The organism is Pseudomonas viridiflava, assembly GCF_001642795.1.
GTDB lineage: Bacteria > Pseudomonadota > Gammaproteobacteria > Pseudomonadales > Pseudomonadaceae > Aquipseudomonas > Aquipseudomonas viridiflava.
Map to the genome: position 1 here is coordinate 287,651 of NZ_LKEH01000047.1, position 47,808 is coordinate 335,458.

Consider the following 47,808-nt stretch of genomic DNA (forward strand, 5'->3'; position numbering starts at 1 on the left):
TTTCACCCACGTCGCGATCTGCGGTGTTCATGACATCGCGGTACAAAAGCGCATCAGTGCCGCTGTCTCTCCGGATAGCCAGATGACTTGTGTATAACGATGAGCGCTCCAGCGTGGGCATGCCTCCCATGACGCTCCGCGTCACAAATGGCACAGACTGCGGATTCGCGATTGGCGGTGTTCACCATCGCGTTGGAAAAGCATGTCAGTGCTTGCTGCCCTGGATCGACATCGCCAGCAACTGCTTCTCCTGATTCCAGTCGAACGGCTCGTCGTTCTGCTCGGCTTCGTACCGGCGCTCTTCAAGGGCCTGATACAGATCGATTTCATCGTCGGGCATGAAATGCAGGCAGTCACCGGCAAAGAACCACAGCAGGTCGCGCGGCACCAGATGGGCGATCTGCGGGTAGCGCTGGATGACCTGACACAGAATGTCCTGGCCCAGGTACTGGCTTTCGATAGGGTCTTGCGGCAATTGCTCGACCAGCTCGTCGAAGCGCTCCATGAACAGTGCATGGCTTTCTTCTGGAACCTGCTCGGCCTCGCCCAGCGCGACCAGAATACTGCGCAGGTGCGCAAGCAGACCGAGATGGTGGTCGAGAGTGGCGTCGGCCATGATGTAATCCTCAAATGCAAAAACAGGCGCGAGAGTATAAAGCTCTGCGCGCCTGTTTTGTGGATCAACTGACCTGCGAGGGTCAGGTTGGGTCAATCAGCGAATCTTGCCCGGTGTGTGCGTCAGCTCTTCTTTGTCGAAATCATCCACGTCTATCACCTTGCGACGAGCCGCTTCAGCGGTTTTCAACGTCTGCGCCTCGTCAGCCTGCAGCACCCCGAGACGCAGCGCGGCGTCGATGAGTGGTTCGCCGGCTTCTGGCAGAACCTGCCCGCCCTTGAACGCAACCTGCAGTTTTTTGTGCAGCGGATAGGCGGCACTCAGCAGGTCGCTGGCATGTTGCAGCGCGCCGACCGGATCTTCGGCCGATTGCGGGCGGTAGCAGCCTGCAAGCAGCTCTTCGAGCGTAGGATCGCCCTTGGCACGGCCCAATACCTGAGCCACTTCGGCGTCGAGCCTGTCCGACGGACCTTTGTGGCGACGGCCGAACGGGAAGACGATGACCCGCAGCAGACCACCCAGGATACGGTTCGGGAAGTTGCTGAGGATCTCGTCCATCGCCCGCTCCGAATGCCCCAGGCTTTCTTCCATGGCCCAGCGGAACAACGGGCTCATATGGTCCGGCGAACCCAGGTCGTGGTAACGCTTGAGGGATGCGGAAGCCAAGTACAGATGGCTGAGCACATCGCCCAAACGAGCCGACAGGCGCTCGCGGCGTTTCAGCTCGCCACCCAGCAGCATCATGCTCAGGTCTGCCAACATGGCGAAGGCCGCAGCCTGACGGTTCAGCGCTCTGAAATAGCCCTGGCTCAGGCTGTCGCCCGGCGCGCGTTCGAAATGCCCGAAACCCAGATTGAGAATCAACGTACTGGCCGCATTGCTGACCGCAAAGCCGATGTGCTTGAGCAGCAGAGTGTCGAACTCGGCCAGTGCATTATCGTGGTCGGTGCGCCCGGCCAATGCCATTTCCTTGAGCACGAACGGATGGCAGCGAATCGCGCCCTGACCGAAGATCATCAGGTTGCGCGAGAGAATGTTGGCTCCCTCGACGGTGATGAAGATCGGCGCACCTTGCCAGTTGCGACCCAGATAGTTGTTCGGGCCCATGATGATGCCCTTGCCGCCATGCACGTCCATGGCGTGGCCGATGCACTCGCGGCCGCGCTCGGTCAGGTGGTATTTGAGGATCGCCGACAGGACCGACGGTTTTTCGCCCAGATCCACGGCATTCGCAGTGAGCATCCGCGCACTGTCCATCAGCCAGGCGTTGCCACCGATGCGCGCCAGTGCTTCTTGGATACCTTCGAATGCCGACAGCGGCACGTTGAACTGCTCGCGCACCTTGGCGTACTGACCGGTCACCAGACTCGTGTATTTGGCCGCACCCGTACCCACAGCGGGCAGCGAGATCGAGCGGCCCACCGACAGGCAGTTCATCAGCATCATCCAACCCTTGCCCAGCATTGGCTGACCGCCGATCAGGTAGCTCAACGGGATGAACACGTCCTTGCCGGAGTTGGGGCCGTTCATAAACGCTGCGCCCAGTGGCACGTGACGACGGCCGATCTCGACGCCCGGCGTGTCAGTCGGAATCAGCGCCAGACTGATGCCCAGGTCTTCTTCCTCGCCCAGCAGGTGCTCGGGGTCGTAGGCCTTGAACGCCAGGCCGAGCAGGGTCGCGACCGGACCCAGTGTGATATAGCGCTTTTCCCAGGTCAGGCGCAGGCCAATGACTTCTTCGCCTTGCCAGTCACCCTTGCAGATAATGCCGGTGTCCGGCATCGCGCCCGCATCGGAACCCGCCAGCGGGCCGGTCAGGGCGAAGCAGGGGATGTCATCGCCGCGCGCCAGGCGGGGCAGGTAGTGATTGCGCTGTTCGTCGGTGCCGTAATGAAGCAACAGTTCGGCAGGCCCGAGGGAGTTGGGGACCATCACGGTTGAAGCCAGGTCGCCGCTGCGGGTCGCCAGTTTCATGGCGATCTGCGAGTGGGCATAGGCCGAGAAGCCTTTGCCGCCGAATTCTTTCGGGATGATCAGCGCGAAGAAGCCGTGCTGCTTGATGTGCTCCCAGGCTTGCGGCGGCAGGTCCATGGCCTGACCGATTTCCCAGTCGCTGACCATCGCGCACAATTCTTCGGTCGGGCCGTCGATGAACGCCTGCTCTTCTTCAGTCAGCTGGACTTTCGGATAGGCCAGCAGTTTGTCCCAGTCGGGACGGCCGCTGAACAGTTCGCCATCCCACCAGACCGTACCGGCGTCGATGGCGTCACGCTCGGTTTCGGACATCGGTGGCAGGACTTTCCTGAACCAGCTGAACATTGGTGCCGTGAAGTGTTTGCGGCGCAGGTCGGGCAGGATCATCGGTATGAAGATCGCCAGCCACAGTATCCAGAAAATCGTCAACAGCCAGCCTGGAGCGTGGCTGAAAATGCCCATCGCCAGCAGGTAGACCGCCACTACGCCCAGCGCGGGCAGCGGGTCGGTACGTCGGTGCGCCAGCCAGGCAATGCCCACGACCAGCACAACAATCCACAACAGCAGCATACGTATTCCTCCGTGATGAACGCTGCGTTCGCAACGCTCAAGAACTGGTCGCCAGGCAGTGGTGGGGCGACATCGATAGTGACCCTGTCCTGACAAGGAAGTTGCCAGCGGATCGGGTAGACTGAGCAGTCAGTTTTTCACAGCCACTGCGAGGGGAACGCAATGCTCAAGATATGGGGTCGGAAGAATTCAAGCAACGTGCGCAAGGCACTCTGGATTGCCGAAGAAGTCGGCGTGCCGTACGAGACCCAGGACGCCGGTGGCGCGTTCGGACTGGTCAATGAAGCGGCGTACCGCAGCAAGAACCCCAACGGCCGTATACCCATGATCGAAGACGGCGATTTCGTGCTCTGGGAATCCAACGCTATCGTGCGTTACCTGGCGGCCCGTCATGCTCCGGATTCCGACCTGTATCCCGCCGATCTCCAAGCCAGGGCCCTGGCAGACAAATGGATGGACTGGACCACTTCGACCATCGCTGCGCCATTTAGCCCGGTATTCTGGGGCGTAGTGCGCACGCCGGCTGACAAGCAGGACTGGAACGCCATCAACGAGGGCATCATCCATCTTCACAGCCTGCTGCTGGTCGCAGACGAAACCTTGTCCCGCCAGCCCTACCTGTCGGGTGAGGCATTCGGCATGGGCGACATCCCGCTGGGCTGCTTCGCCTACGCCTGGTTTGAAATGCCGATTGAACGTCCGCCGCTGCCTCACCTCCAAGCCTGGTATGAACGCCTCAAGACGCGTCCGGCGTACCGCAAGGCGGTCATGAGTCCTTTGACGTAACGCCAGAGCCGCGCAGAGCCGCGCAGAGGTCCGCGCGGGCAAGGCGTGCCGGCTCATCACGGCGCTTCGATATTTACTATTAACAAATGTGTCTGTACTTGAACGACCCGGCCAAGCACCATTGCATGATCGGGTGTCAGTGACGCGCACAGCGGCTTTCAGCCCACCCCTTTCTTTCTATTCTGATTTGGTACCTTTTCCGATATGTCTTCTGCTCTGTCCATCCGGCAGCTAACCAAAACCTACGGCAACGGTTTCCAGGCCCTGAGTGGTATCGACCTGGACGTCGCCGAAGGTGATTTCTTCGCCTTGCTCGGCCCCAACGGCGCTGGCAAATCCACCACCATCGGCATCATCTCGACGCTGGTCAACAAGACCAGCGGCACGGTGAACATCTTCGGTCATGACCTGGACCGCGAGCCTGCTGCGCTCAAGCGCTGCATCGGTGTCGTGCCGCAGGAGTTCAATTTCAACCAGTTCGAGAAAACCTTCGACATCGTCGTGACCCAGGCTGGCTACTACGGCATTCCGGCGAAGATCGCCAAGGAACGCGCCGAGCAGTACCTGACCCAGCTGGGGCTGTGGGACAAGCGCGACGTGCCTTCGCGTTCGCTGTCCGGCGGCATGAAGCGTCGTCTGATGATCGCCCGTGCGCTGATTCACGAGCCGCGCCTGCTGATTCTCGACGAGCCGACTGCCGGTGTGGACATCGAATTGCGCCGCTCCATGTGGACGTTCCTGACCGAACTGAACCGCAAGGGCATCACCATCATCCTGACCACGCACTATCTGGAAGAGGCCGAACAACTGTGCCGCAACATCGGCATCATCGACCACGGCACGATTGTCCAGAACACCAGCATGAAGCAACTGCTCAGCACTCTGACCGTCGAGACGTTCCTGCTCGACCTCAAGGCGACCTGGCAGACCGCGCCACAGTTGCCGGGCTTCCCCAGCCGTCTGCTCGACAGCCATACGCTGGAAGTGCAGGTCGACAAGAACGTGGGCATCACCGCGCTGTTCAGTCAACTGGCTGCGCAGAACATTGAAGTGCTGAGCCTGCGCAATAAATCCAATCGCCTTGAGGAGTTGTTCGTGTCTCTGGTGGAAAAAAACCTGGCGAAGGTGGCGCTATGACTGCTCAGACCGGCGAACTGCGCCCCAATCTGGTTGCCCTGAAAACCATCGTGTTCCGTGAAGTGCACCGTTTCATGCGCATCTGGCCGCAGACCCTGCTGCCGCCTGCGATCACCATGGTCCTTTACTTCGTCATCTTCGGTAACCTGATCGGTCGCCAAATCGGTGACATGGGCGGCTTCACCTACATGCAGTACATCGTGCCGGGGCTGATCATGATGTCGGTGATCACCAACTCCTACGGCAACGTGGTATCGAGCTTCTTCGGTGCCAAGTTCCAGCACTCGATCGAAGAACTGATGGTGTCGCCGGTATCACCGCACACCATCCTGGTCGGTTACACACTGGGCGGCGTGCTGCGCGGTCTGATGGTGGGTTTCATCGTGACCATGCTGTCGATGTTCTTCACCGACCTGCAGGTTCACCACCTCGGCGTGACCATCGTGGTGGTCGTGCTGACCGCAACCATCTTCTCGCTGCTGGGCTTCATCAACGCTGTCTTCGCACGCAACTTCGACGACATCTCGATCATCCCGACCTTCGTGCTTACCCCGTTGACCTACCTCGGTGGTGTGTTCTACTCGATCAACCTGCTGCCGCCGTTCTGGCAGACCGTGTCGCTGGCCAACCCGGTCCTGCACATGGTCAACGCCTTCCGTTACGGCATTCTGGGTGTTTCCGACATCAAGATCAGCATCGCCCTGGCGTTCATGATCGTCGCCACCTTCGTGCTGTACTTCGGCTGTGCACGGTTGCTGGTGAGTGGGCGTGGTATGCGTCAGTAACACTTTCACCATCGGCCCGCCTTACGGCGGGTCGATGGCTCTGCAAGCCTGCCCTTTCAGATTCTGAAACACACCTCCTGCCCATACTTCTTTGCCTGCGCTCATCCTTGAGGCTTTCCGCTTCGAGTACTCCTCATGCGCACAGGGATGATCGCGCTCGCGCTCGGCCTGTTGGCCCTGCGCTTCCTGCCTGCCTTGCCTGATACCTGGCTGTTGCTGCTGATGCCCGCTGTGGCCTTGATGCTGTTGCCATTTCGCACCTACCCGCTGGCCTTCTTCCTGTTCGGCTTGACGTGGGCTTGCGTCTCGGCGCAATCGGCACTGGATGATCGATTGCTGTCCCGGCTCGACGGCCAGACGCTATGGCTGCAAGGCACGGTGGTCGGGTTGCCGAGTGCGGCTGAGGGGGTGGTGCGTTTCGAGCTCGCGGATGGTGTGTCACGACGGGCGAAATTACCCCGGCTGATGCGCATTGCCTGGTATGGCGGTCCTGAAGTGCGCAGCGGTGAGCGATGGCGACTGGCGGTGAAGCTCAAGCGGCCGGGTGGACTGGTTAATCCCGAAGCGTTCGATTACGAGGCCTGGTTATTGGCCCAGCGTATCGGCGCGACCGGCACCGTGGTGGACGGTCAGTTGCTGGCGCCGGCGCGTGCTGCCTGGCGCGATGCCATTCGCCAACGGCTGCTGGCCGTCGACGCGCAGGGGCGCGAAGGCGGGCTGGCGGCGCTTGTGCTGGGGGATGGCTCGGGCTTGTCGACCACTGACTGGCAAGTGCTGCAGGACACCGGCACTGTGCATTTGCTGGTGATCTCCGGACAGCACATCAGCCTCTTGGCTGGCGTGATTTATGCGCTGGTGGGCCTGCTGGCGCGCTGGGGACTGTGGCCGCGGACTCTGCCGTGGCTGCCCTGGGCGTGCGGTCTGGCGTTCGCGTCGGCGCTGGGGTATGGCTTGCTGGCCGGGTTCGACGTGCCGGTGCGCCGTGCCTGTGTGATGGTGGGTCTGGTTCTGCTCTGGCGTTTGCGCTTTCGGCATCTGGGCATGACCTGGCCGTTACTGCTGTCGCTCAACGCCGTGCTGGTGTTCGAGCCGCTGGTGAGTCTGCAGCCGGGGTTCTGGCTGTCTTTTGCGGCGGTCGGGATTCTGATCCTTATCTTCAGTGGCCGCCTCGGTGCCTGGAGCTGGATGCAGAGCTGGACGAGAGCCCAGTGGCTGATTGCCGTCGGCCTGCTGCCTATTCTGATGATGTTGAACCTGCCGATCAGTGTCAGCGGTCCGCTGGCCAATTTGCTGGCTGTGCCTTGGGTCAGTGTCGTCGTTCTGCCTGCGGCACTGATTGGCACGCTGTTGCTGCCTGTTCCGATGCTGGGCGAGGGCTTATTGTGGCTGGCCGGTGGGGCGCTGGAAGGGCTATTCGTGTTTCTGGGCTGGATGGCGAACCTTGTGCCTGCCTGGCTGCCCAGTACCACGCCGGCCTGGACTCTGATCCTGAGTCTGCTGGGCGCGTTCTTGCTCCTGCTGCCCAGAGGTGTGCCGATGCGGCCTCTGGGCTGGACGCTGCTGTTGCTGTGCGTGTTTCCACCACTCAAGTCGGTGCCCGCCGGACAGGTTGACGTTCTGCAACTGGATGTCGGGCAGGGGCTGTCGATTTTGTTGCGCACCCGACACCACACGCTGCTGTATGACGCCGGGCCACGTTTCGGTGAGTTCGATATCGGTCAGCGGGTGGTCGTGCCGGCCATTCGCAAGAGTGGGGTACGGCATCTGGACGTGATGCTGCTCAGTCACGCAGATTCCGATCATGCCGGAGGTGCACCGGCAGTCCACAAGGCGTTTACGGTCGGGCGTGTGCTGGGCGGAGATATCGAGCGCCTTCCGCCTGCACTCGGGGCACTTCGTTGTGAAAACGGCGAGCAGTGGGAGTGGGACGGCGTGGTGTTTTCAACCTGGATCTGGGAGCAGGCACCCGAAGGCAATGCAGGGTCCTGCATGCTGAGCGTCGACGCCGGTGGCGAGCGATTGTTGCTGACCGGCGATGTTGATGCCGAGGCCGAACAGGCGGCCATCGACAGTGGATTCGACCTGCGCGCCCAGTGGCTTCAGGCACCTCATCACGGCAGTCGGTCCTCATCCTCTAAACCGTTTCTGAGAGCGGTCATGCCGAAAGGTGTGCTGATTTCCCGCGGACGTAACAATGCGTTCGGCCACCCACACCCGCTGGTCATGGCGCGTTATAAATGGAACGGTATCGTCAGCTACGACAGTGCCGAGCTGGGTGCCATCCGTCTGCAACTGGGTACTTACGGCAGCCCTGAGGCACAGCGCGCGCAGCGACGTTTCTGGCGTGACTGAATCCACGGATATCGACGGCAACCGGCGACCCTATGATAGAGTGGCGCCAATTTTTCAAGGGAGTGGTCACTGTGTGGGAACTGGTCAAATCTGGCGGCTGGATGATGTTGCCGATCATTTTGAGTTCCATCGCCGCTGCCGGCATCATCATCGAACGGCTCTGGACGCTGCGCGCCAGCCGTATCACGCCGCCGCACTTGCTGGGGCAGGTCTGGCAGTGGATTCAGGATCAGAAACTCGATAAAGAGAAGCTCAAGCAACTGCGTGCCGATTCGCCTCTGGGTGAAATCCTTGCGGCAGGCCTGGCCAACTCCAGGCATGGTCGCGAGATCATGAAAGAGTGCATCGAGGAAGCCGCAGCGCGGGTCATTCATGATCTGGAGCGTTACCTGAGTGCGCTGGGTTCGATTGCTGCTATGGCGCCGTTGCTGGGTTTGTTGGGCACCGTGCTGGGCATGATCGATATCTTCGGATCTTTCAACAGCTCTGGAGCCACGGCCAACGCCGGTGTTCTCGCGGGCGGTATTTCCAAGGCGCTGATCTGTACCGCGTCGGGCCTGATCGTGGCCATTCCGGCCATCTTTTTTCACCGTTTTCTGCAAAGCCGTGTCGATGAGCTGGTGGTCGGCATGGAGCAGCAGGCCATTCGTCTGGTCGAGGTGGTGCAGGGCGACCGTGACGTCGATCTGATCGACGCCAAGGTCGACCTCAAGTCCCTGGCCAAGGCAGGCGGGAGCAAGAAGAAGTGAAGTTTCGTCGCCGCAGACCGCGGGAGAACATCGACATCAACCTCGTTTCGTTGATCGATGTGGTGTTCATCCTGCTGCTGTTCTTTATCGTGACCACCACCTTTACTCGTGAAACCCAGTTGCGGGTCGATCTGCCGCAGGCGGTCACCGGCACACCTGAAGTCGACGCAAGTGCCAAACATCTGGACATTGCGATCAACGCCGATGGGATCTTTTCCCTGAACAACCAGTTGTTGCCAAAAAACGATCTGGCCACCCTGATCGAAGCGCTGCAACGTGAGTCGGCCGGCGACACCAGTCTGCCGCTGTCCATCAGCGCCGACGGCAAGACCCCTCATCAGTCGGTCATCACTGCGATGGATGCTGCCGGTAAGCTGGGTTTCAGTCACCTGCGCATGACCACAGTCGAGGCCACACAGGCTAATTGATGGCATTCACCGACCGTTTGCTTGACGCCTGGTACAACGGCCATCCTGCGCTGGCGCTGCTGCGTCCTCTCGAAAGCCTCTATCGCCGGGTAGTGGACGGCAAGCGTGCGCGCTTTGTCGCGGGCGAGGGCGATATCTATCGCGCGCCGGTGCCGGTCATTGTGGTTGGAAACATTACGGTCGGCGGCACTGGCAAGACGCCGCTCATTCTCTGGATGATCAGGCATTGCCAGCAGCGTGGTCTGCGGGTCGGCGTGGTCAGTCGGGGTTATGGTGCCAAACCGCCAAGCCTGCCCTGGCGAGTTCTGCCCGAGCACAAGGCCAGTGAAGTCGGTGACGAGCCGCTGCTGATCGTTCAGCGTTGCGGTGTTCCGCTGATGATCGACCCGGACCGCAGCCGCGCCGTCCGGGCGTTGCTGGCTGCTGAACCGCTGGATCTGATTCTTTCCGACGATGGTCTGCAGCACTACCGGCTGGCCCGTGATCTGGAGCTGGTACTGATCGATGCCGCGCGCGGTCTGGGTAATCGGCGCTGTCTTCCGGCCGGGCCGTTGCGCGAGCCTGCCGAACGGCTGAACAGTGTCGATGCGGTGCTTTACAACGGTGCCCGGTCAGATCGCGAGGATGGCTATGCCTTCACGCTCAAGCCTGCCGCACTGATCAACCTGCGCAGTGGCGAACGTCGGCCAGTTGACCATTTTCCACCCGGCCAGGCCGTGCACGCGGTCGCCGGAATCGGCAATCCGCAACGTTTCTTCAATACCCTCGAAGGATTACACTGGCAGCCTGTGCAGCACCCTTTCGCTGACCACGCTGTCTATAGCGCACAGGCGCTGACCTTCACGCCATCCCTGCCGCTTGTGATGACCGAGAAAGATGCCGTGAAATGCCGCGCTTTCGCGGCAGATGACTGGTGGTATCTGGCAGTGGATGCGGTGCCTTCCGACGCGTTTGTCAGTTGGTTCGATGAACAGCTGTCACGTCTTTCCCCATGATTGCTTCAGGATCTCCTATGGACACCAAATTACTCGATATCCTTGCCTGCCCGATCTGCAAAGGTCCGTTGAAGCTCAGCGCGGACAAGACCGAGCTGATCAGCAAGGGCGCAGGTCTGGCCTATCCGGTTCGTGACGGCATCCCGGTGATGCTGGAAAGCGAAGCGCGCACACTGACTGCCGATGAGCGTCTGGAAAAATGACCACCGATTTCACCGTCGTAATTCCTGCGCGTTACGGATCCAGCCGTTTTCCGGGCAAGCCGCTGAAAGTCATTGCGGGCAAGCCGATGGTCCAGCTCGTCTGGGAGCAGGCCCGCAAGAGCAGCGCGCAGCGCGTGGTGGTTGCCACCGACGACGTGCGAATCTTCGAAGCCTGTCAGGCGTTCGGTGCTGAAGTGCTGATGACCCGCGATGACCATAATTCCGGCACTGACCGCCTGGCTGAAGTTGCTACGCAACTGGGTCTGGCGGCGGATGCGATTGTGGTCAACGTCCAGGGCGACGAGCCTATGATTCCGCCAGCGGTAATCGATCAGGTGGCCAGCAATCTGGCTGCGCATCCGGAAGCCGGTATTTCGACGCTGGCCGAGCCGATCGACGATGTGGCAGCGTTGTTCAATCCGAACGTGGTCAAGGTGTCTTCGGACATCAATGGTCTGGCGCTGACGTTCAGTCGCGCTCCGTTGCCGTGGGCGCGCGATGCCCTGGCTGCCAACCGCGACGAGTTGCCCGCAGGCGTGCCTTTGCGCCGTCATATCGGTATCTACGCCTATCGCGCCGGCTTCCTGCATGACTTCGTCAGCTGGGGGCCGTGCATGCTCGAGAACACTGAGAACCTTGAGCAGCTGCGTGCGCTGTGGAATGGTGTGCGCATCCATGTCGCCGATGCCCTCGAGGCGCCGCCCGCCGGTGTCGACACCCCCGAAGACCTTGAGCGCGTCAGACGCCTGCTGGAGGTTTGATGTCGGTTCTCCAGTCGTTCGGGAAAGCGGTCCAATGACCCTGCAAGTGCAGTCAGCCGTTTCGCTCAAGCGCTTCAACACCTTTGGCGTTGATGTTCAGGCAAAGCTCTTTGCCGAGGCGCACAGCGACGATGATGTTCGACGGGCCCTTGCCTATTCGGCCGAGCACGACGTGCCGCTGCTGGTCGTGGGGGGCGGCAGTAACCTGCTGCTCAGCGGTGACATTCCTGCATTGGTATTGCGCATGGCCAGTCGCGGTATTCGCATCGTGCGTGAGGACTGCGCTGAAGCCATTGTCGAGGCGGAGGCGGGCGAACCGTGGCATCCCTTCGTCCAGGCCAGTTTGAAGATGGGGCTTTGCGGGCTAGAAAATCTGAGCCTGATTCCGGGTACGGTTGGCGCAGCGCCGATGCAGAACATCGGAGCCTACGGCGTCGAGATCAAGGACGTGTTTCATGGTCTGACTGCGCTGGACCGGGAAACTGGCGAGCTACGTGAGTTCTCGCTGGAAGACTGTGCATTCGGTTATCGCGACAGCGTGTTCAAGCATGAAGTGGGTCGCTGGCTGATCCTGCGTGTGCGCTTCAGGCTCACGTGGGAATCGAAACTGCATCTGGAATACGGTCCGGTTCGTCAACGTCTGGACGAGATGGGTGTGAAGCAGCCGACGCCTTTTGATGTCAGCCGGGCGATCTGTTCGATCCGCAGTGAAAAACTGCCGGACCCTGCGGTGTTGGGCAACGCAGGCAGTTTCTTCAAGAACCCGGTTGTGTCCGCTGAATCCTTCGCTGCGATCAGGCATGAGCATCCGGGCGTGGTCGGTTACCCACAGGCCGATACCCGAGTGAAGCTCGCGGCCGGCTGGCTGATCGAGCAGGCGGGGTGGAAGGGCTTTCGTGATGGCGATGCCGGGGTGCATGCGCTTCAGTCGCTGGTGCTGGTCAATTACGGACAGGCCACGGGCCTTCAGCTATTGAGTCTGGCACGTCGCATTCAGGCTGACATTGCTGAGCGGTTCAATGTCGAGCTGGAGATGGAGCCGAATCTGTACTGAGCTTCGCTCATGAAGTCAGCAGGTGATCAGGCCCGTCGTTAATCCACTCAAATCGCAGGCATAAAAAAGCCCTGCCTGTTTACACAGGCAGGGCTTTTTCATGGACCGGGTTTAGACGAGCGGTTTAGGCTCGGTTTCTTTCTCGGCATGTTGCTGCTCGGCATGTTCCTCGGTGTTCAGCGCAGGCTGGACCGATTCTGCTTCAGCGACAACAGGTGCAGGCTCCGAAGCAGCAGGTGCAGCAGAAGCAGCCTGTTCGGCTTCCTTCTGACGGCGCGCTTCTTCTTCGCGCTTGCGGCGACGAACTTCACGAGGATCGTTCGGTGCGCGACCCGTGCTGCTGACCGGCAGGGCCGGTGCTTCAACCGCTGCTGGTTCCTGAGCTTCTTGCACGGCGGGTGCTTCTTCAACAGCCGGTGTCTGTGGTGCGAAGTAAGGGGCAGGCTCTTCCTTCACGAACGCAGGCTCTGCAACAGGAGCGGGTGCAGGTGTCGGCAGTTCCGAGGATTCAGTGGCTGGCACTTCTTCCTGAGCCTTGGCTTCGACCGGAGCTTGTGGCTCTGGTGTTGGCTCAGGCGTTGGCGTGAACGGTACGACGCGCTCTGCATGAGGGGCTTCGAACAGCTCGGTCTGCGCAGCGATAGCCGGCGCTTCGGTCACTGCTGGCTGAACCTCGACTTCAGGTGCTGCCTCGGCCTTCGGTGTTTCGTCGGCAATTGGCGCTTCAACAGCAGGCTGCTCAACAGTTGGCTCTGCGGCCACCGGCGCTTGCTCGGTCGGGGCTTCAACAGCGGTTGCTTCAGCAACTGGCGTTTCGACAGTGGCTGCTGGCTCTGCAGTGTCAGCCACAGGTGCCTCAACAGTGCTGTTGGCACGTTCAGCCTGCTCATGGGCCTGAGCCTCGGCAGGAGCGCTGATCACCGAGGCCGCGGCAGTAATGGCCAGACCGGCAGCGGCATCGGAGCCTTGCTCTTCTTCGTTGCCGTTCTCTTCCGAGCCTTCGATCACATTACCGTTGGCATCACGCTGACGCTCACGACGGTTGCTGCGGCGACGCTGACCACGGGAGCGGCGACGAGGGCGTTCGCCTTCGTTGCTGTCCTGGTTGTCATCGTGAGCCTGTTCTTCGTTCAGCAGCACTTCTTCTTCGCTGGCCTCAACAACGGCCTGCTCTGTACGTGGCTGACGCTCTTCACGCGGTGCACGAGGCTGGCGTTCTTCACGTGGGGCGCGTTCAGGGCGCTCTTCGCGGGCAATGTTGACGGCCGGTGCTGCATCCAGCGGCTCACGCAGTTCGCGGACCGGACGCTCTTCACGACCTTCACGAGGCTTGCGCTCACGGGAGGTGCGGGCCGGACGCTCTTCGCGGGCGGTCGTGGTCGGTGCTGCGTCATCACGGGCTTCACGTGGGGCGCGCTCTTCACGAGGTGCGCGTTCTTCGCGTGGGGCACGTTCTTCACGAGGAGCACGCTCTTCGCGAGGTGCGCGTTCTGCACGCTCTTCACGTGGAGCGCGTTCTTCACGAGGCTTGCGCTCTTCGTCGCGACGATTGTTGCGGCCACGGCTCTGCTGACGGCCGTTACGACGCTCTTCGTTGCGGGCAGGGCGCTCGGTTGCAGCCGGTTTTTCGACCACTACCGGTGCGGCTGGCTCTTCCTTGGTCGCGAACAGGCTGACCAGAGATTTCACCAGGCCCTTGAACAGGCTTGGCTCTGGAAGGGCAGGCGCTGGCGCTACGGCAACGGCTTCCACAGGAACCGGGGCGTTGGCCCGGGCTGGAGCGGTCTTGACGGCTGCTTCCTGACGAACCAGGGTACGGGTCGCGGCAGCCAGCGGAGCGATTTCTTCCACTTCGGCAGCGGCAGCAGCGATCTCGTAGCTGGACTGGTTGTTGTGGGCTTCCGGGCTGTCATCACGCAGACGCTGAACTTCGAAGTGCGGCGTTTCGAGGTGATCGTTCGGTAGAATGATGATGCGGGCGCGGGTACGCAGTTCGATCTTGGTGATCGAGTTGCGCTTCTCGTTGAGCAGGAACGCTGCGACCGGGATCGGCACCTGGGCGCGTACTTCGGCAGTACGGTCTTTCAGGGCTTCTTCTTCGATCAGGCGCAGGATGGCCAGCGACAGCGACTCGACATCACGGATGATGCCGGTGCCGTTGCAGCGCGGGCAGACGATGCCGCTGCTTTCGCCAAGCGATGGACGCAGGCGCTGACGGGACATTTCCAACAGGCCGAAACGCGAGATACGACCGACCTGAACGCGGGCGCGGTCGGCTTCCAGGCTTTCACGGACCTTCTCTTCCACGGCGCGCTGGTTCTTGGCCGGGGTCATGTCGATGAAGTCGATGACGATCAGGCCGCCGATGTCACGCAGGCGCAACTGACGGGCGATTTCTTCAGCCGCTTCGAGGTTGGTCTGCAGGGCGGTTTCTTCGATGTCGCTGCCTTTGGTGGCGCGCGCCGAGTTGATGTCGATGGACACCAGTGCTTCGGTCGGATCGATGACGATGGAGCCGCCGGAAGGCAGTTCGACGACGCGCTGGAAGGCGGTCTCGATCTGGCTTTCGATCTGGAAACGGTTGAACAGCGGAACGCTGTCTTCATACAGCTTGATCTTGCTGGCGTACTGCGGCATCACCTGACGGATAAAGGTCAGGGCTTCTTCCTGGGCTTCGACGCTGTCGATGAGGACTTCACCGATGTCCTGGCGCAGGTAGTCGCGGATGGCGCGGATGATGACGTTGCTTTCCTGATAGATCAGGAACGGCGCGGAGCGATCCAGGGACGCTTCCTTGATGGCGGTCCACAACTGCAACAGGTAGTCGAGGTCCCACTGCATCTCTTCGCTGCTGCGACCCAGACCTGCGGTACGAACGATCAGGCCCATGTCGGCAGGAGCGATCAGACCGTTGAGTGCTTCACGCAGTTCGTTGCGCTCTTCGCCTTCGATACGACGCGAAATGCCACCGGCACGCGGGTTGTTCGGCATCAGGACCAGATAACGGCCCGCCAGGCTGATGAAGGTGGTCAGGGCTGCGCCCTTGTTGCCACGCTCTTCTTTCTCGACCTGAACGATGACTTCCTGGCCTTCGCTCAGGACGTCCTTGATGTTGACGCGGCCTTCAGGGGCTTTCTTGAAGTACTCGCGGGAGATTTCCTTGAGGGGCAGGAAGCCGTGGCGCTCAGAGCCGAAATCGACAAAGGCAGCCTCGAGGCTGGGTTCGATACGAGTGATCCGGCCTTTATAGATGTTGGCCTTCTTCTGCTCGCGTGCACCTGACTCGATGTCCAGGTCGTAGAGGCGCTGGCCGTCTACCAGTGCAACACGCAACTCTTCGGGTTGAGTCGCGTTAATCAGCATTCTTTTCATGTAGTACCGTCGGTTTCCGGGCTGCCGGAAACGGCGTTCGGCACACACGACTTCTCACGGTCGGTGTCAGGGCACGTCAAGAGTGGTTGGACACTCCAGTGTCTAGCGATTTTCCTGCCCGGAATGGGGCGGGGCGTCGCGACGACGTTTCCTGCTTGCTGTGGTGACCTAGGACACCCTTTCAGCAAAAGCTTTGTCAGGAGGAGGAATCGACCATCGGTAGCGGACGAGATGAAGCGTCTAGAACAAGCCTTTTGCTACACAGTCCGATGGTTGTGCGTCTCCACCCTACACGTATCCCTGATAATTCGGGTGCTGCCGCGCGCAGAATCCGCAGCGGGTTGGCATTTACCGCGATCTTCGATAGGGAAGGTCGCGCATCATGGCTTTAGGCGTTGTTCCCGAAGCATTCGCTCGTAGCGTCTGGAAGCGACTGCACCTTGTGAACTGGCCGTGAATTATTCGCACTGAAGGCGAGCTGTCTGCTCAGCGATCTGGCGTGTTTCCGGCCTCATGTCACCCGCGCTTGTTACGTTTCCAGCATGCTGCGTTGTCACCGAAAGCCCCGTAGGACGGCCTCACGTCCTCGTGAATTGCGTTGGTCAGGGTCGGCTGTCAACCGTTTGTCCGCTGTCCGGCCGCTTTTGGCGGCGTTCGCGACTATAGCAGCAATCATTAAGTGCTTCAAATCCATAAAAAATTGTTATGATTTGCGCCATGACAAATATTGCCCCTCCAACCCCCGGCGTCCAGCTGGTAGAGGTTGCGCCGGAACTTGCCGGTCAACGCATCGATAATTTTCTGATCACTTATCTCAAGGGTGTGCCCAAGACCTTGATTTACCGCATTTTGCGCAAAGGCGAAGTGCGTGTGAACAAGGGGCGGATCAAGCCCGAGTACAAGTTGCAGGCAGGAGATATCGTCCGCATTCCCCCCGTGCGCGTGCCTGAGCGCGACGAGCCCGTGCCTGTTGCGCAGGCGTTGTTGCAGCGTCTGGAAGCGGCCATTGTCTACGAAGACAAGGCGCTCATCGTGCTCAACAAGCCGGCCGGTATTGCCGTTCATGGCGGCAGTGGTCTGAGCTTCGGCGTCATCGAAGCGTTTCGCCAGTTGCGCCCGGACGCCAAGGAGCTCGAGCTGGTCCACCGTCTGGATCGTGACACATCCGGTCTGCTGATGATCGCCAAAAAGCGCAGCATGTTGCGTCACCTGCACGAAGCCTTGCGTGGCGACGGGGTGGACAAGCGCTACATGGCGCTGGTGCGTGGCAACTGGGCAACGTCCATCAAGCAGGTCCGTGCACCGTTGCTCAAGAGCAATCTGCGTTCCGGCGAGCGGATGGTCGAGGTCAACGAAGAGGGCAAGGAAGCACTGACGATTTTCAAGGTGCTGCGTCGTTTCGGTGATTTTGCCACGATGGTCGAGGCCAAGCCGGTAACCGGTCGAACCCACCAGATTCGTGTTCACACGCTGCATGCCGGGCATGCGATTGCCGGTGATACCAAGTACGGCGACGAGGATTTCAGTCGTGAAATCCGCGATCTGGGTGGCAAGCGTCTGTTTCTGCACGCTTACATGCTGACCGTGCCGATGCCGGACGGCGATAAGCTTACCTTGCAGGCACCGGTAGACGAGATGTGGGCCAAGACAGTGGAGCGTTTGAGTGCGCCACTATGATCTGCTGATTTTCGACTGGGATGGCACGCTGGCAGATTCAATCGGACGCATTATTGAGTCCATGCGCACTGCCGCGATCGGTGGCGGTATGGAAGGGCGCGATGATGAGTCGATCAAGGGCATCATCGGTCTGGGTTTGCCCGAGGCAATCCGTACGCTCTATCCGTCGATCACGGCAAACGACCTGATCGACTTCCGCCAACGCTACGCTGACTGTTATATGGCGATGGATAACGTGCCGTCTCGATTGTTCGAGGGTGTGTCGGAGTCCATTCAGGCGTTTCGCGACGAGGGTTACCGTCTCGCGGTCGCCACGGGCAAGGCGCGTCGCGGGTTGGATCGCGTATTGAAGGCCAATGCCTGGCTGGATTTTTTCGATATCACCCGGGCTGCCGACGAAACGGCGAGCAAGCCCGATCCGTTGATGCTGCACGAGATCATGGCGCATTGTGATGTTTCGCCCGAGCGTTCGCTGATGATTGGGGATTCGTCCTTCGATCTGCAGATGGCGCGTAATGCGGGTATGGATTCGGTGGCCGTGGGGTATGGCGCGCAATCGCTGGATTCGTTGCGTGCGTATGAGCCTCGTCTGGCCATCGAGCATTTTTCCGAACTGCGCCCCTGGTTGAATCGGCGCAGCGTTTAATCATCGTTCCGGAGCAAGTTGAGCATGTCTGACGAATGGAAAGCGCCTGCCTCCCAGAGGGCGGATGGGCCTGTTGATGACAGGGAAGAGGCGAAAAGCTGGAAGTTGCTGGAAAAAACCTTGCTGGCCAGTGTTCAGGAGCAGCGGCGTGCGCGTCGCTGGGGGATCTTTTTCAAGCTGCTGACCTTTGTGGTGCTGTTTACGGTGCTGATCGTTCCGATGCTGGACCTGAGTGGTGGTGCATCACGGCGCGCCAGTCACACGGCTGTGGTCGATGTGCAGGGCATGATCGCCGACAAGGAGCCTGCCAGCGCCGACAACATCATTACCGGGTTGCGTGCTGCGTTCGAGGACGCCAAGACCAAGGGCGTCATTCTGAATATCAATAGCCCGGGCGGCAGTCCGGTGCAGTCCGGTTATGTGTACGACGAGATTCGTCGCCTGCGCGCGCAGAAGCCTGACATCAAGGTCTATGCCGTGATCAGTGATCTGGGTGCCTCGGGTGCCTATTACATCGCCAGTGCCGCCGACCAGATCTACGCCGACAAGGCCAGTCTGGTGGGCTCTATTGGTGTCACGGCAGCCGGTTTCGGCTTCGTCGGCGTGATGGAAAAGCTGGGTGTCGATCGTCGGACCTACACGTCCGGCGAGCACAAGGCCTTCCTTGATCCGTTCCAGCCGCAGAAAGCGGACGAAACGCAGTTCTGGCAGGGTGTGCTGGACACGACGCACCGGCAGTTCATTGCCAGCGTCAAGCAGGGTCGTGGCGAGCGCCTCAAGGACAAGGATCACCCGGAGTTGTTCTCCGGGCTGGTCTGGACCGGCGAGCAGGCGGTTCCGCTGGGTCTGGTGGACGGTCTGGGCAGCGCGGCTTATGTGGCGCGTGAGGTGATCGGCGAGAAGGATATGGTCGATTACACCGTTGAAGAGTCGCCTTTTGACCGTTTCTCCAAAAAGCTGGGCACCAGCATTGCCGAGCGGCTTGCGATGCTGGCGGGGTTCAATGGCCCGACCTTGCGTTGATCGCATGCCAGGTATGAGCCGGATATGAAAAGACCCGACAGCTGTCGGGTCTTTTCATGGTGGGTCAGGGGATGGAGATCCCTTCCTTTATTAGCATGTCCACCAGGCGGATCAGCGGCAGGCCGATCAGGCTGGTGGCGTCAGTGCCTTCGGTGCTGCGGAACAGGCTCACGCCCAGGCCCTCGGCCTTGAAGCTGCCTGCGCAATCGAAAGGCTGCTCTGCGTGCAGGTAGCGCTCGATGCTTGCGGTGTCGAGGTCGCGCATGTGCACGGTAAAGGGAACGCAGTCCATCTGGCAGACGCCGGTCCGGCTGTTGAGCAGGGCCAGACCGGTCAGGAAGGTCACGCGTTTGCCGCTGGCCGCCGACAGTTGTTCCAGCGCGCCTTCGAACGTGTGGGGCTTGCCGAGTATCCGGTCGCCGAGCACGGCGACCTGATCCGAACCTATTATCAGATGGTCGCAATGTTCGCTGGCAAGCGCCTGTGCCTTCTTCTGTGCAAGGCGCAGTACGAGCTCCAGAGCGGGTTCGCCGGGGCGTCTGCTTTCGTCGACATCGGGTGATTTGCAGGTGAACGGCAGGCGCAGTCGGGCCAGCAGTTCGCGACGGTAGACCGAGCTGGAAGCTAGAAGCAGGGAAGGCATGCGATTCTCCTTGAACTGAGCGCAGATTCTAATGATCCATAAGAGATGCGAACAGACCTGAATTTCCTTTGACATGCCAGGGGGGCATCCCTAGAATGCTGCGCCTATGTTGAATGACCCGATTCCACCTCACGTTGACCCGCGCAAATTGGCTGATCGCGGCACTACCCTTCAGGGTGAAGTGCTGCTGGCCGATTTGGAGAGACTCTGCGACCCGCTTGCCGACAATGTCGGTACGGTGCAGGCCAAATTCATTTTCGAGCGTGACGAACGCCGTTCGGTGGTTATCCACAGTGCGATAGACGTCTCGGTCAAGATGGTTTGCCAGCGTTGTCTTGAGCTGGTCACCCTGCCGATCCACAGCGAGTGCAGTTACGCTGTGGTGAAGGAGGGTGCGAATACCCAGTCGTTACCGAAAGGTTATGACGTGCTGGAACTGGGCGAAGATCCTTTGGATCTGCTGGCACTGATCGAGGAGGAGCTTTTGCTCGCCTTGCCCATCGTGCCTGCTCATCATCCGGAAGAATGCCAGCAACCGGCGGGTCTCGATGAGCCCGAACCGAGCGTGGACGAGGTGACACGGTCCAACCCGTTCAGTGTATTGGCGCAGTTAAAGCGTGACCCAAACGTTTAGGAGTTAATCAATTATGGCTGTTCAGCAGAACAAAAAATCCCGCTCTGCCCGTGACATGCGTCGTTCGCACGACGCTCTTGAGGCAAGCACTTTGTCGGTAGAAAAGACCACTGGTGAAATTCACCTGCGTCACCACGTATCGCCAGAAGGCGTATACCGTGGTCGTAAAGTGATCGACAAGGGCGCTGACGAGTAATTTCTTGTCCGCTCCGATCATTGCGATCGACGCAATGGGCGGGGACTTCGGTCCCCGCAACATTGTTCAGGCAAGCCTCGCGTGCCTGACTGCTACGCCCTCGCTTCATCTGGCCCTTGTCGGCCAAACACCCCTTATTGAAGAACTGATTGCCCGCCATTCCGGTGTGGATCGCTCGCGCCTGCAAATCGTCAATGCCAGCGAAGTCGTTACGATGGACGAGCGTCCGTCACAGGCACTGCGTGGCAAACCTGACTCGTCGATGCGTGTTGCGCTTGAGCTGGTCGCCAGTGGCAAGGCCCAGGCCTGCGTCAGTGCAGGCAATACAGGAGCCCTGATGGCGCTGTCACGTTTCGTGCTCAAGACGTTGCCGGGTATTGACCGCCCGGCGATGATTGCCGCCATCCCGACACGCACAGGCTATTGTCAGTTGCTGGATCTGGGCGCCAACGTCGATTGCAGTGCCGAGGCGCTGTATCAGTTCGCGGTCATGGGTTCCGTGATGGCCGAGACGCTGGGGGTCGCAAGACCGAAAGTGGCGTTGCTGAATGTCGGCACCGAAGATATCAAGGGCAATCAGCAGGTCAAGCAGGCGGCCGCTCTGCTGCAGGCGGCGCCGGGTCTCAATTACATCGGCTACGTGGAAGGTGACGGCTTGTACCGGGGCGAGGCTGATGTGGTGGTGTGCGACGGTTTTGTCGGCAATGTCCTGCTCAAGTCCAGCGAAGGCCTGGCGGCAATGATCGCCGCCCGGATCGAGATGCTGTTCAAGCGCAATCTGTTGACCCGCGCGGTAGGTGGTCTGGCATTGCCGATGTTGAAGCGTCTGCAGGCTGATCTGGCACCGGCCCGCCATAATGGCGCCAGTCTGCTGGGTCTTCAGGGTATCGTTGTGAAAAGTCACGGTTCGGCAAGCGTTCAAGGCTTCCAGAGTGCGATTCAGCGCGCGTTGATCGAGACTCGGGAGAATCAGCCGGAACGCCTTCGTGGGCGGCTCGAAGCGATGCTGCAGAACGGCCAGTCGTGAAAATGTGACGCATCCGACTGCTCGGTCATCCAAACCGGCAGTCGGGTAAATTTGAACACCCATGTTTGAATACACGTGTTCGGTTCGTCCGAATGCCTATTTCAGCTACAACACTTCAGAGGCTTGTTAAATGTCTGCATCCCTCGCATTCGTATTTCCGGGTCAAGGATCGCAATCGCTGGGCATGCTTGCCGAGCAGGCTGCTGAGCATCCGTTGATCCTCGATACTTTTGAACAGGCGTCCGAAGCGCTGGGCTATGACCTGTGGGCGCTGACCCAGAGCGGTCCTGCCGAATTGCTCAATCAGACTGACAAGACCCAGCCTGCCATCCTGACCGCCTCGGTTGCGCTGTGGCATGTCTGGCTGGCTGAAGGCGGCGCTGTTCCTGCATTTGTTGCAGGTCACAGTCTGGGTGAATACAGCGCTCTGGTCGCTGCGCAGAGCCTGAGCCTGGAAGACGCGGTCAGACTCGTCGAGCGCCGTGGTCAGTTGATGCAGGAAGCCGTTCCGGCCGGTCAAGGTGGCATGGCCGCAATTCTGGGTCTGGACGACGCCGATGTCATCGCTGCCTGTGCCGAAGCGGCTCAGGGCGAAGTGGTCAGCGCAGTGAACTTCAACTCGCCGGGTCAGGTGGTCATCGCCGGTTCTGCCGAGGCCGTCAAGCGTGCGATGGAGCTGTGCAAGGCGCGGGGTGCCAAGCGCGCTCTGCCATTGCCGGTCAGCGTTCCTTCGCACTGCGAGCTGATGCGCCCGGCTGCCGAGCGTTTCGCCGAATCCGTTGAAGCCATCGAGTGGCAGGCGCCGGAAATCGCTCTGGTGCAGAATGTCAGCGCCAGTGCAGTCAGTGATCTGGCGACGCTCAAGCGCGACCTGCTCGAACAGTTGTACAAGCCTGTGCGCTGGGTGGAATCCATCCAGTGTCTGGCAAGCCGTGGGGCTACCCAGCTGGTGGAATGTGGGCCGGGCAAGGTGCTTGCCGGTCTGAACAAGCGTTGCGCCGAGGGCGTGATTACTTACAACCTGGATACCCCAGACGCCTTTGCCGCTGCGCGTGCGGCACTGGTCTGATTAGGAGAAGCCTGCATGAGCCTGCAAGGTAAAGTTGCACTGGTGACCGGTGCCAGTCGTGGTATTGGTCAAGCCATCGCCCTGGAATTGGGCCGCAATGGTGCTGTGGTCGTGGGCACCGCGACGTCCGAGTCCGGTGCCGAGCGTATCAGCGCGGCATTCAAGGAAGCCGGCATCGAAGGTTTCGGCCTGATGCTGGACGTATGCAGCGCCGAATCCGTCGATTCCGTGCTGTCGACCATTCAGGCGCGCGTTGGCGCACCGTTGATCCTCGTCAATAACGCTGGCATCACACGTGACAATCTAATGATGCGCATGAAAGATGACGAATGGTACGACGTGGTCAATACCAACCTGAACAGCCTGTTCCGGCTTTCCAAGGGTGTTTTGCGCGGCATGACCAAGGCTCGCTGGGGCCGTATCATCAGCATCGGCTCCGTAGTGGGTGCCATGGGCAACGCCGGTCAAGTAAACTATGCTTCCGCGAAGGCAGGGCTGGAAGGTTTCAGCCGTGCTCTTGCCCGTGAAGTGGGTTCGCGTGCAGTGACCGTGAACTCGGTGGCGCCAGGTTTCATTGATACCGACATGACGCGTGAATTGCCTGAAGCACAGCGTGAAGCGTTGCTGACCCAGATTCCTCTGGGCCGTCTGGGACAGGCGCAGGAAATCGCCAATGTGGTGTCTTTCCTCGCTTCCGAGGGCGCAGGCTACGTGACCGGGGCGACAATCCCGGTCAACGGCGGCATGTACATGAGCTGAATGTGACGATCTGTTTCAAAAAAATGTCATAAGATCTGTCTAAAATCCGTTATAAAGCTGCAATCTATAAATGGGCAGAAGGGCGATGGGGCAAAGGCGGAGAGCGTTACGCTTGAAAAACGTAAAACCTCTTCTATACACTTACCCTCTGGCCAGATGCCTGAATATTTCCACTAGGAGTTAAAACTAGGTATGAGCACCATCGAAGAGCGCGTCAAGAAAATCGTTGCCGAGCAACTTGGCGTCAAGGAAGAAGAGGTTGTCAACACTGCTTCTTTCGTTGAAGACCTGGGCGCTGACTCCCTGGACACCGTTGAGCTGGTAATGGCTCTGGAAGAGGAATTCGAGACCGAAATCCCTGACGAAGAAGCGGAAAAGATCACTACCGTTCAAGCTGCTATCGATTACGTCAACAGCCACCAGGCTTAAGATTCGGAATCGCTGCTTGCTGCACGGGGAAAACCGCACTGCTTTAAACGGCGTGCGGTTTTTTCTTTAAAAAACGTTGTGATGTTCCGTTAACAAGAGAGAAGGAGAGTCCTGTGTCGCGTAGACGCGTCGTGGTCACCGGGATGGGCATGCTGTCGCCACTGGGTAATGATGTGCCCAGCAGTTGGCAAGGCATTCTGGCGGGCCGCAGTGGCATTGGCCTTATCGAGCACACGGATCTGTCTGCCTTCACCACCCGTTTCGGCGGTTCGGTCAAGGGATTCAACGTGGAAGAATACCTGGCACCCAAAGAGGCGCGCCGGCTCGATCTCTTCATTCAGTACGGACTTGCGGCCAGCTTTCAGGCTGTGCGCAATGCGGGTCTTGAAGTCACCGACGCAAATCGCGAGCGCATCGGCGTTGCCATGGGTTCGGGAATTGGTGGTCTGACCAACATCGAGAACAGCAGTCGTCTGCTGCACGATCAGGGGCCGGGGCGGATTTCTCCGTTTTTTGTACCGGGCTCGATCATCAACATGATTTCCGGTTTCCTGTCCATCCATCTGGGTGCACAGGGACCCAATTACGCCATCGCGACCGCCTGCACCACGGCGACTCACTGCATTGGCATGGCGGCACGCAACATTGCCTACGACGAAGCTGACGTCATGATTGCCGGTGGTGCCGAAATGGCAGCCTGTGGTCTTGGTCTGGGCGGCTTCGGTGCGGCGCGTGCGCTGTCGACCCGCAATGACGATCCGGCCCGTGCCAGTCGTCCGTGGGACAAGGGCCGTGATGGCTTCGTCCTGTCCGACGGTGCCGGTGCGATGGTTCTCGAAGAACTCGAGCACGCCAAGGCACGCGGCGCGACCATCTACGCCGAGCTGGTCGGTTTCGGCATGAGCGGTGATGCGTTCCACATGACTTCACCGCCGGACGACGGCGCCGGTGCTGCACGCTGCGTGGTCAACGCCTTGCGCGATGCCAAGGTCAACCCCGAGCAGGTGCAGTACATCAATGCCCATGGCACCTCGACGCCTGCTGGTGACCTGGCCGAAGCGTCGGCGATCAAGAGTGTGTTCGGCGACCATGCCTACAAGCTCGCGGTCAGCTCCACCAAGTCGATGACAGGCCACCTTCTGGGTGCTGCCGGTGCTGTCGAAGCCATCTTCAGTGTGCTCGCGCTGGTTGATCAGGTCGCGCCGCCGACCATCAACCTGGACGAGCCGAGCGAAGGCTGTGATCTGGACTTCGTGCCTCATGAAGCACGTCGGATGCCGATCGACGTCGTTCTGTCTAACTCCTTCGGATTTGGCGGCACCAATGGCTCGCTGGTGTTCCGCCGGTTTACCGAGTAATGCTCAGCTGGATCGACGGCTGCCTGGCCGACTCTGTGTCCCTCAAGGACAGGGGGCTGGCCTATGGCGACGGGGTTTTTGAAACCGTCGCAGTGAAATCAGGGCAACCGCTGCTGTTTGAACGCCATTTGCAGCGCCTTGAAACAGCCTGTCAGCGCCTGTCGATTCCGATCGATCAGGCGCTGGTTCGTTCCGAGATGACCCGCTTCGCTGCCCAGCTTGGCGAGGGCGTAATGAAGCTCATCCTGACCCGTGGCGACAGCCAGCGCGGGTATGGTCCCGCTCCGGACTCTCGCTCGCGTCGAATCCTGCAGGGTGGTCCTTCACCCTTGTACCCGGCATCCCATGCCGAGCAGGGCGTACGCCTGTTTCCCTGCAAGACCCGTCTGGCTGAACAGCCGTTGTTGGCGGGTCTCAAGCACCTGAATCGTCTGGAGCAGGTACTCGCACGTTCGGAGTGGCAGGACAGCGAGCATGCCGAAGGGTTGATGTGCGATACCTCGGGTCGTTTGATCGAAGGCGTGTACAGCAATGTGTTTCTGGTTTCGAAGGGACGCCTGTTGACTGCGGACCTGACCCGGTGCGGCGTGGCCGGCGTGATGCGTGCCGAATTGCTGCATCAGGCACCCATGCTGGGTATCGATGTCGATATCCGGGATCTGAGCGCATCCGATCTTGCGCAGGCGGACGAAGTCTTTCTGTGCAACAGCGTCTATGGCATCTGGCCGGTCCGCGCCTTTGAACACCTCGGCTGGCCGGTTGGCCCGCTCACCCGTAAACTGCAAGGCATCGCTTGCAGCCTTCTGGATATCTGATACGTGATCCGAAAAATATTGGTGTTGCTGGAAACCGCACTCGTCCTGGCAGGCCTGGCGCTGGGTTTCGCGTTCTGGCAGCAGTATCAGGCGCTGCACCAGCCTCTTGAGATTACTCAGGAACAACTGTTGGACGTGCCGGCCGGTTCGACACCCACCGGCGTTCTCAATCGCCTGCAGACCGAGGGCGTCATCAAGGATGCCTTCTGGCTGCGTTTGTACTGGCGCCTCAATCTGTCCGGTCAGGCGCTGCACAGTGGTGAATACCGCATGGTGCCGGGGATGGACGTCGATGCATTGTTCGGCGTCTGGAAGCGCAAGGAAGTGGTGCAATACAGCCTGACGCTGGTCGAAGGCTGGAATTTCCGGCAGGTCCGCGCGGCGCTGGCCAAACAGGCCAAGCTTGATCAGACGCTGGCGGGCCTCAGCGATGCCGAACTGATGACGAAAATCGGCCATCCAGACGTATTTCCCGAAGGGCGCTTCTTTCCGGACACCTACCGCTATGTGCGCGGCATGACCGATGCCGAAGTGCTCAAGCAGGCCTATGCCCGTCTGGAAGAGGTACTGGACGAGGAATGGGCAGCGCGAGCGGCCGACGCGCCCTATGCCGATCCGTATCAGGCGCTGATCATGGCGTCGCTGGTCGAGAAGGAAACCGGTGTGCCTCAGGAGCGCGGGCAGATTGCAGGCGTATTCGTACGCCGCCTGAAGCTGGGCATGCAGTTGCAGACCGATCCGACCGTGATCTACGGCATGGGCGAGCGCTACAACGGCAAGCTGACCCGGGCCGACCTCAAGCAGGCCACGCCCTACAATACCTACGTGATTGCCGGGATGCCGCCAACGCCCATTTCGCTGGTAGGGCGCGAAGCGATTCATGCCGCGCTCAATCCGGTGTCGGGCGACAGCCTGTACTTCGTGGCCAAGGGTGACGGCAGCCACGTATTTTCCAATGATCTGGATGCTCACAACGCCGCGGTGCGTGAATACCAGATCAAACGACGCGCGGATTATCGATCCAGCCCTGCACCGGTGTCGGCACCGACCCCCAGCGCTTCCCCCGAGCCCGACTCGAACGCTTCCGAGCCTGTATCCGGGGATGGCCCGGACGCCCCGCAAGGCGAGCCTGCTTCGCAATGAATATGACTAAGGATTGCCTGTGACCGGCCTGTTCATCACCCTCGAAGGCCCTGAAGGGGCTGGCAAAAGTACCAACCGTGAATACCTGGCAGCGCAGCTTCGCGCTCAGGGCGTCCAGGTACTGTTGACTCGCGAACCCGGCGGTACGCCGCTGGCCGAGCGTATTCGTGAGCTGTTGCTCGCGCCCAGTGACGAAGCCATGTGCGCCGACACCGAGCTGCTGCTGGTGTTCGCAGCCCGTGCGCAACACCTGGCCGAAGTGATTCGTCCGGCGCTGGCGCGCGGTGAAGTGGTTCTGTGCGATCGATTCACCGATGCGACCTATGCCTATCAGGGCGGCGGGCGAGGCTTGTCCCATGAGCGCATCGCGGCGCTGGAGCAGTTCGTTCAGGGTGATCTGCGCCCGGATCTGACGCTGGTGTTCGACCTTCCGGTGGAAGTCGGCCTGTCGCGTGCCGCAGCGCGGGGCCGTCTGGATCGCTTCGAGCAGGAAGGCCGTGCGTTTTTCGATGCCGTGCGCAGCACCTATCTGGCCCGTGCCGCCGCCGAGCCTTCGCGTTACCGGCTGGTGGATGCCGCGCAGACACTGACCGACGTGCAGCGCTCTCTGGATGCCCTGTTGCCGCAACTGCTGGAGTTGCAACGTGGCTGAAGCCTATCCGTGGCAGCAGGCACTGTGGCAGCAGATGGCGGGGCGCGCTCAGCATGCGCATGCCTACCTGCTGCACGGTCCTGCCGGTATCGGCAAGCGGGCGCTCGCCGAGCGTTTGATGGCCAGTCTGCTGTGTCAGCGGCTGGACGGACTCGATGCCTGTGGATCCTGCAAATCCTGTCTGCTGCTGGCCGCTGGCAGCCATCCCGACAACTACGTGCTGGAGCCTGAAGAGGCCGACAAGCCGATCAAGGTGGATCAGGTTCGCGATCTGGTCAGCTTCGTTGTGCAGACCTCGCAGATGGGCGGCCGCAAGGTCGTGCTCATCGAGCCGGTCGAGGCGATGAACATCAATGCTGCCAACGCCCTGTTGAAAAGCCTTGAGGAACCGTCCGGCAATACCGTGCTGCTGTTGGTCAGTCACCAGCCCAGCCGCCTGTTGCCAACGGTCAAGAGTCGCTGCGTGCAACAGGCCTGTCCGTTGCCGGATGAGCAGACCAGTCTGGCATGGTTGAGCAACGCGTTGCCTGACAGCTCCGAACAGGAGCGTCTGGAGTTGCTGACCCTGGCCGCCGGTTCGCCGCTGGCTGCTGTCACGCTCCAGGCCCAGGGCGTTCGCGAACAGCGCGCACTGGTGGTGGACGGCGTCAAGAAGCTGCTCAAGCAACAGCAATCGCCGACCCAATTGGCCGAAGGCTGGAAAGACATACCGTTATTGCTGCTGTTCGACTGGTTCTGTGACTGGTCGCATCTGATTCTGCGCTACCAGCTGACTCAGGATGAAGAAGGCCTGGGGCTTGGCGACATGCGCAAGGTGGTGCAATACCTGGCGCAGAAATCGCCGCGTGGCAAAGTGCTGGACATTCAGGATTGGGTTCTGGCGCAGCGGCAGAAAGTCATGTCCAAGGCCAACCTCAATCGCGTGCTGTTGCTCGAAGCATTGTTGGTCCAGTGGGCAGGCCTGCCTGGACAGGCGTAGACTGCGCTCATCAACCGTTGAGGTATTGTCATGAACCTGCCGCCCAACACAGGCCCGCGTAACGGCATTCTGTCCCTGACCATCAAGGATAAGGCCGTTCTCTATGCCGCCTACATGCCATTCATCAGGAACGGCGGTCTGTTCATTCCGACCGGCAAAAGCTACAAGCTGGGCGATGAAGTGTTCATGCTGCTCAATCTGATGGATCAGGCGGAGAAGGTGCCGGTTACTGGCCGTGTTGCCTGGATTACGCCCAAGGGCGCACAGGGCAATCGCGCAGCCGGTGTCGGCGTGCAGTTCAATGACGGCGACAATACCGCTCGCAACCTGATCGAAACCTATCTGGTCGGTGCTCTGAAGTCCGACCGTCCTACCCATACGATGTAGTTGTCCTCTTGCCCATGCTTGTAGATTCCCATTGCCACCTTGATCGCCTTGACCTGACCCAGCACGAGGGTTCGCTCGACGCAGCCCTGGAGGCTGCGCGGGGCAGGGGCGTCGGCCACTTTCTGTGTATCGGGGTCAGTGCCGAGAATGCCGGTGCCGTAAAGGCGCTGGCTGAGCGCTACGACGATGTCGACTGTTCGGTCGGTATCCATCCGCTCGACCTCAAGCCGGGCGAGGCGCCCGCGCTGGACTGGCTGCTGGGCGAACTGGACCACCCTCGCGTGGTAGCGATCGGCGAAACCGGTCTGGATTACCACTACGAACCCGAAGCGGCCGAACTGCAGCAGGCGTCGTTCCGTCTGCATCTTCAGGCGGCGGCAACGACAGGCAAGCCTGTCATTGTGCATACCCGAGGCGCGCGCGCCGACACGCTCGACCTGCTTCGCGAGGCTGCATTGCCTCAGGCAGGTGTGCTGCATTGCTTCACCGAAGACTGGGACATGGCCAAGGCCGCGCTGGACCTGGGTTTCTACATTTCGCTGTCCGGCATCGTGACTTTCCGCAATGCGGATGCTCTGCGTGACGTGGCGCGTCAGGTGCCTGCCGACCGCCTGCTGGTCGAGACCGATTCGCCCTATCTGGCGCCGATTCCTTACCGGGGCAAGCCGAACCTGCCGCAGTATGTGCGAGAAGTGGCTGAGTTTCTGGCGATGCTGCGGGGCGAGTCCTACGAGCGTTTCGCCGAGCAGACCACTGAAAACTTCACCCGTCTGTTTCCGCTGGCGCACGTGTCCCGCTGAATCGTCTGCTCCGGATCGACGGGTAAATCGCAGGCAAAAAAAACCCGGATTCTGGGGGGGTGAAGCCGGGTTAAGACCATTAGGAGTAAAACAAAGGCACGCTGTCCTTTGGCGCCTTTACTGGCGGGTCACTTGGGGGATATGACGCGCCAACGGTTTAATTATTGACCAGTATCGCGGCGCGTCCAGCTTGAATTGGTCGTTTTTTAAACAGTTTTGGAATACCAAACCGGTTCTTGAGCACTCAAAAACCACTCACCCCCCTCCGTCAGTACCAAACCCCCGCAGGGTGGGAGTCAAACGTCTCCGGCACCGATCAACAAATGCCCGATGAAGGCATGGATTCGCTCATATACGGCGATATGGTCGGATGATCCGTGCAATTTGTCGGCAATTGGGCATAATACGCGGCTTCGATTTCGATCCCAATCAGACCTTCCTATGCAGAAAGAACCTCGTAAGGTCCGTGAGTTTCGCCGCCGTGAGCAGGAAATTCTCGACACCGCGCTAAAACTGTTCCTTGAGCAGGGCGAAGACAGCGTCACGGTCGAGATGATCGCGGACGCCGTCGGCATCGGCAAAGGCACGATCTACAAGCATTTCAAATCCAAGGCGGAAATCTATCTGCGCCTGATGCTCGATTACGAGCGCGATTTGAACGAGCTGCTGCACTCGGCCGATGTCGACAAGGACAAAGAGGCGCTTTCACGTGCCTACTTTGAGTTCCGCATGCGCGACCCGCAGCGCTATCGCCTGTTCGACCGTCTTGAGGAAAAGGTGGTCAAGGGCAATCAGGTCCCTGAGCTGGTCGAGGAACTGCACAAGATCCGCGCTTCCAACTTCGAGCACCTGACGCTGCTGATCAAGGGCCGCATCACCGAAGGCAAGCTGGAAGACGTCCCGCCTTATTACCACTACTGTGCCGCCTGGGCGCTGGTGCATGGCGCCGTCGCGCTTTATCACTCGCCGTTCTGGAGCAACGTGCTGGAAGATCAGGAAGGCTTCTTCCACTTCCTGATGGACATCGGTGTGCGCATGGGCAACAAGCGCAAGCGTGATGGCGATACCCCTCCTGAAACGAAGCCGGATCCGGCTGTCTCCTGATCGCTCTGGCGGCACTTCATGTGCCGCCGTTCAAGACTCTGCACGCCTCTTTGTGAACATGGCGCGGAAGCTGCATCCGACGACCATTCGCCGGTTTTCCGTCACCGGTATTTGGAGGGGATGATGCGTAGCCTGGTTTTGCTGCTGACGTTTTTGGCGTTGGGCGGCTGCATGAAAGTCAGTGACATGGGTGAGGGTGTTCGAGAACAGTTCAGCGATGCGGGGCTGCTCGATCACAGCGAAACCCGCCGTATCGCCAACTGGCGCGTGCAGCCCGACTCGTTCATCTATATCGCCCAGGGTGCCTTCGTGCCGCCCGGCCGAGCCTATCCACGCCCCAACGTAGTCGCCGAAGAAGCGTTCAAAGGCTTCGTCGAGTACTTCCCGATGGTTCGTCGCGCCCCTGCGCCGCTGGGTCTGGACGAAGCCATGATCGAGGCACGCAGTGCCGGTGCGCATTATCTGCTCTACACCCGCTTCGCCAAGGCTGACGACCGCATCGGCAACGGTGACCAGTGGTCAGACCAGGAAGCGGTGGATCGCCTGGGCGTCGACTCGGGTGTCATTCAGCTCATGTTGATCGAAACCAGCACCCGTTACCTGATAGACAGCGCGCGGATTCGCAGTCGCGGCGGATTGCTGACGCTTTACGATACAAGTCCCGAAGATTTGCTAGGTCCGCCACTTGAGGACTACGCTCGTACCTTGTTGGGTATCGCGCGTTAGGAGTAAGGCATGACCGATTCAGGCAAGGCGGGCGATCTGTTTGCGCAGATCCCGAAAACCAAGGGGTTGCCGCCTGTGCATCTATGGAATCCGCCGTTCTGTGGCGACATCGATATGCGTATCGCCCGGGATGGCACCTGGTATTACCAGGGCACCCCCATCGGTCGTAAACCGATGGTGCGGTTGTTCTCCACCATCCTGCGCCGTGATGGCGACGATTATGTTCTGGTCACGCCGGTCGAAAGGGTCGGCATCAAGGTCGATGACGCACCGTTCGTTGCGGTCACACTTGCGGTGGTCGGCGAGGGTGTCAGCCAGATATTGCGCTTCGTGACCAACGTCGAGGACGAGGTTGAGGCGAGTGCCGAACATCCCTTGCGCGTTGTCATCGATCCCCTGACTCAGGAGCCCGCACCTTATGTTCACGTGCGGACCAACCTCGAAGCGCTGATTCATCGCAATGTGTTTTACCAGTTGGTAGAGCTGGCAGTCGTCGAAGAGATCGACGGTCAGCGCTGGTTGGGCGTGTGGAGCCATGGCGTGTTCTTCAGGATCGGCCTTGAGCCCTGAGACGGCCCGGTATTCGACAGGCTCAATTGCCTGTCGGCAGTTCGGCGGTTAAAGTGCCGCTCCCTGATTTTCCTGAGGTTTTTGCATGAGTCAGTCCATTGATATCGCCGTTGTAGGCGCGACCGGTACTGTCGGCGAAACCATCGTCCAGATTCTGGAAGAACGCGATTTTCCGGTCGGTGATCTGCACCTGCTGGCCAGCATCGAATCGGCAGGGCACTCAGTGCCTTTCCGCGGCAAAAACGTGCGCGTGCGCGAAGTCGACGAATTCGATTTCGGCAAGGTCAGGCTTGCGTTCTTCGCCGCCGGTCCTGCGGTCAGTCGCAGCCACGCCGAGAAGGCGGTGGCCGCCGGATGCGCCGTTATCGATCTTTCAGGCGTGTTTCCCGCCGCGCAGGCACCCAGTGTTGTCCCTGAAATCAATGGCCAACTGCTGGCGCCTGCCCACGCTGCGCCGCGCCTGATATCAAGCCCGAGCGCTTCGGCCACTGCGGTTGCGCTGGCACTGGCGCCTCTACGCCAATTGTTCGATCTGCGTCATGTTGCGGTAACAGCCTGTCTGGCTGTCTCCACTCAAGGCCGTGAAGGGGTGACCGAGCTGGCGCGCCAGACCACTGAGCTGTTGAACGTCCGCCCTCTGGAAACACGATTCTTTGATCGGCAGATGGCGTTCAACGTTCTGGCCCAGGTCGGCAAACCGGATGAAGCAGGGCACCTCGCGCTGGAACGACGTCTGGTCGCGGAAGTGCGTGAATTGTTGGCGCTGCCTTCGTTGAAAGTGGCTGCCAGTTGCATTCAGGTCCCGGTTTTCTTTGGCGACAGCTTTACTGTGTCGATTCAGGCCGCCGCGCCGATCGATCTCGCTGCTGTGAATGCGGCGCTCGAATCTGCCGAAGGCATTGAGTTGGTCGATGCCGGTGATTACCCGACACCCGTTGGCGATGCGGTCGGTCAGGACGTGGTTTACGTAGGACGCGTTCGGACAGGAATAGACGACCCGGAGCAACTTGAGCTGTGGATAACCTCGGACAATGTTCGCAAAGGTGCAGCGCTCAACGCTGTGCAGGTTGGCGAATTGTTGATAAAAGACTATGTGTAAAAGATACTTGGCAACACTTTGAATAATTGTTCTAGCGGCGATACGCCTTACACCCAACGCAGGACTACCTCTCCGGATGCCGGAGAATCTTTAAACAAGGGATGGGCTATGGTTCAGGTTCGTAAACTGGTATTAGCGATCGCTGCGGCTTCGGCGCTGTCATCAGGGATGGCGCAGGCGTTGGGGCTCGGGGAATTGTCTGTCAAGTCGACCCTGAACCAGCCATTGGTAGCCGAGATCGAGTTGACCGATGCGCAGGGCGTCAACGCCGCGCAGGTTGTACCGAGTCTTGCAACGACGGCTGACTTCGCCCAGGCGGGTATCACGCGCCAGGCGTTTCTCAATGATCTGAGTTTTACGCCGGTCATCAATGCCAATGGCAAGAGTGTCCTGCGTATCACGTCCAGCAAGCCGGTCCGGGAGCCCTATGTAAAGTTCCTGGTTCAGGTGCTGTGGCCAAACGGACGTTTGCTGCGCGAATACAGCCTGCTGCTGGATCCGCCGAAGTTTTCTCCAGAGGCGGCCGCCGCTGCAGCCGCGCCCGCGCCTGCTGCTCCCGCTGCCCCCGCAGCAGAAACCGGAGCGCCTGCTCAACTGCCAAGCGTTGCGCCATCGGCTGAGGCGACACCTGCCGAGCAGCCTGCACAACCCGCTGCGACGCAGGGCTCGGCCCTGCCACCGCCGGCTGCCGACAAGCAGTCCCAGTACGTCACTGCCAACAACGACACCTTGTGGGAAATCGCTGCGAAGGTTCGTACCGGCGGAACCGTGCAACAGACCATGCTCGCGATTCAGGCGCTCAACCCTGATGCATTCATGGGCGGCAACATCAACCGATTGAAGAAAGGTCAGGTCTTGCGTCTGCCGACACCTCAGCAGACCACGGCCTTGCCGCAACCTCAGGCCGTTGCCGAGGTCTCCCGCCAGTACAGCGCATGGCGTGAAGGTCGCCGCCTCCCGGCCGGGCCGCGCCAGGTGGATGCCACTCGCCGTGATCGTGCCGGTGCAGCACCTTCCAAGGTGGATACCGCCGATAACCTCAGCCTGGTTTCGGCCAGCGGCAAGCCGGCCGCCAAAGGCGCCGCAGGCGACAGCGATCTGAGCAACAAGCTTGCAGCGGCTCAGGAAGCGCTGGACACCACGCGTCGCGACAATGCCGAGCTGAAAAGCCGCATGAACGACCTGCAGAGCCAACTGGACAAGCTGCAGCGTCTGGTTGAACTCAAGAACGGTCAGTTGGCCAAGATGCAGGCCGCCGGTGCAGCCGTGCCGCCGCCTGCCGCTACGCCAGCCGATCCTGCCAGTCCAGCCAACGCAGCCGTGCCGGCTTCGCTGGTCGATGCCAATGGCGCACCGGTCAAACCAGCGGGCGAGATTGCGCCTGAAGATGCATTGCCAGCGGGCGCTGCGCAGGTGGCGACTCCAACCGCTGAACAGCCACTCGCCGTCGAGCCGGTCGCGGCTCCGGAAGAAGAGGACACACTGCAGAAGATTCTCGACAACCCGGTATTGCTGGGGTTGATCGGTGGTGCCGTGCTGCTCATCCTTGCGCTGATCCTGCTGTTCATGGCGCGCCGCCGTGCTGCCAAGGCCGAAGCCGAGAAGCACCGCCGCATGGCTCGCGCACTGGCTGAAGAGTCGCAATTCGTATCCGACATGGACATGAACGCACCGCCTGCCAGCTTTGACGGCCTCGATGTCGTGTCGCCTAACGTGCGCATGGGTGCAGGTCCCGCTGCCGCAGCGGCAACAGCTGCGCGCGAACGACCGGCCGACCCCCTGGTGCAGGCTGAGATCCACATTGCTTACGGACGTATGAATCAGGCAGTCGAACTGCTCGAAGAGTCGGTGAAGAACGAGCCCGAGCGTGATGATATTCGTCTCAAGCTGATGGAAATCTACGCTGAACAGGGCAACAACAAGGCCTACGCTGCGCACGAGCGCAAACTGGTGGCCTCGGGAAAGCTTGAAGCTGAGGGCGAGCAGCTAAAAGATTCACACTCGACCCAAACCCCTGTGGCGCCGGTCGTCGCTGAGCCTGCATCGGTGGTCGCGCCTGTTGCTGTGGCAGCAGGCGCCGCCACAGCAGCAGCCCTGGCTGCGGAGCTGGATGCCAAGTATGTCGAAGAACTGCTGGCCGACGATTCTGCAGAGCCAGAACCAGAGCCGGAACCAATTCTTGAGCCGGAGGCTGAGCCTCTTGTGGCGTCCGAGGTCGAGTCTCCGGTGGTAGAAGAGCCACCCGTCGCCTCCGAAGAGTTCGATCATGATTTCGATCTGAGTCTGGACGAGTTCGACGAGCCTGCTGCGCAAGAGCTGCCGACTGTGACCGATCCTGACGATCTGTTGCTGGACGAACCGGTCGTTTCCGCTGCGCCTGATGATGAAGCGCTGAGCTTCGAGTCGATCATGCGCGATCAGGAGGCCGCTCGGGCGGCAGCGACACCTGACGACCTGGCTGATTTCGATCTGGACCTCACTGAAGAGGACCCGGTGCTCAAGAACGAGGATGATTTCCTGCTCGGCCTCGGCGACGATCCTGTCGAGCCGGTTGTCGACGCTGCACCGCTGGCGACGCCGCCGGTCAGTGACGATCTGGAACTGCCGGAAGACTTTGACCTGTCGCTGGCTGATGAAATCGAATCGGACCAGGCCAGTCAGGCTTTCGCATCTGAAATCGACGATGTGAATGCCGAGCTGGACCGTCTTTCGCAGAACCTCGAGCATCCGCCTCTCGACGAGCCAAGGTTCACCGCAGAAGACGCCATGGCGCTGGACGATGAGCCGGACTTCGATTTCATGGCCGGCACCGATGAGGCTGCGACCAAGCTGGATCTGGCGCGTGCCTACATCGACATGGGTGATGCCGACGGGGCGCGGGATATTCTCGACGAAGTCGTCAATGAAGGTGATGACGGTCAGAAAAGCGAAGCGCGTGACATGCTCTCGCGGCTTGCCTGAGTTTATTCATGCTGATCCCGGACGGCCGCTTTTGCGGCCGTCCGCATTTGACGCCCGCTGTGGCGTCTTTTTTTTGCGGCCGTATAATGGCCGACTTTTCGCAAACCGACAGGCTGTAACACCTTGGCGAACATAGATAACCCGGCCGCCGAGATGGCTGCCGAGGGCTTTTCCCGAATCGCGCTGGGCGTGGAATACAAAGGGTCGCGCTATTGCGGCTGGCAGCGTCAGGCGTCCGGCGTGCTGACGGTGCAGGAAACCCTGGAAAATGCCCTGTCCAAAGTGGCCGACTCGCCGGTCTCGCTCATGTGCGCGGGGCGCACGGACGCCGGTGTGCACGCCTGTGGGCAGGTGGTGCACTTCGATACGCAGGCCGAGCGCTCCATGAAAGCCTGGGTCATGGGTGCCAACATCAATCTGCCCCACGACATCAGCGTGACCTGGGCTCGGGTGATGCCCGCCGAATTTCATGCGCGTTTCAAGGCCATCGCCCGCCGTTACCGCTATGTTATCTATAACGATCAGATCCGTCCGGCGCATCTGGGGCAGGAAATCACCTGGAACCATCGTCCGCTCGACGTGACGCGTATGGCCGAGGCCGCGCAGCATCTGGTCGGAACCCACGATTTCAGTGCGTTTCGTGCCGGGCAATGTCAGGCCAAGTCGCCGATCAAGCAACTGCACCACTTACGCGTGACCCGGCACGGCAAAATGATCGTCATCGATGTGCGCGCCAACGCGTTCCTGCATCACATGGTGCGTAACATCGCGGGTGTGTTGATGACCATCGGCGCAGGCGAGCGTCCGGTCGAATGGGCGCGTGACGTGCTGGAAAGCAAAGTGCGTCGTACCGGGGGCGTCACCGCGCATCCCTATGGGCTCTATCTGGTGCAGGTCGAGTACCGTGAGCAGTTTCCGTTGCCCGAGCGTTATATCGGTCCGCATTTTCTGACGGGCTTCGCCGAACTTGACGGCTGACGCCCCGGCAAGCATTTGCTAACATCCGGGACTTTCCGAAAGGTCTGAGGTTTTCACCACATGTCAGCCGTTCGCAGCAAGATCTGCGGGATTACCCGCATAGAAGATGCCTTGGCGGCTGTCGAAGCAGGCGCCGATGCCATCGGGCTGGTGTTTTACGCCAAAAGTCCACGCGCCGTGAGCGTGCAGCAGGCGCGTGCAATCATCGCCGCGTTGCCGCCGTTCATCACCACGGTCGGTCTGTTCGTCAATGCCAGCCGTTGCGAGCTCAATGAAACACTGGATGCCGTTGCGCTGGATATGTTGCAGTTTCACGGCGATGAAACGCCGGAAGAATGCGACGGCTATCATCGTCCCTACATCAAGGCGTTGCGCGTGAAAGCGGGTGACGATATCGAACAGGCCTGTCGTGCCTACCGTAATGCGCGCGGCGTCCTTCTCGACACTTACGTCGAGGGTGTGCCCGGCGGTACGGGTGAAACGTTCGACTGGGCATTGATTCCGAGTGAACTGAGCAAACCGGTCATTCTGGCGGGCGGGCTGACGTCGGCCAACGTGGCGCAGGCGATTGCCCAGGTCAAACCCTACGCGGTGGATGTCAGTGGTGGCGTCGAAAAAGGCAAGGGCATCAAGGATCGGGAAAAGATTCTCGCGTTCATGAGTGCGGTCCAGGGTGCGTGATGTGACGGCTGCGGTTCGGCCGCCGTCCATAAGCCTGTCCCCGCCACAAGTCCTGCGGGTCGAATTGAGTCAAGGGCGGTGCCGGTGCGCATCGTCCGGGTTGTAAAAAAATCGTGGTAGAGGGTGTGCAGGTCAGGCCGACGGTCGACCGTTCCCCGTCTCATCGCCAACTAACGAATTTAGCTGAGGGCATGCGTCTGGCGTGAAAACGTCATGCGTTCGAGCCACACCGGTACTGGAGAGATAAAGCATGAGCAACTGGTTGGTAGACAAACTGATCCCATCGATCATGCGTTCCGAGGTCAAGAAGAGTTCGGTTCCTGAAGGGCTGTGGCACAAGTGCCCGTCCTGCGAAGCAGTGCTCTATCGGCCTGAGCTGGAAAAGACCCTGGATGTCTGCCCCAAGTGCAACCATCACATGCGTATCGGTGCCCGCGCCCGTCTGGACATCTTCCTGGATGCCGAGGGCCGTGAGGAGCTGGGTGCCGATCTGGAGCCGGTTGACCGTCTGAAATTCCGTGACGGCAAGAAGTACAAGGACCGTCTGACCGCTGCGCAGAAGCAGACAGGTGAGAAGGACGCCCTGATCTCCATGAGCGGCACGCTGTTGGGCATGCCGGTTGTCGCCTCGGCGTTCGAGTTTTCCTTCATGGGTGGCTCGATGGGCGCCATCGTTGGCGAGCGCTTCGTGCGCGCTGCCGACTACGCACTGGAAAACCGCTGCCCGATGATCTGCTTTGCCGCTTCCGGTGGTGCGCGCATGCAGGAAGCGCTGATTTCCCTCATGCAGATGGCCAAGACGTCGGCCGTGCTGGCGCGTCTTCGTGAAGAAGGCCTGCCGTTCATCTCGGTCTTGACCGATCCGGTCTACGGCGGTGTTTCTGCCAGTCTGGCAATGCTGGGTGACGTGATTGTCGCTGAGCCAAAGGCGCTGATCGGTTTTGCCGGTCCTCGTGTCATCGAGCAGACCGTTCGCGAAAAACTGCCTGAAGGTTTCCAGCGCAGCGAGTTCCTGCTGGATCACGGCGCAATCGACATGATCATCGCTCGCAGCGAGCTGCGCCCGCGTCTGGGCAACCTGCTGGCGCAAATGATGAACCTGCCGACGCCGAAATTCGTGGCGCCAGTGATTGAGCCGATCGTCGTTCCGCCGGCTCCGGCCACGGTATGACCCCGTCGACCCTGGGCGACTGGCTTGCCTACCTCGAGCAACTGCATCCTTCTGCCATCGACATGGGGCTGGATCGGTCGCGAAAGGTGGCGCAGCAACTGGGGCTCACACGCCCGGCGCCTCGGGTCATCACGGTAACCGGTACCAACGGCAAGGGCTCGACCTGCGCTTTTGTCGCGTCCCTGTTGCAGGCTCAGGGGCTCAAGGTGGGTGTCTACAGCTCCCCGCATCTGCTGCGTTATAACGAGCGGGTGAAGGTGCAGGGTATCGAAGCAACCGATCTTGAGCTGTGTGATGCCTTTGCAGCAGTCGAATTGGCGCGTGGCGATGTCACGCTGACCTATTTCGAAATGGGCACGCTCGCCGCGTTCTGGCTGTTCGAGCAGGCGCAGCTTGACGCAGTCGTGCTGGAAGTCGGTCTGGGCGGTCGCCTGGACGCCGTCAATCTCATTGATGCCGATCTCGCCCTGGTCACCAGCATTGGTGTTGACCATGCCGACTGGCTGGGCGACACCCGCGAATCCGTGGCTTTCGAAAAGGCCGGTATCTTCCGTGCCGGTCGCCCGGCACTCTGCGGCGACCTCGATCCGCCTGAGCCTTTGCTGGCCAAGGCGCGAGAGTTGGGCTGTCCTTTGCTGCTACGAGGTCATGACTTTGATCTGTCTGTCGGTCCGCAAGGCTGGGACTGGCGCGGTATCGCTCACGGCGAGGTGGTCGAGCTGCGTGATCTGCCGTTGCTCGATCTGCCCATGCAGAATGCCGCGCTGGCACTCCAGGCGTTTGCGTTGCTGGGCTACCCCCTGAATCAGCAGGTCGTCAGCGAGGCGTTGGCGCAGACCCGACTCGTCGGCCGTCTCGACCGCCGTACCGTTCATTGGCAGGGCAGGGCGCTCACGCTGCTGCTCGATGTGGGCCACAACCCGCATGCTGCGCAGTTTCTGGCGCACCGCATGGCGCAGCGGCCGGTGATCGGCAAACGTCTGGCGGTGTTCGGCCTGCTCTCTGACAAGGATCTTGACGGTGTGGTCCATGAGCTGGCTTCCAGCATTCAGGACTGGGCCGTTGCGCCGCTGCCCACCTCCCGTAGTCGGCCTGCGGCAGAGTTGCAGGTTGCTCTGGAGAACCTTGGGGCGCGCGTGAAGTCCTACCAGAGTATTGCGTCTGCGCTGGAAGCTCAGTGCGCGCATGCCACGACCGATGACGAAATTCTGCTGTTCGGATCTTTTTACTGTGTAGCCGAGGCCCTGGATTGGCTGGCCCGGCATACCGACGAGGACGCTGCAAATGGCTTTGCTGGATAACGTATTCAAGCAGCGGATGGTGGGTGCTCTGGTACTGATCGCCCTGGCGGTGATCTTTCTCCCGATGCTGTTCACCCGTCAGGACGAGAGCCATCCGGTTCAGGTCGATGCGCCTGCCGCTCCAAAGGCGCCTGCGGGTCAGCAGGTACAGGTCGAGCCTGTGTCCGTCCCCGAGCCTCAGGCATTGCCACAGGAGCCGGTTCCGGATGAGGACAATGTAGCGGCGAGCAATCAGCCGCCGTCGATGCCGATTGCGCCTGCTCCTTCCGCACAGGCTCCAGCGGCCGCTGCGCCACAGGCAGCCAAGCCTGCGCCAGCACCGAAGCCGACACCGGCTCCGGCAGCGCCTGTAACAACGCCTGCTGCACCTTCTGCACCTTCTGCACCGGCGGTCGCCAAGGCCGCGCCGAGCGGCGTCGATGCCAACGGTCTGTCAGTCAGTTGGTCTGTGCAGTTGGCCAGCATGTCCAACCGTGCCAACGCCGACAATCTGCAGAAAACCCTGCGTACCCAGGGGTACAACGCCTACATTCGCACCGCCGATGGCGTCAACCGGGTATTCGTGGGTCCGCTGATCGAACGCGCCGAGGCTGATCGCCTGCGTGACCAACTCGACAAGCAGCAGAAACTCAAAGGTATTGTGGTGCGGTTCCAGCCCGAAAAAGGCTGATCTTCCCGCGCTCTATACAGGCTCTGCCAAGCCGTTTGCACGGAAAATGACGCCCGCCGATAATCGCTGCTTACCGGCGGGCGGGCGCTCTGCTAAAATGCGCCGCCTTATCTGTCTGCAGGCTGCAACGTGCCATTTACTCCGGTTGACTGGGCAATTCTGGGAATTGTCGCCATCTCCGCCCTGATCAGTCTGAAACGCGGCTTCGTAAAAGAAGCACTCTCGTTGACGACATGGATCATTGCAGGTGTCGTGGCCTGGATGTTCGGCGCGGGGCTGTCGCAGTATCTGGTCAACTACATAGAAACACCCTCGGCCCGCGTGATCGCGAGCTGCACCATTCTATTTGTCGCCACCTTGCTGGTCGGCGCCATGGTCAACTTTCTGATAGGCGAACTGATTCGCGTCACCGGGCTTTCCGGGACCGATCGTTTTCTGGGTATGGTCTTTGGCGCGGCGCGCGGAGGCCTGCTTGTCGTTGTAGCGGTCGGACTATTGAGTCTCGGGCCGGTGCAACAGGATCAATGGTGGCAGCAGTCGAGACTGGTGCCGCAATTTCTCATGGTCGCTGACTGGTCGAAAAACCTGATTCTCGGGATGTCCAGCAAGTGGCTCGCCAGCGGCATCAGCGTACCTGCTGATCTGCCGTTCAAGGAGCAGATCCTGCCGTCTACAATACCGCAGGATGTGCTTGGTAAATCCAGTTCCACTAAGTAGGGGTTGTGTCGCATGTGTGGCATCGTCGGTATCGTCGGTAAGTCGAACGTTAATCAGGCGCTGTATGACGCGCTCACCGTCCTCCAGCACCGCGGCCAGGATGCTGCCGGTATTGTGACCAGCCACGACGGCCGGTTATTCCTGCGCAAGGACAATGGACTGGTGCGTGATGTGTTCCATCAACGCCATATGCAGCGCCTGGTCGGACACATGGGTATCGGCCATGTGCGCTACCCGACCGCGGGCAGCTCGACCTCGGCCGAAGCTCAGCCGTTCTACGTCAACTCGCCTTACGGCATCACGTTGGCGCACAACGGTAACCTGACCAACGTCGAGCAGTTGGCCAAGGAGATCTACGAATCTGACCTGCGCCACGTCAACACCAACTCCGACTCGGAAGTGCTGCTCAACGTGTTCGCCCATGAGCTGGCCGTTCGCGGCAAGCTGCAGCCGACCGAAGAAGACATCTTCGCGGCAGTGACCGACGTGCATAATCGTTGCCGTGGCGGCTATGCCGTCGTGGCGATGATCACCGGCTACGGTATCGTCGGCTTCCGCGATCCGGACGCCATTCGTCCCATCGTGTTCGGCCAGCGTCATACCGACGAAGGCGTCGAGTACATGATCGCCTCCGAAAGCGTTTCCCTCGATGTACTGGGTTTCACGCTGATCCGCGACCTGGCACCGGGCGAAGCGGTCTACATCACCGAAGACGGCAAGCTGCACACCCGTCAGTGCGCCGCCAATCCAAAGTACGCGCCCTGCATCTTCGAACACGTCTACCTGGCGCGTCCTGATTCGATAATCGACGGTATCTCGGTCTACAAGGCGCGTCTGCGCATGGGCGAGAAACTGGCCGACAAGATCCTGCGCGAGCGCCCGGATCACGACATCGATGTGGTCATCCCGATTCCGGACACCAGCCGCACGGCTGCGCTGGAGCTGGCCAACCACCTGGGCGTCAAGTTCCGCGAAGGCTTCGTCAAGAACCGTTACATCGGCCGCACGTTCATCATGCCGGGTCAGGCTGCACGCAAGAAGTCCGTGCGCCAGAAGCTCAATGCCATCGAGCTGGAATTCCGCGGCAAGAACGTCATGCTGGTGGACGACTCCATCGTTCGCGGCACGACCTGCAAGCAGATCATCCAGATGGCCCGCGAAGCCGGTGCCAAGAACGTCTATTTCTGTTCGGCCGCTCCGGCGGTGCGTTACCCCAACGTCTACGGCATCGATATGCCGAGTGCTCACGAGCTGATTGCCCATAACCGTTCCACTCAGGACGTTGCCGACCTCATCGGTGCCGACTGGCTGGTCTATCAGGACTTGAATGACCTGATCGAGGCGGTCAGCGGCAGCAAGAAGATCAAGATCGATAACTTCGATTGCTCGGTCTTCGACGGCAAGTACGTGACCGGTGACATCGACGAGCATTATCTGAACAAGATCGAACAGGCGCGTAACGACGCCTCCAAGGTCAAGACCCAGGCAGTGAGCGCGATCATCGATCTGTACAACAACTAATTGGTTTCAGGAGTAGCGGCATGACTCAGGAATGGGATGCAGGTCGTCTCGACAGCGACCTTGAAGGCGTAGGGTTCGATACCCTCGCCGTACGTGCCGGGCAACATCGCACGCCGGAAGGCGAGCATGGCGATCCGATGTTCTTTACCTCCAGCTACGTGTTCCGCACGGCCGCCGACGCGGCCGCGCGTTTCGCCGGTGAAGTGCCAGGCAACGTCTACTCGCGCTACACCAACCCGACGGTGCGTTCCTTCGAGGAACGCATGGCAGCGCTGGAAGGCGCCGAGCAGGCCGTCGCCACGGCGACTGGCATGGCTGCCACGCTGGCGGTCGTCATGAGTCTGTGCAGCGCCGGTGATCACGTTCTGGTGTCGCGCAGTGTGTTCGGTTCGACCATCAGCCTGTTCGACAAGTACTTCAAACGTTTCGGCATTGAGGTGGACTACGTGCCGCTGGCGGACCTGAGCGGCTGGGATGCGGCGATCAAGACCAACACCAAAATGCTGTTCGTCGAGTCGCCGTCCAACCCGTTGGCCGAGTTGGTGGATATCGCCGCGTTGGCGGAAGTCGCCCACGCCAAGGGCGCGATGCTGATCGTCGACAACTGCTTCTGCACGCCAGCCCTGCAGCAGCCGCTGAAGCTGGGCGCTGACATCGTCGTCCATTCGGCAACCAAGTTCATCGACGGCCAGGGCCGTTGCATGGGCGGTGTGGTTGCCGGGCGCAGCGAGCAGATGAAGGAAGTGGTCGGATTCCTGCGCACGGCCGGGCCGACTCTGAGCCCGTTCAATGCCTGGATCTTTCTCAAGGGTCTTGAAACCCTGAACCTGCGCATGCGCGCTCATTGCGCCAACGCTCAGGCGCTGGCCGAGTGGCTCGAGCAGCAGGATGGTATCGAGAAGGTCCATTACGCCGGCCTCAAGAGTCACCCGCAGCACGAGCTGGCCCAGCGTCAGCAGAAAGGCTTCGGTGCGGTCGTGAGTTTCGAGGTCAAGGGTGGCAAAGAGGGCGCGTGGCGCTTCATCGATGCAACTCGACTGATCTCGATCACCGCCAACCTGGGCGACACCAAAACCACCATCACTCACCCGAGCACCACGTCCCACGGGCGCCTGGCGCCTCAGGAACGTGAAGCCGCCGGCATCCGTGACAGCCTGATACGGGTGGCGGTAGGGCTTGAAGATGTCGCAGACCTGCAGGCCGATCTGGCGCTGGGTCTGGCGGCCTTGTGACGACTCAAGTGAGCAGCGACGCGAGCGAGAGCATGAGCGACGACTGGGCGATGAAATTCTCCAGTACCCACAATGGCCGCGTTGCACTGGTGACCGGTGCCGCGCGCGGCATCGGTCTGGGCATTGCAGCCTGGCTGATTGCCGAAGGCTGGCAAGTGGTTCTGACCGATCTGGATCGCAGGCGTGGTTCGAAAGTGGCCGGTGCGCTGGGCGAAAACGCCCTGTTCATCACCATGGACGTCGCGAACGAGGAACAGGTCGCAGCGGGCGTTGCCGAGGTGCTCCGGCGCTTCGGGCGGCTGGACGCGCTGGTGTGCAATGCGGCGATTGCCGATCCGCATAACACCACACTGGAAAGTCTTGAGCTTTCGCACTGGAATCGCGTGCTGGGCGTCAACCTTGGCGGGCCGATGCTGCTGGCCAAACACTGTGCGCCTTATCTGCGCGCGCACTGCGGCAGCATCGTCAACCTGACCTCGACCCGTGCCAGTCAGTCAGAGCCTGATACCGAGGCCTACGCTGCGAGCAAGGGCGGCCTGATGGCGCTGACGCATGCGCTCGCCATCAGTCTGGGTCCCGAGATCCGTGTCAACGCTGTCAGCCCCGGCTGGATCGACGCGCGAGATCCTTCATTGCGCCGCGCCGAACCCTTGTCAGAGGCCGATCATGCGCAGCATCCCGCTGGCCGGGTAGGGACAGTGGAGGACGTGGCGGCAATGGTCGCGTGGCTGCTCTCGCGTAATGCCGGTTTTGTCACCGGGCAGGAATTCGTGGTCGATGGCGGCATGACCCGCAAGATGGTGTACGCCGAGTAGTTGCGCATCCGTGTTTGCAGGCGGGTGTGTTTGGCAGGTTTTGGCGTGTGGTGCGATTGAAGCGGTTTTTAAAAAAACTTCAATCAGGCTATTGACTTAGGTTCGTTAGGTGCGTAAATTTCGCGGCCTCAACGAAGCAAAGGGTGATTAGCTCAGCTGGGAGAGCAGCTGCCTTACAAGCAGCGGGTCGGCGGTTCGATCCCGTCATCANTCGTTGAGTTTGAAAGCTGAAGCATGAGGGCTTTCAAAGTTGAAACCGGACGCAAGTCCACACTGCGCAGCGGTAGTTCAGTCGGTTAGAATACCGGCCTGTCACGCCGGGGGTCGCGGGTTCGAGTCCCGTCCGNTGTACAGATTCGGTTTTCCGGGTCTGAGATTGAAAGGCTCAAGCCGCTCAATCCGATGTACAGGAAACAAGCTACCGAAAGTTTGTTTCAAACAGGTTTACAAGCGATACGCAGCGGTAGTTCAGTCGGTTAGAATACCGGCCTGTCACGCCGGGGGTCGCGGGTTCGAGTCCCGTCCGCNCAAAGCTTCAAGGCCCTTGAACTCCTTGAAGCAACAGAAAAGCGACCCAAGGGTCGCTTTTTTGTTGTCTGCGATTTGTGACCGTTTCTATCCGTGTGACGCGCCTTGTATCGAATCGTTGCGAACTCTGCGTTGATCCTGCGTCGGCCTTGTTGCAGACTTGTCGCCATTTCCAGTTTGCAGTCTTGCTGGCAGTCATTTCCTTCCTCAGGATTATCGATGCTTAATTTACTGAACGTTCGTACCGCGTGCGTTGTGTCCATGCTGTTCCTGGCTGCCGGCTGTTCTTCGCCCAAGCAGGCGGTCTACGACCATGAGCATTTCGACGATGCCGGGACGTTTTCCCGCAGCTACCCGGCAACGGATCTGTCTTACTGTGAAGCCGGACGCCGGGCCTTGCTGAGTCAGGGTTACATCATCACCAGCAGTGATCCGAAAATGATTGCCGGGCGCAAGAGCTTTCAGCAGACGGGTGACACGCACATCGAGATCAGCTTCAACCTGGTTTGCGCCGCCGACGTGACAGCGGGCAGTTCGACCATGTTCGCCAACGCCCTGCAGGACCGCTACGCGCTTAAGAAAACCAATAACTCGGCGAGCCTCGGGGTAGGGGTGCTGGGTTCGGTGTCGATGCCGATCGGCTCTACCGATGATTCGATGGTCAAGGTGGCTAGCGAGACGGTTGCGTCTGCCAAGTTCTACGAGCGTTTCTTCGGTCTGGTGGAGAACTTCCTGCCGCCGGAGGTGAAGAAGGCTGCGCATATCGTCGAGAAACCAAAGGCTGATCTGGGTGTGCCTGACCCGGTGCCTGCCGCAGCCACGCCCAAGGCCGCAGAGCCTGCGCAACTGGCACCTAAAGCGGTTGAGGCTGCGCCCAAGGCTGAATCGGTTACCGAGCCCAAGGCCGAGTCCGCAACGCCGGCTGCCAGCGAGCCCGTACCGGCACCGGACGAGCCTGCCTCGTTCAAGGCCGAGACCGTCACGCCACCCGAGGCTCAGCCGGTCGAAATGATCCCCCCCGCGCCGGTCGAGACCCAGCCAGCGCAGTAGTAGCTTCACACTGATCGTTCCTCAGAGCGTGGGCACGATCAAGATGCCAGCCTTTACGTTGATCGTTCCCATGCTCCGCGTGGGAATGCCTCTCAGGACGCTCCGCGTCCCGGCGTACGCAGCTTTAAGGCCTCAGCCCAAAAACAGCCGATACGCCGGGTTCTCGCTTTCATCCCAGTACGGATAGCCGATCTCGGTCAATGCCTCACTCACCAGGTGCCGCTCGTCCTCAGGTACGACCAGCCCTGCCACCACCCGCCCATCCGCCNCTCGGGGAATTCGAAGCGCAGCACCACTTCATCGCTGACCCGCTCGGCGTGTCCACCCACCATGTGGCGGATATGCAGCTTGGCCAGTTCGTTGTCGGTCAGGTCCAGCACCGGAAAGCCCTGCTCGGTCAGGCTGGCGATCAANNNGCGTTCGGGGATGGTCACAGCGATGATCGCTTCGCGGCCTTCGCCCAGTTCGGCGCGCTCGGCCACATGGCGCAGGCGGTCGAAGTTGACGTTGGCCCCGGAGTCGATCGCCACTAGGGTCTGGCCGCTGACACCACGTTGCTCGACGTACTTCTTGATCCCCGCCACGGCCAGCGCGCCCGAAGGTTCGGTGATGGAGCGGGTGTCGTCGTAGATGTCCTTGATCGCCGCACAGATCTCGTCGGTGCT

Annotated in this window: 45 protein-coding genes and 3 tRNA genes; 44 read left to right on the forward strand and 4 right to left on the reverse strand. The window is 60.4% G+C overall.

Translation table 11 applies throughout. The annotated features are described in order from the left end of the window. Positions 1-205: 205 nt before the first annotated feature. On the reverse strand, positions 206-616 hold the full coding sequence (locus AO065_RS24325) for a PA2817 family protein (RefSeq protein WP_004884618.1): 411 nt from the start codon (positions 614-616) through the stop codon (positions 206-208). 96 nt (positions 617-712) lie between these two features. Then, positions 713-3,160 carry an acyl-CoA dehydrogenase gene (locus AO065_RS24330; protein WP_004884616.1) on the reverse strand — a complete coding sequence of 816 codons (2,448 nt, stop codon included), beginning with the start codon at positions 3,158-3,160 and terminating at the stop codon, positions 713-715. A 162-nt stretch (positions 3,161-3,322) separates the two neighbouring features. Here AO065_RS24330 and AO065_RS24335 point away from each other — a divergent pair, with 162 nt between their 5' ends. The 10 genes from AO065_RS24335 (at position 3,323) to murB (ending at position 12,410) form a co-directional block, all read left to right on the forward strand. Beyond that, the gene (locus tag AO065_RS24335) at positions 3,323-3,946 is read left to right on the forward strand and encodes a glutathione S-transferase (protein WP_004884615.1); all 624 of its coding nucleotides are present in this window, start codon (positions 3,323-3,325) and stop codon (positions 3,944-3,946) included. A gap of 204 nt (positions 3,947-4,150) precedes the next feature. Continuing rightward, positions 4,151-5,083, forward strand: coding sequence for an ABC transporter ATP-binding protein (locus tag AO065_RS24340; RefSeq protein ID WP_004884614.1), 933 nt, complete (start codon positions 4,151-4,153; stop codon positions 5,081-5,083). Further along, positions 5,080-5,868, forward strand: coding sequence for an ABC transporter permease (locus AO065_RS24345; RefSeq protein WP_004884611.1), 789 nt, complete (start codon positions 5,080-5,082; stop codon positions 5,866-5,868). The genes AO065_RS24340 and AO065_RS24345 overlap by 4 nt, the downstream gene beginning before the upstream one ends. Before the next feature lie 135 nt (positions 5,869-6,003). Then, positions 6,004-8,220 carry a DNA internalization-related competence protein ComEC/Rec2 gene (locus AO065_RS24350; RefSeq protein WP_032651738.1) on the forward strand — a complete coding sequence of 739 codons (2,217 nt, stop codon included), beginning with the start codon at positions 6,004-6,006 and terminating at the stop codon, positions 8,218-8,220. Between the two features lie 32 nt (positions 8,221-8,252). Next, on the forward strand, positions 8,253-8,969 hold the full coding sequence (locus AO065_RS24355; protein ID WP_074454496.1) for a MotA/TolQ/ExbB proton channel family protein: 717 nt from the start codon (positions 8,253-8,255) through the stop codon (positions 8,967-8,969). Next, on the forward strand, positions 8,966-9,397 hold the full coding sequence (locus AO065_RS24360; protein ID WP_004884601.1) for an ExbD/TolR family protein: 432 nt from the start codon (positions 8,966-8,968) through the stop codon (positions 9,395-9,397). The genes AO065_RS24355 and AO065_RS24360 overlap by 4 nt, the downstream gene beginning before the upstream one ends. Then, positions 9,397-10,392, forward strand: a complete 996-nt coding sequence (lpxK, locus tag AO065_RS24365; protein WP_004884600.1) for a tetraacyldisaccharide 4'-kinase — start codon at positions 9,397-9,399, stop codon at positions 10,390-10,392. Before AO065_RS24360 ends, lpxK begins: the two co-directional genes overlap by 1 nt. A 17-nt stretch (positions 10,393-10,409) precedes the next feature. Beyond that, positions 10,410-10,595 (forward strand): Trm112 family protein, encoded by a 186-nt coding sequence (locus AO065_RS24370; protein ID WP_004884599.1) that lies wholly within the window; start codon positions 10,410-10,412, stop codon positions 10,593-10,595. After that, entirely contained in the window at positions 10,592-11,356 is a 765-nt protein-coding gene (kdsB, locus tag AO065_RS24375) for a 3-deoxy-manno-octulosonate cytidylyltransferase (protein WP_004884598.1), read from the forward strand. The genes AO065_RS24370 and kdsB overlap by 4 nt, the downstream gene beginning before the upstream one ends. A 34-nt stretch (positions 11,357-11,390) precedes the next feature. Next, the gene (gene murB / locus AO065_RS24380) at positions 11,391-12,410 is read left to right on the forward strand and encodes a UDP-N-acetylmuramate dehydrogenase (RefSeq protein WP_004884595.1); all 1,020 of its coding nucleotides are present in this window, start codon (positions 11,391-11,393) and stop codon (positions 12,408-12,410) included. A 111-nt stretch (positions 12,411-12,521) separates the two neighbouring features. Here murB and rne read toward each other — a convergent pair whose 3' ends face one another. Further along, positions 12,522-15,773: a ribonuclease E gene (gene rne / locus AO065_RS24385; protein WP_004884594.1), complete on the reverse strand. Its 3,252-nt coding sequence runs from the start codon at positions 15,771-15,773 to the stop codon at positions 12,522-12,524. Between the two features lie 726 nt (positions 15,774-16,499). Here rne and rluC point away from each other — a divergent pair. Genes rluC through AO065_RS24400 form a run of 3 tightly spaced genes read left to right on the forward strand, consistent with a single transcriptional unit; the run spans position 16,500 to position 19,128 of the window. Then, on the forward strand, positions 16,500-17,459 hold the full coding sequence (rluC, locus tag AO065_RS24390) for a 23S rRNA pseudouridine(955/2504/2580) synthase RluC (protein WP_004884593.1): 960 nt from the start codon (positions 16,500-16,502) through the stop codon (positions 17,457-17,459). Beyond that, positions 17,446-18,105 (forward strand): HAD-IIIA family hydrolase, encoded by a 660-nt coding sequence (locus AO065_RS24395; protein ID WP_004884591.1) that lies wholly within the window; start codon positions 17,446-17,448, stop codon positions 18,103-18,105. The genes rluC and AO065_RS24395 overlap by 14 nt, the downstream gene beginning before the upstream one ends. Before the next feature lie 24 nt (positions 18,106-18,129). Further along, entirely contained in the window at positions 18,130-19,128 is a 999-nt protein-coding gene (locus tag AO065_RS24400) for a S49 family peptidase (RefSeq protein WP_004884589.1), read from the forward strand. Positions 19,129-19,192: 64 nt separating this feature from the next. Here the strand turns inward: AO065_RS24400 and AO065_RS24405 are convergent, their stop codons facing one another. After that, positions 19,193-19,771 (reverse strand): Maf family protein, encoded by a 579-nt coding sequence (locus AO065_RS24405; protein ID WP_004884587.1) that lies wholly within the window; start codon positions 19,769-19,771, stop codon positions 19,193-19,195. 106 nt (positions 19,772-19,877) lie between these two features. Between AO065_RS24405 and AO065_RS24410 the strand changes: the two genes are divergently transcribed. The 31 genes from AO065_RS24410 (at position 19,878) to AO065_RS24560 (ending at position 47,143) form a co-directional block, all read left to right on the forward strand. Continuing rightward, on the forward strand, positions 19,878-20,405 hold the full coding sequence (locus tag AO065_RS24410) for a YceD family protein (RefSeq protein WP_004884585.1): 528 nt from the start codon (positions 19,878-19,880) through the stop codon (positions 20,403-20,405). 13 nt (positions 20,406-20,418) lie between these two features. Beyond that, the gene (gene rpmF, locus AO065_RS24415; protein WP_002552688.1) at positions 20,419-20,601 is read left to right on the forward strand and encodes a 50S ribosomal protein L32; all 183 of its coding nucleotides are present in this window, start codon (positions 20,419-20,421) and stop codon (positions 20,599-20,601) included. A gap of 4 nt (positions 20,602-20,605) precedes the next feature. Beyond that, positions 20,606-21,628 (forward strand): phosphate acyltransferase PlsX, encoded by a 1,023-nt coding sequence (gene plsX / locus AO065_RS24420; protein ID WP_004884583.1) that lies wholly within the window; start codon positions 20,606-20,608, stop codon positions 21,626-21,628. Between the two features lie 130 nt (positions 21,629-21,758). Continuing rightward, entirely contained in the window at positions 21,759-22,697 is a 939-nt protein-coding gene (fabD, locus tag AO065_RS24425) for an ACP S-malonyltransferase (RefSeq protein ID WP_032651736.1), read from the forward strand. Positions 22,698-22,712: 15 nt separating this feature from the next. Further along, the gene (gene fabG / locus AO065_RS24430; RefSeq protein WP_004884579.1) at positions 22,713-23,456 is read left to right on the forward strand and encodes a 3-oxoacyl-ACP reductase FabG; all 744 of its coding nucleotides are present in this window, start codon (positions 22,713-22,715) and stop codon (positions 23,454-23,456) included. Positions 23,457-23,648: 192 nt separating this feature from the next. Next, positions 23,649-23,885, forward strand: a complete 237-nt coding sequence (gene acpP, locus AO065_RS24435) for an acyl carrier protein (RefSeq protein WP_004884578.1) — start codon at positions 23,649-23,651, stop codon at positions 23,883-23,885. A 113-nt stretch (positions 23,886-23,998) separates the two neighbouring features. Next, positions 23,999-25,243 carry a beta-ketoacyl-ACP synthase II gene (gene fabF / locus AO065_RS24440; RefSeq protein WP_004884576.1) on the forward strand — a complete coding sequence of 415 codons (1,245 nt, stop codon included), beginning with the start codon at positions 23,999-24,001 and terminating at the stop codon, positions 25,241-25,243. Continuing rightward, positions 25,243-26,058 carry an aminodeoxychorismate lyase gene (gene pabC, locus AO065_RS24445; protein ID WP_004884575.1) on the forward strand — a complete coding sequence of 272 codons (816 nt, stop codon included), beginning with the start codon at positions 25,243-25,245 and terminating at the stop codon, positions 26,056-26,058. Before fabF ends, pabC begins: the two co-directional genes overlap by 1 nt. Before the next feature lie 3 nt (positions 26,059-26,061). Then, positions 26,062-27,201 carry an endolytic transglycosylase MltG gene (gene mltG / locus AO065_RS24450; protein WP_004884574.1) on the forward strand — a complete coding sequence of 380 codons (1,140 nt, stop codon included), beginning with the start codon at positions 26,062-26,064 and terminating at the stop codon, positions 27,199-27,201. 19 nt (positions 27,202-27,220) lie between these two features. After that, complete coding sequence (gene tmk / locus AO065_RS24455) at positions 27,221-27,853, forward strand: dTMP kinase (protein WP_004884572.1); 633 nt, start codon at positions 27,221-27,223, stop codon at positions 27,851-27,853. Continuing rightward, positions 27,846-28,832, forward strand: a complete 987-nt coding sequence (locus AO065_RS24460; RefSeq protein ID WP_004884571.1) for a DNA polymerase III subunit delta' — start codon at positions 27,846-27,848, stop codon at positions 28,830-28,832. Before tmk ends, AO065_RS24460 begins: the two co-directional genes overlap by 8 nt. A gap of 30 nt (positions 28,833-28,862) precedes the next feature. Further along, on the forward strand, positions 28,863-29,219 hold the full coding sequence (locus tag AO065_RS24465) for a PilZ domain-containing protein (protein ID WP_004884570.1): 357 nt from the start codon (positions 28,863-28,865) through the stop codon (positions 29,217-29,219). A 14-nt stretch (positions 29,220-29,233) separates the two neighbouring features. Continuing rightward, entirely contained in the window at positions 29,234-30,019 is a 786-nt protein-coding gene (locus tag AO065_RS24470) for a TatD family hydrolase (protein WP_004884567.1), read from the forward strand. A gap of 441 nt (positions 30,020-30,460) precedes the next feature. Continuing rightward, entirely contained in the window at positions 30,461-31,123 is a 663-nt protein-coding gene (locus tag AO065_RS24475) for a TetR/AcrR family transcriptional regulator (protein ID WP_004884565.1), read from the forward strand. A 123-nt stretch (positions 31,124-31,246) separates the two neighbouring features. After that, the gene (locus tag AO065_RS24480; protein ID WP_004884561.1) at positions 31,247-31,849 is read left to right on the forward strand and encodes a DUF4823 domain-containing protein; all 603 of its coding nucleotides are present in this window, start codon (positions 31,247-31,249) and stop codon (positions 31,847-31,849) included. A gap of 9 nt (positions 31,850-31,858) precedes the next feature. Beyond that, positions 31,859-32,419, forward strand: a complete 561-nt coding sequence (locus AO065_RS24485; protein WP_004884558.1) for a DUF1285 domain-containing protein — start codon at positions 31,859-31,861, stop codon at positions 32,417-32,419. A gap of 85 nt (positions 32,420-32,504) precedes the next feature. Beyond that, positions 32,505-33,518, forward strand: a complete 1,014-nt coding sequence (locus AO065_RS24490; RefSeq protein WP_004884556.1) for an aspartate-semialdehyde dehydrogenase — start codon at positions 32,505-32,507, stop codon at positions 33,516-33,518. A 108-nt stretch (positions 33,519-33,626) separates the two neighbouring features. Continuing rightward, positions 33,627-36,479, forward strand: a complete 2,853-nt coding sequence (locus AO065_RS24495; RefSeq protein ID WP_004884554.1) for a motility hub landmark protein FimV — start codon at positions 33,627-33,629, stop codon at positions 36,477-36,479. A 153-nt stretch (positions 36,480-36,632) separates the two neighbouring features. Then, on the forward strand, positions 36,633-37,457 hold the full coding sequence (gene truA, locus AO065_RS24500) for a tRNA pseudouridine(38-40) synthase TruA (protein ID WP_004884553.1): 825 nt from the start codon (positions 36,633-36,635) through the stop codon (positions 37,455-37,457). 60 nt (positions 37,458-37,517) lie between these two features. After that, the gene (locus AO065_RS24505) at positions 37,518-38,138 is read left to right on the forward strand and encodes a phosphoribosylanthranilate isomerase (protein WP_004884548.1); all 621 of its coding nucleotides are present in this window, start codon (positions 37,518-37,520) and stop codon (positions 38,136-38,138) included. A gap of 250 nt (positions 38,139-38,388) precedes the next feature. Next, a complete protein-coding gene (gene accD, locus AO065_RS24510) occupies positions 38,389-39,309 on the forward strand; it encodes an acetyl-CoA carboxylase, carboxyltransferase subunit beta (protein ID WP_004884545.1) in 921 nt (306 codons plus the stop codon). Next, entirely contained in the window at positions 39,306-40,610 is a 1,305-nt protein-coding gene (gene folC, locus AO065_RS24515; protein ID WP_004884544.1) for a bifunctional tetrahydrofolate synthase/dihydrofolate synthase, read from the forward strand. Before accD ends, folC begins: the two co-directional genes overlap by 4 nt. Next, the gene (locus AO065_RS24520) at positions 40,594-41,280 is read left to right on the forward strand and encodes an SPOR domain-containing protein (RefSeq protein WP_004884543.1); all 687 of its coding nucleotides are present in this window, start codon (positions 40,594-40,596) and stop codon (positions 41,278-41,280) included. Before folC ends, AO065_RS24520 begins: the two co-directional genes overlap by 17 nt. Before the next feature lie 129 nt (positions 41,281-41,409). Beyond that, a complete protein-coding gene (locus AO065_RS24525) occupies positions 41,410-41,997 on the forward strand; it encodes a CvpA family protein (protein ID WP_004884542.1) in 588 nt (195 codons plus the stop codon). Between the two features lie 12 nt (positions 41,998-42,009). Then, positions 42,010-43,518 (forward strand): amidophosphoribosyltransferase, encoded by a 1,509-nt coding sequence (gene purF, locus AO065_RS24530; protein WP_004884541.1) that lies wholly within the window; start codon positions 42,010-42,012, stop codon positions 43,516-43,518. Positions 43,519-43,538: 20 nt separating this feature from the next. Next, positions 43,539-44,750, forward strand: a complete 1,212-nt coding sequence (locus AO065_RS24535; protein ID WP_004884540.1) for an O-succinylhomoserine sulfhydrylase — start codon at positions 43,539-43,541, stop codon at positions 44,748-44,750. A 32-nt stretch (positions 44,751-44,782) separates the two neighbouring features. Beyond that, the gene (locus AO065_RS24540; protein WP_004884539.1) at positions 44,783-45,565 is read left to right on the forward strand and encodes an SDR family oxidoreductase; all 783 of its coding nucleotides are present in this window, start codon (positions 44,783-44,785) and stop codon (positions 45,563-45,565) included. Between the two features lie 141 nt (positions 45,566-45,706). Next, positions 45,707-45,779 (forward strand) — tRNA-Val (locus tag AO065_RS24545). A 63-nt stretch (positions 45,780-45,842) separates the two neighbouring features. Next, positions 45,843-45,916: transfer RNA gene (locus AO065_RS24550), tRNA-Asp, on the forward strand. A 105-nt stretch (positions 45,917-46,021) separates the two neighbouring features. Beyond that, positions 46,022-46,096 (forward strand) — tRNA-Asp (locus AO065_RS24555). 216 nt (positions 46,097-46,312) lie between these two features. Continuing rightward, positions 46,313-47,143 carry a DUF2242 domain-containing protein gene (locus tag AO065_RS24560; protein WP_004884538.1) on the forward strand — a complete coding sequence of 277 codons (831 nt, stop codon included), beginning with the start codon at positions 46,313-46,315 and terminating at the stop codon, positions 47,141-47,143. Positions 47,144-47,808: the final 665 nt, after the last annotated feature.

Coding starts and splice junctions, on each gene's coding strand:
- murB (WP_004884595.1), top strand. CDS start 11,391: ATGACCCTGCAAGTGCAGTCAGCCGTTTCGCTCAAGCGCTTCAACACC.
- folC (WP_004884544.1), top strand. CDS start 39,306: ATGACCCCGTCGACCCTGGGCGACTGGCTTGCCTACCTCGAGCAACTG.
- truA (WP_004884553.1), top strand. CDS start 36,633: ATGGCTGCCGAGGGCTTTTCCCGAATCGCGCTGGGCGTGGAATACAAA.
- AO065_RS24350 (WP_032651738.1), top strand. CDS start 6,004: ATGCGCACAGGGATGATCGCGCTCGCGCTCGGCCTGTTGGCCCTGCGC.
- AO065_RS24410 (WP_004884585.1), top strand. CDS start 19,878: ATGTTGAATGACCCGATTCCACCTCACGTTGACCCGCGCAAATTGGCT.
- AO065_RS24480 (WP_004884561.1), top strand. CDS start 31,247: ATGCGTAGCCTGGTTTTGCTGCTGACGTTTTTGGCGTTGGGCGGCTGC.
- rne (WP_004884594.1), bottom strand. CDS start 15,773: ATGCTGATTAACGCGACTCAACCCGAAGAGTTGCGTGTTGCACTGGTA.
- AO065_RS24495 (WP_004884554.1), top strand. CDS start 33,627: ATGGTTCAGGTTCGTAAACTGGTATTAGCGATCGCTGCGGCTTCGGCG.
- AO065_RS24540 (WP_004884539.1), top strand. CDS start 44,783: ATGAGCGACGACTGGGCGATGAAATTCTCCAGTACCCACAATGGCCGC.
- accD (WP_004884545.1), top strand. CDS start 38,389: ATGAGCAACTGGTTGGTAGACAAACTGATCCCATCGATCATGCGTTCC.
- AO065_RS24345 (WP_004884611.1), top strand. CDS start 5,080: ATGACTGCTCAGACCGGCGAACTGCGCCCCAATCTGGTTGCCCTGAAA.
- AO065_RS24400 (WP_004884589.1), top strand. CDS start 18,130: ATGTCTGACGAATGGAAAGCGCCTGCCTCCCAGAGGGCGGATGGGCCT.
- AO065_RS24485 (WP_004884558.1), top strand. CDS start 31,859: ATGACCGATTCAGGCAAGGCGGGCGATCTGTTTGCGCAGATCCCGAAA.
- AO065_RS24340 (WP_004884614.1), top strand. CDS start 4,151: ATGTCTTCTGCTCTGTCCATCCGGCAGCTAACCAAAACCTACGGCAAC.
- AO065_RS24330 (WP_004884616.1), bottom strand. CDS start 3,160: ATGCTGCTGTTGTGGATTGTTGTGCTGGTCGTGGGCATTGCCTGGCTG.
- AO065_RS24470 (WP_004884567.1), top strand. CDS start 29,234: ATGCTTGTAGATTCCCATTGCCACCTTGATCGCCTTGACCTGACCCAG.
- AO065_RS24465 (WP_004884570.1), top strand. CDS start 28,863: ATGAACCTGCCGCCCAACACAGGCCCGCGTAACGGCATTCTGTCCCTG.
- lpxK (WP_004884600.1), top strand. CDS start 9,397: ATGGCATTCACCGACCGTTTGCTTGACGCCTGGTACAACGGCCATCCT.
- fabD (WP_032651736.1), top strand. CDS start 21,759: ATGTCTGCATCCCTCGCATTCGTATTTCCGGGTCAAGGATCGCAATCG.
- AO065_RS24535 (WP_004884540.1), top strand. CDS start 43,539: ATGACTCAGGAATGGGATGCAGGTCGTCTCGACAGCGACCTTGAAGGC.
- AO065_RS24505 (WP_004884548.1), top strand. CDS start 37,518: ATGTCAGCCGTTCGCAGCAAGATCTGCGGGATTACCCGCATAGAAGAT.
- AO065_RS24325 (WP_004884618.1), bottom strand. CDS start 616: ATGGCCGACGCCACTCTCGACCACCATCTCGGTCTGCTTGCGCACCTG.
- acpP (WP_004884578.1), top strand. CDS start 23,649: ATGAGCACCATCGAAGAGCGCGTCAAGAAAATCGTTGCCGAGCAACTT.
- pabC (WP_004884575.1), top strand. CDS start 25,243: ATGCTCAGCTGGATCGACGGCTGCCTGGCCGACTCTGTGTCCCTCAAG.
- AO065_RS24490 (WP_004884556.1), top strand. CDS start 32,505: ATGAGTCAGTCCATTGATATCGCCGTTGTAGGCGCGACCGGTACTGTC.
- AO065_RS24405 (WP_004884587.1), bottom strand. CDS start 19,771: ATGCCTTCCCTGCTTCTAGCTTCCAGCTCGGTCTACCGTCGCGAACTG.
- rluC (WP_004884593.1), top strand. CDS start 16,500: ATGACAAATATTGCCCCTCCAACCCCCGGCGTCCAGCTGGTAGAGGTT.
- AO065_RS24475 (WP_004884565.1), top strand. CDS start 30,461: ATGCAGAAAGAACCTCGTAAGGTCCGTGAGTTTCGCCGCCGTGAGCAG.
- AO065_RS24355 (WP_074454496.1), top strand. CDS start 8,253: ATGATAGAGTGGCGCCAATTTTTCAAGGGAGTGGTCACTGTGTGGGAA.
- AO065_RS24560 (WP_004884538.1), top strand. CDS start 46,313: ATGCTTAATTTACTGAACGTTCGTACCGCGTGCGTTGTGTCCATGCTG.
- rpmF (WP_002552688.1), top strand. CDS start 20,419: ATGGCTGTTCAGCAGAACAAAAAATCCCGCTCTGCCCGTGACATGCGT.
- purF (WP_004884541.1), top strand. CDS start 42,010: ATGTGTGGCATCGTCGGTATCGTCGGTAAGTCGAACGTTAATCAGGCG.
- kdsB (WP_004884598.1), top strand. CDS start 10,592: ATGACCACCGATTTCACCGTCGTAATTCCTGCGCGTTACGGATCCAGC.
- AO065_RS24335 (WP_004884615.1), top strand. CDS start 3,323: ATGCTCAAGATATGGGGTCGGAAGAATTCAAGCAACGTGCGCAAGGCA.
- fabG (WP_004884579.1), top strand. CDS start 22,713: ATGAGCCTGCAAGGTAAAGTTGCACTGGTGACCGGTGCCAGTCGTGGT.
- AO065_RS24520 (WP_004884543.1), top strand. CDS start 40,594: ATGGCTTTGCTGGATAACGTATTCAAGCAGCGGATGGTGGGTGCTCTG.
- AO065_RS24370 (WP_004884599.1), top strand. CDS start 10,410: ATGGACACCAAATTACTCGATATCCTTGCCTGCCCGATCTGCAAAGGT.